General features: G+C 65.9%; 60 protein-coding genes (2 of these 60 cut by a window edge). 38 read left to right on the forward strand and 22 right to left on the reverse strand.

Annotation, left to right across the window (positions count from 1 at the left end; genetic code table 11):
- The 3 genes in view from FOA17_RS11220 to FOA17_RS11230 are tightly spaced (each overlapping or abutting the next) and all read left to right on the forward strand, a layout consistent with a single transcriptional unit that may run on beyond the window.
- A protein-coding gene (locus tag FOA17_RS11220) for an NUDIX domain-containing protein (protein WP_420841705.1) crosses the window boundary here: on the forward strand, window positions 1-219 show its 3' portion. Its footprint begins 264 nt before the window's first position; 219 of the gene's 483 nt are visible here — the last part of the coding sequence; its start codon lies off the left edge, out of view; the stop codon is at window positions 217-219.
- Complete coding sequence (locus tag FOA17_RS11225) at window positions 216-713, forward strand: GreA/GreB family elongation factor (RefSeq protein WP_149141583.1); 498 nt, start codon at window positions 216-218, stop codon at window positions 711-713. Before FOA17_RS11220 ends, FOA17_RS11225 begins: the two co-directional genes overlap by 4 nt.
- Window positions 706-1,206, forward strand: coding sequence for a GNAT family N-acetyltransferase (locus FOA17_RS11230; protein WP_149141584.1), 501 nt, complete (start codon window positions 706-708; stop codon window positions 1,204-1,206). The genes FOA17_RS11225 and FOA17_RS11230 overlap by 8 nt, the downstream gene beginning before the upstream one ends.
- A gap of 6 nt (window positions 1,207-1,212) precedes the next feature.
- Here the strand turns inward: FOA17_RS11230 and FOA17_RS11235 are convergent, their stop codons facing one another.
- A complete protein-coding gene (locus FOA17_RS11235; RefSeq protein ID WP_149141585.1) occupies window positions 1,213-2,817 on the reverse strand; it encodes an alpha-glucosidase in 1,605 nt (534 codons plus the stop codon).
- Between the two features lie 246 nt (window positions 2,818-3,063).
- Between FOA17_RS11235 and FOA17_RS11240 the strand changes: the two genes are divergently transcribed.
- From FOA17_RS11240 to FOA17_RS11255, 4 genes are all read left to right on the forward strand, one after another.
- Window positions 3,064-4,299 (forward strand): MFS transporter, encoded by a 1,236-nt coding sequence (locus tag FOA17_RS11240; protein WP_149141586.1) that lies wholly within the window; start codon window positions 3,064-3,066, stop codon window positions 4,297-4,299.
- Between the two features lies 1 nt (window position 4,300).
- The gene (locus FOA17_RS11245; RefSeq protein ID WP_149141587.1) at window positions 4,301-5,470 is read left to right on the forward strand and encodes an MFS transporter; all 1,170 of its coding nucleotides are present in this window, start codon (window positions 4,301-4,303) and stop codon (window positions 5,468-5,470) included.
- Window positions 5,471-5,525: 55 nt separating this feature from the next.
- A complete protein-coding gene (locus FOA17_RS11250; RefSeq protein ID WP_149141588.1) occupies window positions 5,526-6,644 on the forward strand; it encodes a capsular polysaccharide export protein, LipB/KpsS family in 1,119 nt (372 codons plus the stop codon).
- Between the two features lie 88 nt (window positions 6,645-6,732).
- Window positions 6,733-7,755 carry an aspartate-semialdehyde dehydrogenase gene (locus tag FOA17_RS11255; protein WP_149141589.1) on the forward strand — a complete coding sequence of 341 codons (1,023 nt, stop codon included), beginning with the start codon at window positions 6,733-6,735 and terminating at the stop codon, window positions 7,753-7,755.
- Between the two features lie 55 nt (window positions 7,756-7,810).
- On the opposite strand, the gene FOA17_RS11260 is transcribed toward FOA17_RS11255, so the two are convergent.
- The 6 genes from FOA17_RS11260 to FOA17_RS11285 all read right to left on the reverse strand — a co-directional run bounded on the left by FOA17_RS11260 (window position 7,811) and on the right by FOA17_RS11285 (window position 11,657).
- A complete protein-coding gene (locus tag FOA17_RS11260; RefSeq protein ID WP_149141590.1) occupies window positions 7,811-8,527 on the reverse strand; it encodes a sulfotransferase-like domain-containing protein in 717 nt (238 codons plus the stop codon).
- On the reverse strand, window positions 8,524-9,423 hold the full coding sequence (locus FOA17_RS11265) for a D-amino acid aminotransferase (RefSeq protein WP_149141591.1): 900 nt from the start codon (window positions 9,421-9,423) through the stop codon (window positions 8,524-8,526). The genes FOA17_RS11260 and FOA17_RS11265 overlap by 4 nt, the downstream gene beginning before the upstream one ends.
- A 69-nt stretch (window positions 9,424-9,492) precedes the next feature.
- Entirely contained in the window at window positions 9,493-9,804 is a 312-nt protein-coding gene (locus tag FOA17_RS11270; RefSeq protein ID WP_238991795.1) for an antifreeze protein, read from the reverse strand.
- A 104-nt stretch (window positions 9,805-9,908) separates the two neighbouring features.
- Window positions 9,909-10,529: an urease accessory protein UreG gene (gene ureG / locus FOA17_RS11275; RefSeq protein ID WP_149141593.1), complete on the reverse strand. Its 621-nt coding sequence runs from the start codon at window positions 10,527-10,529 to the stop codon at window positions 9,909-9,911.
- Window positions 10,526-11,155: an urease accessory UreF family protein gene (locus FOA17_RS11280; protein WP_149141594.1), complete on the reverse strand. Its 630-nt coding sequence runs from the start codon at window positions 11,153-11,155 to the stop codon at window positions 10,526-10,528. Before FOA17_RS11280 ends, ureG begins: the two co-directional genes overlap by 4 nt.
- The gene (locus FOA17_RS11285; RefSeq protein WP_420841711.1) at window positions 11,148-11,657 is read right to left on the reverse strand and encodes an urease accessory protein UreE; all 510 of its coding nucleotides are present in this window, start codon (window positions 11,655-11,657) and stop codon (window positions 11,148-11,150) included. Before FOA17_RS11285 ends, FOA17_RS11280 begins: the two co-directional genes overlap by 8 nt.
- A 39-nt stretch (window positions 11,658-11,696) precedes the next feature.
- Here FOA17_RS11285 and FOA17_RS11290 point away from each other — a divergent pair, with 39 nt between their 5' ends.
- Window positions 11,697-11,876 (forward strand): hypothetical protein, encoded by a 180-nt coding sequence (locus tag FOA17_RS11290; protein WP_203232313.1) that lies wholly within the window; start codon window positions 11,697-11,699, stop codon window positions 11,874-11,876.
- Here FOA17_RS11290 and ureC read toward each other — a convergent pair.
- From ureC to FOA17_RS11320, 6 genes are all read right to left on the reverse strand, one after another.
- Window positions 11,873-13,579: an urease subunit alpha gene (ureC, locus tag FOA17_RS11295; protein WP_149141597.1), complete on the reverse strand. Its 1,707-nt coding sequence runs from the start codon at window positions 13,577-13,579 to the stop codon at window positions 11,873-11,875. The genes FOA17_RS11290 and ureC overlap by 4 nt on opposite strands.
- Window positions 13,579-13,884, reverse strand: coding sequence for an urease subunit beta (locus FOA17_RS11300; RefSeq protein ID WP_149141598.1), 306 nt, complete (start codon window positions 13,882-13,884; stop codon window positions 13,579-13,581). The genes ureC and FOA17_RS11300 overlap by 1 nt, the downstream gene beginning before the upstream one ends.
- Window positions 13,885-13,888: 4 nt before the next feature.
- Window positions 13,889-14,455: a HupE/UreJ family protein gene (locus FOA17_RS11305; protein ID WP_149141599.1), complete on the reverse strand. Its 567-nt coding sequence runs from the start codon at window positions 14,453-14,455 to the stop codon at window positions 13,889-13,891.
- A gap of 9 nt (window positions 14,456-14,464) precedes the next feature.
- Entirely contained in the window at window positions 14,465-14,767 is a 303-nt protein-coding gene (locus FOA17_RS11310) for an urease subunit gamma (protein WP_149141600.1), read from the reverse strand.
- Window positions 14,764-15,597, reverse strand: coding sequence for an urease accessory protein UreD (locus FOA17_RS11315; RefSeq protein ID WP_149141601.1), 834 nt, complete (start codon window positions 15,595-15,597; stop codon window positions 14,764-14,766). The genes FOA17_RS11310 and FOA17_RS11315 overlap by 4 nt, the downstream gene beginning before the upstream one ends.
- 141 nt (window positions 15,598-15,738) lie before the next feature.
- Window positions 15,739-16,077, reverse strand: a complete 339-nt coding sequence (locus FOA17_RS11320; RefSeq protein ID WP_149141602.1) for a hypothetical protein — start codon at window positions 16,075-16,077, stop codon at window positions 15,739-15,741.
- Window positions 16,078-16,187: 110 nt separating this feature from the next.
- Between FOA17_RS11320 and FOA17_RS11325 the strand changes: the two genes are divergently transcribed.
- From FOA17_RS11325 to FOA17_RS11400, 16 genes are all read left to right on the forward strand, one after another.
- A complete protein-coding gene (locus FOA17_RS11325; protein WP_203232314.1) occupies window positions 16,188-16,919 on the forward strand; it encodes an ABC transporter ATP-binding protein in 732 nt (243 codons plus the stop codon).
- A 13-nt stretch (window positions 16,920-16,932) separates the two neighbouring features.
- Window positions 16,933-18,327 carry an ABC transporter permease gene (locus tag FOA17_RS11330; RefSeq protein ID WP_149141603.1) on the forward strand — a complete coding sequence of 465 codons (1,395 nt, stop codon included), beginning with the start codon at window positions 16,933-16,935 and terminating at the stop codon, window positions 18,325-18,327.
- Window positions 18,328-18,381: 54 nt separating this feature from the next.
- A complete protein-coding gene (locus FOA17_RS11335) occupies window positions 18,382-19,170 on the forward strand; it encodes an outer membrane lipoprotein-sorting protein (RefSeq protein ID WP_149141604.1) in 789 nt (262 codons plus the stop codon).
- 10 nt (window positions 19,171-19,180) lie between these two features.
- Window positions 19,181-20,548, forward strand: coding sequence for a hypothetical protein (locus FOA17_RS11340; RefSeq protein ID WP_149141605.1), 1,368 nt, complete (start codon window positions 19,181-19,183; stop codon window positions 20,546-20,548).
- Between the two features lie 60 nt (window positions 20,549-20,608).
- The gene (locus FOA17_RS11345) at window positions 20,609-21,295 is read left to right on the forward strand and encodes a response regulator transcription factor (protein WP_149141606.1); all 687 of its coding nucleotides are present in this window, start codon (window positions 20,609-20,611) and stop codon (window positions 21,293-21,295) included.
- Complete coding sequence (locus tag FOA17_RS11350; protein WP_149141607.1) at window positions 21,292-22,605, forward strand: sensor histidine kinase; 1,314 nt, start codon at window positions 21,292-21,294, stop codon at window positions 22,603-22,605. Before FOA17_RS11345 ends, FOA17_RS11350 begins: the two co-directional genes overlap by 4 nt.
- Window positions 22,602-23,276 carry a transglutaminase-like domain-containing protein gene (locus FOA17_RS11355; protein WP_149141608.1) on the forward strand — a complete coding sequence of 225 codons (675 nt, stop codon included), beginning with the start codon at window positions 22,602-22,604 and terminating at the stop codon, window positions 23,274-23,276. Before FOA17_RS11350 ends, FOA17_RS11355 begins: the two co-directional genes overlap by 4 nt.
- Before the next feature lie 274 nt (window positions 23,277-23,550).
- Entirely contained in the window at window positions 23,551-23,931 is a 381-nt protein-coding gene (locus FOA17_RS11360) for an ectoine synthase (protein ID WP_149141609.1), read from the forward strand.
- Between the two features lie 30 nt (window positions 23,932-23,961).
- Window positions 23,962-24,918 carry a beta-ketoacyl synthase N-terminal-like domain-containing protein gene (locus FOA17_RS11365; protein ID WP_149141610.1) on the forward strand — a complete coding sequence of 319 codons (957 nt, stop codon included), beginning with the start codon at window positions 23,962-23,964 and terminating at the stop codon, window positions 24,916-24,918.
- A complete protein-coding gene (locus FOA17_RS11370) occupies window positions 24,915-26,135 on the forward strand; it encodes a beta-ketoacyl synthase N-terminal-like domain-containing protein (protein ID WP_149141611.1) in 1,221 nt (406 codons plus the stop codon). Before FOA17_RS11365 ends, FOA17_RS11370 begins: the two co-directional genes overlap by 4 nt.
- On the forward strand, window positions 26,132-27,316 hold the full coding sequence (locus FOA17_RS11375) for an acyl-CoA dehydrogenase family protein (RefSeq protein WP_149141612.1): 1,185 nt from the start codon (window positions 26,132-26,134) through the stop codon (window positions 27,314-27,316). Before FOA17_RS11370 ends, FOA17_RS11375 begins: the two co-directional genes overlap by 4 nt.
- A gap of 10 nt (window positions 27,317-27,326) precedes the next feature.
- Complete coding sequence (locus FOA17_RS11380) at window positions 27,327-28,844, forward strand: AMP-binding protein (protein ID WP_149141613.1); 1,518 nt, start codon at window positions 27,327-27,329, stop codon at window positions 28,842-28,844.
- A 33-nt stretch (window positions 28,845-28,877) separates the two neighbouring features.
- On the forward strand, window positions 28,878-29,132 hold the full coding sequence (locus FOA17_RS11385; protein ID WP_149141614.1) for an acyl carrier protein: 255 nt from the start codon (window positions 28,878-28,880) through the stop codon (window positions 29,130-29,132).
- 27 nt (window positions 29,133-29,159) lie between these two features.
- Complete coding sequence (locus FOA17_RS11390) at window positions 29,160-30,203, forward strand: hypothetical protein (RefSeq protein WP_149141615.1); 1,044 nt, start codon at window positions 29,160-29,162, stop codon at window positions 30,201-30,203.
- Window positions 30,200-30,916 (forward strand): beta/alpha barrel domain-containing protein, encoded by a 717-nt coding sequence (locus FOA17_RS11395; protein ID WP_149141616.1) that lies wholly within the window; start codon window positions 30,200-30,202, stop codon window positions 30,914-30,916. Before FOA17_RS11390 ends, FOA17_RS11395 begins: the two co-directional genes overlap by 4 nt.
- Window positions 30,913-31,323 (forward strand): response regulator, encoded by a 411-nt coding sequence (locus tag FOA17_RS11400; protein ID WP_149141617.1) that lies wholly within the window; start codon window positions 30,913-30,915, stop codon window positions 31,321-31,323. Before FOA17_RS11395 ends, FOA17_RS11400 begins: the two co-directional genes overlap by 4 nt.
- A gap of 45 nt (window positions 31,324-31,368) precedes the next feature.
- On the opposite strand, the gene FOA17_RS11405 is transcribed toward FOA17_RS11400, so the two are convergent.
- The 4 genes from FOA17_RS11405 to trpF are packed head-to-tail and all read right to left on the reverse strand — an operon-like array spanning window position 31,369 to window position 34,959.
- Window positions 31,369-32,673, reverse strand: a complete 1,305-nt coding sequence (locus tag FOA17_RS11405) for a protoporphyrinogen/coproporphyrinogen oxidase (RefSeq protein ID WP_162528238.1) — start codon at window positions 32,671-32,673, stop codon at window positions 31,369-31,371.
- A gap of 5 nt (window positions 32,674-32,678) precedes the next feature.
- Complete coding sequence (locus FOA17_RS11410; protein ID WP_149141619.1) at window positions 32,679-33,506, reverse strand: AfsA-related hotdog domain-containing protein; 828 nt, start codon at window positions 33,504-33,506, stop codon at window positions 32,679-32,681.
- Window positions 33,503-34,297 (reverse strand): tryptophan synthase subunit alpha, encoded by a 795-nt coding sequence (gene trpA / locus FOA17_RS11415; protein WP_149141620.1) that lies wholly within the window; start codon window positions 34,295-34,297, stop codon window positions 33,503-33,505. Before trpA ends, FOA17_RS11410 begins: the two co-directional genes overlap by 4 nt.
- Window positions 34,294-34,959: a phosphoribosylanthranilate isomerase gene (gene trpF, locus FOA17_RS11420; RefSeq protein WP_149141621.1), complete on the reverse strand. Its 666-nt coding sequence runs from the start codon at window positions 34,957-34,959 to the stop codon at window positions 34,294-34,296. The genes trpA and trpF overlap by 4 nt, the downstream gene beginning before the upstream one ends.
- A gap of 380 nt (window positions 34,960-35,339) precedes the next feature.
- Between trpF and FOA17_RS11425 the strand changes: the two genes are divergently transcribed.
- The 3 genes from FOA17_RS11425 to FOA17_RS11435 all read left to right on the forward strand — a co-directional run bounded on the left by FOA17_RS11425 (window position 35,340) and on the right by FOA17_RS11435 (window position 40,089).
- On the forward strand, window positions 35,340-36,233 hold the full coding sequence (locus tag FOA17_RS11425) for an outer membrane lipoprotein-sorting protein (RefSeq protein WP_162528239.1): 894 nt from the start codon (window positions 35,340-35,342) through the stop codon (window positions 36,231-36,233).
- Window positions 36,234-36,299: 66 nt separating this feature from the next.
- Window positions 36,300-38,738 (forward strand): efflux RND transporter permease subunit, encoded by a 2,439-nt coding sequence (locus FOA17_RS11430; protein WP_149141623.1) that lies wholly within the window; start codon window positions 36,300-36,302, stop codon window positions 38,736-38,738.
- A complete protein-coding gene (locus FOA17_RS11435; protein ID WP_162528240.1) occupies window positions 38,722-40,089 on the forward strand; it encodes a UbiD family decarboxylase in 1,368 nt (455 codons plus the stop codon). The genes FOA17_RS11430 and FOA17_RS11435 overlap by 17 nt, the downstream gene beginning before the upstream one ends.
- 16 nt (window positions 40,090-40,105) lie before the next feature.
- On the opposite strand, the gene FOA17_RS11440 is transcribed toward FOA17_RS11435, so the two are convergent.
- The 4 genes from FOA17_RS11440 to trpB form a co-directional block, all read right to left on the reverse strand.
- The gene (locus FOA17_RS11440) at window positions 40,106-40,873 is read right to left on the reverse strand and encodes a response regulator transcription factor (RefSeq protein WP_149141625.1); all 768 of its coding nucleotides are present in this window, start codon (window positions 40,871-40,873) and stop codon (window positions 40,106-40,108) included.
- Between the two features lie 144 nt (window positions 40,874-41,017).
- On the reverse strand, window positions 41,018-41,650 hold the full coding sequence (locus FOA17_RS11445; RefSeq protein ID WP_149141626.1) for a UbiX family flavin prenyltransferase: 633 nt from the start codon (window positions 41,648-41,650) through the stop codon (window positions 41,018-41,020).
- Window positions 41,651-41,661: 11 nt separating this feature from the next.
- Window positions 41,662-42,270 carry a LysE family translocator gene (locus FOA17_RS11450; RefSeq protein WP_149141627.1) on the reverse strand — a complete coding sequence of 203 codons (609 nt, stop codon included), beginning with the start codon at window positions 42,268-42,270 and terminating at the stop codon, window positions 41,662-41,664.
- Window positions 42,271-42,286: 16 nt separating this feature from the next.
- A complete protein-coding gene (trpB, locus tag FOA17_RS11455) occupies window positions 42,287-43,510 on the reverse strand; it encodes a tryptophan synthase subunit beta (protein ID WP_149141628.1) in 1,224 nt (407 codons plus the stop codon).
- 158 nt (window positions 43,511-43,668) lie between these two features.
- Here trpB and FOA17_RS19905 point away from each other — a divergent pair, with 158 nt between their 5' ends.
- The 11 genes from FOA17_RS19905 to FOA17_RS19755 all read left to right on the forward strand — a co-directional run bounded on the left by FOA17_RS19905 (window position 43,669) and on the right by FOA17_RS19755 (window position 54,829).
- Window positions 43,669-43,848, forward strand: coding sequence for a hypothetical protein (locus FOA17_RS19905; protein ID WP_149141629.1), 180 nt, complete (start codon window positions 43,669-43,671; stop codon window positions 43,846-43,848).
- 187 nt (window positions 43,849-44,035) lie between these two features.
- Entirely contained in the window at window positions 44,036-45,265 is a 1,230-nt protein-coding gene (locus tag FOA17_RS11465) for an MFS transporter (protein ID WP_162528241.1), read from the forward strand.
- On the forward strand, window positions 45,262-46,641 hold the full coding sequence (locus FOA17_RS11470) for an anthranilate synthase component I family protein (RefSeq protein ID WP_149141631.1): 1,380 nt from the start codon (window positions 45,262-45,264) through the stop codon (window positions 46,639-46,641). Before FOA17_RS11465 ends, FOA17_RS11470 begins: the two co-directional genes overlap by 4 nt.
- The gene (locus tag FOA17_RS11475; protein WP_162528242.1) at window positions 46,638-47,234 is read left to right on the forward strand and encodes an anthranilate synthase component II; all 597 of its coding nucleotides are present in this window, start codon (window positions 46,638-46,640) and stop codon (window positions 47,232-47,234) included. Before FOA17_RS11470 ends, FOA17_RS11475 begins: the two co-directional genes overlap by 4 nt.
- Before the next feature lie 7 nt (window positions 47,235-47,241).
- A complete protein-coding gene (locus tag FOA17_RS11480) occupies window positions 47,242-48,645 on the forward strand; it encodes a phenylacetate--CoA ligase family protein (protein WP_149141633.1) in 1,404 nt (467 codons plus the stop codon).
- A 2-nt stretch (window positions 48,646-48,647) separates the two neighbouring features.
- Window positions 48,648-49,289, forward strand: a complete 642-nt coding sequence (locus tag FOA17_RS11485) for a type 2 periplasmic-binding domain-containing protein (protein ID WP_149141634.1) — start codon at window positions 48,648-48,650, stop codon at window positions 49,287-49,289.
- A complete protein-coding gene (locus FOA17_RS11490; protein ID WP_149141635.1) occupies window positions 49,286-50,518 on the forward strand; it encodes a metal-dependent hydrolase family protein in 1,233 nt (410 codons plus the stop codon). The genes FOA17_RS11485 and FOA17_RS11490 overlap by 4 nt, the downstream gene beginning before the upstream one ends.
- A 3-nt stretch (window positions 50,519-50,521) precedes the next feature.
- Window positions 50,522-52,483, forward strand: a complete 1,962-nt coding sequence (locus FOA17_RS11495; RefSeq protein WP_149141636.1) for a chorismate-binding protein — start codon at window positions 50,522-50,524, stop codon at window positions 52,481-52,483.
- Window positions 52,465-53,151 (forward strand): flavodoxin family protein, encoded by a 687-nt coding sequence (locus FOA17_RS11500; protein WP_162528243.1) that lies wholly within the window; start codon window positions 52,465-52,467, stop codon window positions 53,149-53,151. Before FOA17_RS11495 ends, FOA17_RS11500 begins: the two co-directional genes overlap by 19 nt.
- A gap of 154 nt (window positions 53,152-53,305) precedes the next feature.
- Complete coding sequence (locus tag FOA17_RS11505; RefSeq protein WP_149141638.1) at window positions 53,306-54,487, forward strand: HPP family protein; 1,182 nt, start codon at window positions 53,306-53,308, stop codon at window positions 54,485-54,487.
- Window positions 54,488-54,691: 204 nt separating this feature from the next.
- Complete coding sequence (locus FOA17_RS19755) at window positions 54,692-54,829, forward strand: hypothetical protein (RefSeq protein WP_162528244.1); 138 nt, start codon at window positions 54,692-54,694, stop codon at window positions 54,827-54,829.
- Between the two features lie 120 nt (window positions 54,830-54,949).
- Here the strand turns inward: FOA17_RS19755 and FOA17_RS11510 are convergent, their stop codons facing one another.
- A protein-coding gene (locus tag FOA17_RS11510) for a flagellar basal body P-ring protein FlgI (protein WP_149141639.1) crosses the window boundary here: on the reverse strand, window positions 54,950-55,188 show its 3' end. It continues 856 nt past the right edge of the window; only the last 239 of its 1,095 coding nucleotides appear in the window; the start codon falls outside the window, past its right edge; it ends in the stop codon at window positions 54,950-54,952.

Here is a 55,188-nt window from a genome sequence, read left to right on the forward strand (position 1 = left end):
CCGGGCGGCACATTTCATCAGGTCGATGTCTATTTCCGCTGCACCATCACCGCGGGCAGCCTGTCGCCCGACTGGCGCGACCCCGAAGGCGTGGTGACCGAACGGCGTTTCTTTGCACAAGCCGATCTGGCCGCGATCCGGTTCAAGCCCGACAGCCTGCCCGCCGCCGCCTGGGGCGAGGGCGTGCTTTATGACCCGCTGGAGCCGATTGTCCGATGAGCCGCGCCTTCGTCAAGGAAGACACCGCCGATATCGCGCCGCTGCCCGATCTGCCGGTCTCGCCGCATCCCAATCTGGTGACGCCGCGCGGGCTGGCCGATCTGAACCGGCGCCTGCTGGCCGCGCAAGAGGTGCTGGCCGCGCTGCGGGCGCGGCCCGAGCGGCTGGACAAACTGCCCGAGGCCGCCGCCGAACGCGATATCCGCTATCTTGAGGCGCGGCTGCGCAGCGCGATCCTGATCGACCCCCGGGCGCAGGATGCGACCGAGGTGCGTTTTGGCCATCGCGTGACGGTGACCGATGAAGACGGGCAAGACGCCGTCTATGAAATCACCGGCGAGGATGAGGCCGATGCCCGGCTGGGGCGGGTGGCGCCGCATTCGCCGCTGGCCCGTGCCCTGTTGGGGGCCGCCGTCGGCGACAGCGTCGTCTGGCGCCGGCCCGCCGGTGCGGTCGAGCTGGAGATCCTGAAGATCGAGGTCGCCGATGACTGAGTTTGCCATCCGCCCGCTTGACCCCACGTCCGATCGCGCGGCGGTCGAGGATCTGTTCCGCCGCGCCGCCGATTATGTGGAACTGGAGCGCGGCCCCACCGACCCCGCCGCGCTGGCCGAGGAGTTCTTTACCGATGCCCCGCCGGGGATCGACCCGGCGACCAGCCTGCGTCTCGGGCTGATCGGCCCGGCGGGGCTGATCGGCAAGGTGGATGCGGCCTTTGGCTATCCCGACCCGCAGGACGCCTATATCGGGCTGATGATCCTGGACCCCGCCGCGCGCAGCGGTGGCCACGGCGCGCGGCTGTTGCGCCATGTGGAGGCTGCGGCCCGGGCGCGCGGGGCGACGCGGATCCTGATCGCCGCGCTGGAGGCGAATGTGAGGGGCCGCGCGTTCTGGACGCGCGAAGGCTTTGTTCTGGAACAGATCTTTCCAGACCGCGACTATGGTCAGCGCCGGCACAACCTGCACCGGATGACCAAGGCGCTGTGACCGGGGTCAGGCCGCGGTCACCCCTGCGTCACAATGGCTCCAGACCCAGCCGCAGGGGGCCAGTGTCAGCGCCCCACCCTTCAGAACCGCCCCCGATTGCGGGCCCTCCAGCGCCGCCAGCCCCTTCACCCGCAGCGTGACCGGCGCATCTGACAGGTTGAAGACGCAAAGGACAGACCCCGCCGCCCCGTCGCGCCGGAACGCGAGCACCGGATCTGGCACGTCGAAAAACACGCTGCGCCCGTCGCGCAGCGCACTGCCCTTGCGCCAGTCGAGCAGCGCCCGATAGAGGTTCAGCACCGATCCCGGCGCCTCTTGCGCCGCCACATTGCGCGCGCGCTGCGGGGGCTTGACCGGCAGCCAGGGCGTGCCGCTGGTAAAGCCCGCCTGCGCCGAGCCATCCCAGACCATCGGCGTGCGGCATCCGTCACGCCCCTTGTAATCGGGCCAGAAGCGGAAACCGGGCGGATCGGTCAGTTCGTGATATTCAATATCGGTTTCGGTCTGGCCCAGCTCCTCGGCCTGATACAGACAGATCGACCCCTCAAAGGACAGAAGCATGGCCGCCGCCAACCCGGCCACGGCATCCTGCGCCCCATATTCGGCCCAGCGGCTGACATGGCGGATCACGTCATGGTTGGAAAACGCCCACATCGGCCAGCCCTCGGGCGCGGCGGCAAAGAAGCCCTCGATCCGGCTGCGGAAATGGGCAGGCGTGAATTTCGGCCCCAGCATGTCAAAGCTGTAGGCCATGTGCAGCCGGCCCGGCGCGGTATATTCCTCCATGATGCGCAGGGCGCGGCGCGGGCCTTCGCCCACCTCGCCCACCATGCTGCGATCGTCATATTCATCCAGCATCGCGCGCATCCGTTCCAGAAACGGCAGGTTCTCGGGCCGGCATTTGGAATATTCGTGGTCCTGCATTTCATAGGGATTGGCGGGGGGCAGGTTTTCCTCGCGCGGTTCCGGCCCGTTGTCGCGCAACTGCGCATCGTGGAAATAGTAGTTCACCGTATCGAGGCGGAAGCCGTCCACCCCCCGATCCAGCCAGAAACGCATGGTGTCCAGCAGGTAATCCTGCACTTCGGGGTTATGAAAGTTGAAGTCGGGCTGGCTGGTCAGGAAATTGTGCAGGTAATATTGCCGGCGCCGGCTGTCCCATTCCCAGGCCGATCCGCCAAAGACCGACAGCCAGTTGGAGGGCGGCGCGCCATTGGGCTGCGGGTCGGCCCAGACATACCAGTCGGCCTTGGGGTTGGTGCGGCTCTGCCGGCTTTCGACAAAGGCGGGATGCTGGTCGCTGGAATGGCTGATGACCTGATCCACGATCACCTTCAGGCCCAGCTCATGCGCCCGCGCCAGCAGCGCGTCGAAATCGGCCAGCGTGCCGAACAGCGGGTCGATGTCGCAATAGTCGCTGACATCATAGCCCATGTCGGCCATCGGGCTTTTGAAGATCGGTGACAGCCAGATCGCATCGACGCCGAGCGAGGCGATATGCGGCAGCCGCGCGGTGATGCCGGGCAGATCGCCGATCCCGTCGCCGTCGCTGTCCTGAAACGACCGCGGATAGATCTGATAGACCACCGCCCCGCGCCACCAATCCGCCATCGCATCCTCCGCGCCCGTGTTCGCGCTAACATCCCAAGATTGCTGCATCGCCGCAAGCCTTGCCCGCCATAAGGCCGGCGCTGTGCCCCGGCGACAACGCCGGACCCGCTTGCGCGGCGACCAGGCCCTTGCCGGGCCGCGAAAACCGGCGCTTCGATCACAAGGCGGCATTGTATGGATCACAAAAATGAAATTGACCCTGCCGCCCCCACGCCGCACCTTCCGCCGAGTTTGTCGGAGCGCGCCATGACCCGTCCTGCCCTTTTTACGCCGGTGCTGATCGCCGGCTGCGTCATCTTGCTGTTGAATTTCGCCCTGCGGGCCAGCTTTGGGGTGTTCCAGCTGCCGATTGCCAATGAATTCGGCTGGCCACGCGCCGAATTTTCGCTGGCGATTGCCATTCAGAACCTGGCCTGGGGCATCGGCCAGCCGCTGTTCGGCGCCGTGGCCGAAAAGATGGGCGACCGCATGGCGATCATCATCGGCGCGGTGCTTTACGCGCTTGGCCTTGTGCTGACCTCGATAGCGACGACCCCGGCCGCGATGCAGATGCTGGAGGTGATCGTGGGCTTCGGCATCGCCGGCACCGGCTTTGGCGTAGTGCTGGCGGTAGTGGGGCGCGCCTCGGCGCCGGAACACCGCTCGCTCGCGCTTGGCATCGCCACGGCGGCCGGATCGGCCGGGCAGGTGGTGGGGGCGCCGCTGGCCGAGATATTGCTGTCCTTCTATCCGTGGCAGACGGTTTTCGTGATCTTTGCCGGCATCATCCTGTGCAGCCTGCTCGCGCTGCCCTTCCTGAAATCCGATCACGTCGCCAGCCGGGCCGAGCTGGAGGAAAGCCTGGGCACGGTGCTGAAGCGCGCCTTTGCCGACCCGTCTTACATCATGATCTTCCTGGGGTTCTTTTCCTGCGGCTATCAGCTGGCCTTCATCACCGCCCATTTCCCGGCCTTCGTGACCGAGATGTGCGGCCCGATCGACCCGAACGGGCCGCTGGCGGCGCTTGGCATCACCTCCACCTCGGCGCTTGGGGCGATCTCGATCGCGGTGATCGGGCTGGCCAATATCGTGGGCACGATCTGGGCCGGTGCGCTTGGCAAGAAATACACCAAGAAATACCTGCTGGCGGGGATCTACACCGCGCGGACCATTGTCGCGGCGCTGTTCATCATGCTGCCGATGACGCCGACCTCGGTCCTGTTGTTCTCGCTGTCGATGGGTGCCCTGTGGCTGGCCACCGTGCCGCTGACCTCGGGTCTGGTCGCGCATATCTTCGGGCTGCGCTACATGGGCACGCTCTATGGCTTTGTCTTCCTGTCGCATCAGATCGGCGGGTTTCTGGGCGTCTGGCTGGGCGGCAAGATGTATGACCTGACCGGCGGCTATACGCTGGTCTGGTGGATCGGGGTCGGCGTCGGCGCCTTCTCGGCGCTGGTGCATCTGCCGATCCGCGAGGCGCCCTGGGCGGCGAAGGCGGCCTGAGATGAAGCTGGGAATTGCCTGTCTGTTCGCCGGCTATGTACTGAGCCAGTTCTACCGCGCCTTCCTTGCGGTGCTGACCCCGGTGCTGAAGGCCGATCTGGGTGCCACGGCCGAGGATCTGGCTGCGGCATCGGGCCTGTGGTTTCTGGTCTTTGCCGCCATGCAGGTGCCGGTCGGCGTGGCGCTCGATCGGGTGGGGCCGCGGCTGACGGCCTCGGTCCTGCTGATGGTCGGAGCCCTGGGCGCGGCGGTCTTTGCGCTTTCCACCGGGCCGGGCGGGATCAAGATCGCCATGGCACTGATCGGGGTCGGCTGTTCGCCGGTGCTGATGTCGGGCTATTTCATCTTTGCCCGCAGCTTTCCGCCCGCCGTCTTTGGCACGCTGGCGGGCGCGATGGTGGGGATCGGCAATCTGGGCAATATCGGATCGTCGCTGCCCCTGTCGCTGGCGGTGGAGGCCTTTGGCTGGCGCGGCACGGTCTGGGGGCTGGCGGCGGTGACGGCGCTGATCGCCGGGCTGATCGTGCTTCTGGTCCGCGATCCGGCCCGGGTCGAGACGCAGGCACGGGGCTCGCTGCTCGATCTGCTGCGGATGCGCAGCCTCTGGCCGATCTTTGTCATGATGGCGCTGTGCTATGCGCCGGTCGCGGCGCTTCGCGGGCTGTGGGTCGGCCCCTATTACACAGATGTCTTCGGCGCCACGCGCGACCAGATCGGGCAGGTCACACTGATGATGGGGCTGGCCATGGTCGCGGGCAGCTTTGCCTATGGCCCGCTGGAGCGGATGTTGAAAACCCGCAAATACCTGATCATGGGCGGAAATCTGGTGGCGCTGATCGCGTTGCTGGGCTTGTGGGCCTGGCCGCTGGCAGGGGGCTGGACGACGGCGGGGCTGCTGATCCTGTTCGGGTTGGCGGGCACCTCATTCCCGATGGTCATCGCGCATGGCCGCGCCTTTCTGCCCGCGCATCTGACCGGGCGGGGGGTGACGCTGCTGAACCTGTTCGGCATCGGGTCGGTCGGGGTCGCGCAATTCATCACCGGGCGTCTGTCGGCGGCCGTGGCCACCCCGCCGGTCGAGGCGCCCTATGCCGCCATATTCCTGTTCTTTGCGGTCACGCTGGCTGCCGCGCTGGCGATCTATGCCTTGTCGCAGGACCGCACCGATTGACCTTTGCCGGCCGGCCCCGCAGTCTGGGCCGGCTACTGACCGCAAGGGCCGCCCGATGATCGTTTATCCCGCCGAATACAACGCCCGCAAAGAGGCGGTCTTTGCCGCGCTTGCAGGGCTGGAGGGGCAGGCCAGGCGGTTGCGCATGATCCCGCTGCGCTTTCGTGACTGGCCCGAGACCCCGGCCCGGGTCGAGGCCGCGCTGGCCCGCGCCAAACGCCAGCCCAAGGGGCCGCTGGCGCGCTGGTTCAAGCGGCAGTTGATCCGCGGGCAATACAACTGGGCGCGGGCGCATTTCACCGCGCATCCCGAGGATCTGGCGCTGGCCTGGAACGGGCTGACCGGGTCGCGCATGGCCTTCATGGCGGGGGCGCGCGATGCGGGCGCCGCCACGCTTTACGCGGAATTGGCGCCGCTGCCCGGGCGGATCACGCTGGACGCTGGGGGGGTGAATGCCGAAGGATCGGTGCCGCAAGACCCGGGCTTTTACCGTGCCTGGGCGCAGGATCAGGACATGTCCAACTGGCGCGAGATCGGCGCCGGGCTGACCGCCCGCGCCTCGCGCCGTGCCGATGTCGGCCAAGGCGGCGGGGCGCTGCCGGAAACCCCCTTCCTGTTCTGCCCACTTCAGGTGCCCGATGACAGCCAGGTCACGCTGTTTGCCGGCTGGTGCGGCGGGATGGACGGCTTTCTGGCGGCGCTGGCGCAGGCGGCGCAAGCCTTGCCCGAGGGTTGGCACCTGCGGCTGAAGGAACATCCCTCGGCCCGGATTTCGCTGGCCGAACGGCTGGGGCCGCTGCTGCAATCGGGGCGGCTCGTGCTGGACAATGCGACCGACAGCTTTGCCCAGATCGCGGCCAGCCGGGGGGTGGTCACGCTCAATTCCTCGATGGGGTTGCAGGCGTTCTTTCACGACAGGCCGGTGGTGACACTGGGCCGGGCCTTCTTCAACCTGCCGGGCCTTGTGCAGCATGCCGAAAGCCAGCCCGCGCTGGATCGGCTGTTTGCCGCACCCGACCGATTGACCTATGACGCGGGTCTGCGCGCGGCCTTTCTGTGCTGGCTCGACCGGGTCTATTACCCGCGTTATACCCTTGATGCCGAGGGGCGCGCCGAATTTGACCGTGGCGCTTTCGCCGCAAAGCTGCGCGATGCGCGGGCGCGGGCGAAATAGCCCGCCGTTGCCTGCAAGAATCCCTTTCCCCCGCCCCCCCTTTGCGCTAACGGGCAGGCGTCGCTTTTGACACTTGGAGGACCCCCCGATGGGCTACAAAGTCGCCGTCGTCGGCGCCACGGGCAACGTGGGCAAAGAAATGCTGAACATCCTCGCCGAGCGCGAGTTTCCGGTGGACGAGATTGTCGCGCTTGCTTCGCGCAACTCGCTGGGCACTGAGGTCAGCTTCGGGGACAAGACTCTCAAGACCAAGGATCTGGCTGAATTCGATTTCACCGGCTGGGACATCGCGTTTTTCGCCATCGGGTCGGATGCGACCAAGATCTATGCGCCCAAGGCCGCGAGCCAGGGCTGCGTGGTGATCGACAATTCGTCGCTCTATCGCTATGACGCCGATGTGCCGCTGGTCGTGCCCGAGGTGAATGCCGAGGCCGTCGATGGCTACAAGGCCCGCAACATCATCGCCAATCCCAACTGCTCCACCGCGCAGATGGTGGTGGCGCTGAAGCCGCTGCATGACCGCGCCAAGATCAAGCGCGTCGTGGTTTCGACCTATCAATCCGTGTCGGGCACCGGCAAGGAAGCCATGGACGAGCTGTGGAACCAGACCAAGGGCCTGTTCGTGCCCGGTCAGGAAGTGGCGCCCAAGGTCTATCCGAAACAGATCGCCTTCAACGTGATCCCGCATATCGACGTTTTCCTGGACGATGGTTCGACCAAGGAAGAATGGAAGATGGTCGCGGAGACGAAGAAAATCCTCGACAAGTCGATCAAGGTCACCGCGACCTGCGTGCGCGTGCCGGTTTTCGTCGGCCATTCGGAATCGATCAATATCGAGACCGAAGAGCCGCTGGACTGGCAAGAGGCGCAAGACATCCTGCGCGAGGCGCCCGGCGTCATGGTGGTGGATAAGCGCGAGGCCGGCGGGTATATCACCCCGGTCGAATGCGTGGGCGATTACGCGACCTATGTCAGCCGCATCCGCAACGATTCCACCATCGAGAACGGGCTGAACCTGTGGTGCGTCAGCGACAACCTGCGCAAGGGCGCGGCGCTGAACGCGGTGCAGATCGCCGAGGTTCTGGGCAAGCGCTGCCTGAAAAAGGGCTGATCCGGCCCCGCCAGACGGCAAAAGGCCCCGCCTTCGCGGGGCCTTTTTCATGCGGTTACAGCTTGAATCGCGCCAGTCTTTCGTAATGCGGCAGGGCCTGATCGCACAGCGCCCGGCCCCCTGCATCCAGTTCCGGCAACGGCCCTTCGGGTTCATCAAAACCGGTCGAGGCATGGACCGCGTTATACCAATGCGGCGCCCAGACCCCGTCAAAGGGCTTGGCCCCCGCCGGCCAGCGCAGCATTGCCTCGGTAAAGGGAATGCCAAGCGCGGCACAGAGCCGGGCCAGCGTCTGATGCGGCATCTCGCGGATATCGGCGCTGTCCACCACCGGGGGCGCGGCGCCGATCCGCTGCGCGACCTGATCGAACAGTTCAGCCTGCTGGACAAAGCCGATATCGGCCAGCGTCGGGCTTTCGCGCTTGCGCGAATAGCTGGCGATCACCCGCGCCGGGTGGCGGATGAGAAAGACATTGGTCAATTCGCGCAGAAAGCCCCGGTCGAAACCGGGGATCATGTGCAGCGTCATGTGCTTTTGATACCAGAGCGGCTTGCCTTCGGGGTTGGGGCCGATGCAGTCCGCCACGACCTGCGCCGGATCGACCGGCTGCGCCGCCATGACCGCGTCGCGCATCGGATGGTCGATGCCGGTCGCCGCCAGATAGGCCGCATAAAACGGCTCGTCGCTGACCGCGCAATCGCCGCGCGCGGCAAAGGCATACATCATGGCTGTCGAAAGGTTGCGTGGCCCCGACCACATCGCGATTTTCATGCGCCCACCAGTTGCTTGTAAAGCCCTCGCAGCCGTTCCGTCATCGGCCCCATCTGGCCGGTGCCGATCTGGCGGCCGTCGATCACGCCCACCGGCGTCTGCGCGCCAAAGGTGCCGGTCAGAAAGGCCTCATCGGCGGAATAGGTATCGACCAGGCTGAAATTGCGTTCAAAGACCGGAATGCCATTGGCCCGGCACAGCTCGATCACCTTGCGCCGCGTGATCCCGTTCATGCAGTAGTCGCCGGTCGAGGTCCAGACTTCGCCCTTTTTCACGATGAAGAAGTTGCAGGCATTGGTGGTGTTCACGAAACCATGCACATCCAGCATCAAAGCCTCGTCCGCACCGGCCTTTTGCGCGGCGATGCAGGCCAGGATGCAGTTCAGCTTGGAATGGCTGTTGAGCTTGGGGTCTTGCGTCATCGGCAGGCCGCGCAGATGCGGCACCGTGGCCAGCGTGATCGGGCGCGGGATGCGCGGGCGCGAATGTTCCATGATGATGGCCACGGTCGGGCCCTGCTGGCTCAGCGCCGGGTGCTGAAACGGGCGGGTCTTCACCCCGCGCGTCACCATCAGCCGCGCATGGGCATCGGTCTGCATCCCGTTCGCGGCTTGCAGATCAAAGATTGCCTGTTTCACCTGATCGGGGGTCAGGCCGATTTCCAGATCAATCGCCTTGGCGGCCTCGAACAGGCGTTCCATATGCTCGTCCAGAAAGGTCCAGCGCCCGTTATAAAGCCGCACCCCTTCCCACACGCCGTCGCCCAGCATGAAGCCGGAATCATAGATCGACACCACCGCCTCGGCGCGGGGCACGATGCGGCCGTTCAGATGGAACAGAAGCGCCGCGTTACGGGCGTCTTCCTCGGCCTGATGGGTGGAAACGTGATCGGTCATGGCCCCTCTCCTGTGCAAGGGTCAGGCTAGGGCCGGACCGCCGGCGCCGCAAGGGCCGGCACTGCCGCATCAACGCGGCAGGTTGGGACCGCGTTCTTGCAGACGTTTCAGATTGGCACGGGTGCGGCGGCGCACCGGCTTCAGCGCCGCCATGGCGACAGAGGCCGCACCCTTGCCGCTCAGCGCCGCTTCGCCCGCGCGCAGGGTGGATTGCAGCACCGCATCGGCCTTTTCGGCAACCATGCGATAGGATTCCTCCGGCGTGGTGTTCCAAAGCCCCGCAAGGCCCCAAAGCCGCATCGCGATGACCATCTGCGCCTCGGCCATCATCATGCCTGCGGTGGTGGACAACTGCATCGCCTGTTTCGGTGTGAAAAACATGACCATTCCCGCTCGCTGCACATGGCAGGGAGCATGACAGGCGCAGGGGGCTTCGCAAGGTTGACCTTGGGTCAATATGACGAAAGTCGAATATGTTTGCCCGATCAGGCCAGGATCAGGCCGCCTTCCTCCTCCAGAAAGCGCACGATCTGATCAACCCCGCGGTTGTGCCGCATCTGCGCCAGCACAAAGGGGCGGGTGCCGCGCGCCAACCGCGTATCCGATTCCAGTTGCGCCAGATCGACCCCGACATGCGGCGCGAGATCGGTCTTGTTCACCACCAGGAGGTCCGACCGCGCCAGCCCCGGCCCCTTCTTGCGCGGAATATCCTGACCCGCCGCAGTGTCGATCACATAGATCGTCAGATCGGCCAGTTCGGGCGAAAAGGTCGCCGCCAGATTGTCGCCCCCGCTTTCGATCAGGATCAGGTCAAGGTCGGGAAAGGCCGCCCGCAGATCCGCCAAGGCGGCGAGGTTGATGCTTGCATCCTCGCGGATCGCGGTATGTGGGCAACCGCCGGTTTCCACCCCCCGGATCCGGTCCGAGGCCAGAACCTGCGCGCGGGTCAGGTAATCGGCATCCTCGCGCGTATAGATGTCATTGGTGATGACGGCCATCGAACAGCGCGGCGCCAGCGCGGCGCAAAGCTTTTCGGTCAGCGTGGTCTTGCCGGCGCCCACAGGGCCGCCAATGCCGACACGCAGGGGTCCGTTCGGGCTGGTCATGTGCGAAATATCCTGACTTCCTGTGTTTCGTGCCGCATCGCCGCCATATCGGCGCCGGGGGTAAAGGTGGTCACCTCGTCCAGCGGCAGCGCCGCCGCCTCATGCGCCAGTTCGGCGATCAGCGGCGCCAGCCGGGTCAGGATCGCCTGCGCCTCGGTCTGGCCCAGCGGCAGAAAGCGCGTGGCGGCCGAAACCAACTGCGCCGCCGCGCCATGCAGCAGCAGCGACAACACCTCAGGGGTCGAGACCCGCAGCGCCCGCGTCGCCAGCCCCACCGCCACCGGATAGGGCCAGATTGCCGGTGCCGTCCCGTGTATCCCGGCAATCAGCGTGGCAAAGGCGCGGCCCTGCTCCATAAGTTCGACCGCGCGCTCGGCGCTGCTGGCCATGGCGTGTAACAGATCGGCCAAGCCTTGCGAATCGTCGCCCGCCCGCGCCCGCGCCACCACCACCGCATCCAGCCGGGGCGTGCCCAGCCGCAGCACGTCGCGCACCCATTGCTCCACCCCCGCCGCATCGGGGACAAGGCCGGTGGCCATCGGCTCCTCCAGGCCCTGACTATAGGCAAAGCCGCCGATCGGAAAGGCGGGTGAAAGCCATTGCACAAGGCGCAGCCGGTCATCCATGGCTGTGCAGAACCCCGTCGCCATGGTGATGGGCAAAGCCATGATCGTGGCTGCCATGGTCATGCCCCATCGTGCGGCCGTGGCCATAGGCGCCCCCTTCGGGGCGGAAGGCGGCCTCGGCGATGGTCAGGCTGGCACCCAGCCCGGTCAGCATGCGTTCCAGCACATGATCGCGGCGGATCACCAGATGATCCTCCTCGATCTGGCAGGGCGTGTGACGATTGCCGATATGCCAGGCCAGGCGCGGCAGGTCGCCCCGCACCTGAACCACAGGCTCTACCGCCGCGATGACAACGATCAGCCGCCCGTCCGACAGCGCAAAGGCGTCGCCCTGTTCCAGGCTGACAGTTTCGGGCAGATCGACCAGAAAGGCGGTGCCGTCTTCGGCCACCAGGCGCTTGCGGCGCAGAAACCGCGCGTCATAGCCCAGCACCACGCGGCTGTCGGCGCGCAGCCAGGTGCCGGCGCGTTGAATGGAATGGGAATGGGGCTGTTGCATGATTCCTTAACCTTCCGCGCGGAGGCTGAGATGGAGAGTTTGATGAAGGGAATCGCCATGCCGGACCGCACCCCCCAGGAAGAACTGACCGAACTGCGCGCCCAGATCCGCCGCCTGCAATCGCGCGAAGCCGCCCTCGCGCTGGAGGTGGAGGGGACGGGCCCCGCCCCCCTGCGGCCCGGCTGGCCGATCCGCCGCATGGTGACCCCGGCCCTGCATTAGAACAGGAAATACCGCTGGGCCAAGGGCAGCTCGACCGCCGGCTGGCAGGTCAGCAATTCGCCATCGGCGCGCACCTCATAGGTTTCGGGATGCACCTCGATCATCGGCGTGGCGGCGTTCAGCCGCATGTCGGATTTGCCGATGGCGCGGGTATTCTCCACCCCGTAAAGCCGCTTTTGCAGCCCCAGCGCCGCGCCCACGCCCCCCGCCATTGCCGCCGCGGACAGGAAGGTGGCGCAGGCCTCGGCCCGCGCGCGGCCCAGGGCGCCGAACATCGGGCGCGAATACATCGGCTGCACCGGGATCGACCCGTTCGGATCGCCCATCTGCGCCAGGACGATCAGGCCGCCCATCAGCACCATGTCGGGCTTGGCCCCGAAAAACGCCGGCGACCAGATCACCAGATCAGCGCGCTTGCCGATCTCCACACTGCCGATATGGCGCGCAAGGCCATGCGCGATGGCCGGATTGATGGTGTATTTCGCGATGTAGCGGCGCACGCGCCGATTGTCGTTGGCGCCGGTTTCATCGGCCAGCCGGCCCCGCTGCACCTTCATCTTGTGCGCGGTCTGCCAGGTGCGGGTGATCACCTCGCCCACCCGCCCCATGGCCTGACTGTCGGAGGAGATGATCGAGAACGCCCCCATGTCATGCAGGATGTCTTCGGCCGCGATGGTTTCCTTGCGGATACGGCTTTCGGCAAAGGCCACATCCTCGGGGATCGAACGGTCAAGGTGGTGGCAGACCATCAGCATGTCGAGATGTTCCTCCACCGTGTTGACGGTATAGGGCATCGTCGGATTGGTGGAAGACGGGATGACGTTCTGGCTGCTGACCACCTTCATGATGTCGGGCGCATGGCCGCCGCCCGCGCCCTCGGTGTGAAAGGCATGGATCGTGCGGCCCTTGATCGCGGCCAGCGTGTTTTCCACAAAGCCGCTTTCATTCAGCGTGTCGGTGTGGATCATCACCTGCACATCCATGTCATCGGCCACCGACAGGCAGCAGTCGATGGCGGCCGGGGTGGTGCCCCAATCCTCATGCAGCTTGAGCGCACAGGCCCCCGCCGCGACCTGCTCCACCAGCCCCTCCGGCAGCGACGCATTGCCCTTGCCCGCCACCGCGAAATTCATCGGGATCGCATCCAGCGCCTGCAACATGCGCTGGATATGCCAGGGCCCGGGCGTGCATGTGGTGGCCAAAGTGCCATGCGACGGGCCGGTGCCGCCGCCCAGCATGGTGGTGACGCCGGAATGCAGGGCATCCTCGGCCTGTTGCGGGCAGATGAAATGGATATGCGCATCCATCCCGCCCGCGGTCACGATCCGCCCCTCGCCTGCAATGATGTCAGTCGAAGGGCCGATGATGATCGTGACGCCCGGCTGGGTATCGGGGTTGCCGGCCTTGCCGATGGCGGCGATCATGCCGTCGCGCAGCCCGATATCGGCCTTGTAGATGCCGCTGTGATCGACGATCAGCGCATTGGTGATCACCGTATCCATCGCGCCCCCCGAACGCGGGATCTGGCTCTGGCCCATGCCGTCGCGGATGACCTTGCCGCCGCCGAACTTCACCTCCTCACCATAGGTGGTCAGATCGCGTTCGACCTCGATGATCAGCTCGGTATCGCCCAGGCGCAGGCGATCGCCCGTGGTCGGGCCATACATGGCGGCATAGGCGGGGCGTGAAATGCGGACCGGCATCAGAGTTCTCCCATGACCTGCTGGTTGAAGCCGAAGACGCGGCGCAATCCGGCCAACGGCACCAGCCGCACCTCGCGGCTCTGGCCCGGCTCGAACCGGACGGCGGTGCCCGAGGCGATGTCCAGCCGCATGCCGCGCGCTGCGTTGCGGTCGAATTGCAGGCCGGCATTGGTTTCGGCAAAATGGTAATGGCTACCCACCTGAATGGGGCGGTCGCCGCTATTGGCCACCATCAGGGTGATCGCCTCGGCGCCGTCATTGAGGGTGATCATGCCATCGGCGGGAAAAATCTCTCCGGGAATCATGGCGTTACCCCGCAAACGCCAGGCCAAGCCCGGCCAGCGCGGTCGCCCCGCCCAGGCCTTGCAGCAGCCAGCCCCGCCCGACCGCGATCAGGCGCCGGCCAAGCCCCAGCCCCAGAAGGTGCAGCCCCGCCGTCGTCAGCACAAAGCCCGCAAGATAGGCAAGCTGCCCCGCCGCCGGTGCCTCGGCCCCATGGGCATGACCGTGGAACAGCCCGAACAGCGCCACGACCGGCACCGCCACCCGGACCGAAGGCCGCAGCGCCAGCGCGGTGGCGAGGCCGATCAGCAGGATCGAGGCCAGCAGCATCGGCTCCACCCCCGGCAAGGGCAGGCCCGTCAGACCCGCCACCGCACCTGCGACCATCGCAGCGACGAATGCCCCCGGCAGGGCCCAGGCGGCGCGGCCACCAAAGCGCGCGGCCCAGAGCCCGACCGCGACCATTGCCAGCAGGTGATCGGCCCCGCCCAGCGGATGGGCGATACCGCTCAGCACTGTGGCCGAGGTGGCGTGGCCGCTATGCGCAAACGCCGCGCCCGGCATCAGGATCAGGGGCAGAAGGATGCGTTTCATGATGACCTCTCAGCGGATGGGGTGGTGGACGGTGACCAGCTTGGTACCGTCCGGGAAGGTGGCCTCGACCTGCACGGCGTGGATCATCTCTGGCACGCCGACCATGCATTGCTCTGCGGCGACGACATGCGCGCCTGCCTCCATCAGGTCGGCGACGCTGCGCCCGTCGCGCGCGCCCTCGACCACGAAATCGGTGATCAGGGCAATCGCCTCGGGGTGATTGAGCCGGACGCCGCGCGCCAGCCGGTTGCGCGCGACCATGGCGGCAAGGCTCACCAGCAGTTTTTCGCGTTCGCGGGGGGTGAGGTTCATGTCAGGTCTCCGTTCATCTGCCAGACCCGGGGCATCGCCCGGCCGCGCAGGAGGGTGAGCAGCCGCGCAAGATGCAGGCGCAGCGGCCAGATCTCGCGTGCCGCAAGGCGCAGGATCAGCCGGCCATCCCAGGCCGAAAGCGCGGTATCGCAGCCATCAGCCCACAGCGCGGGCCGCAAGCCGGGGGCGCGATCGGGGGCGCCGGGCGCCAGAAAGGCGATGGTGGCAAAGCAGCGCGCCGCCCCCAGCAGCGCCGGATGGCGGGCCTGCGCCAGCGCGAGATCGCCGATTTCAAGCGATTCCATCCAGGCAAGGCGCCCGTCACGCCAGACCCTGCGACGATCCTGCAACCGCGCGCGGCGCGGCGCCTCGCCCATGGCATGACGGCCGATCATCACCGTCTCGCACAGCAAAAGCGCGGCGTCGCCATCAAGGTGGATATCGGTGTCGCGGCGCAGCCTTGCATCCTCGAACAGGATGGTCTCCTGCGGCAGCCAGTCCAGTGCGGCACCGGCACAAGCGCGCATCTCGATATCGAGCCGGGCGGGCAGGCCCCGGCTGGCATAGGCGCGTTCGGCGGTCTGGGTGGTCGCGGTAAAGCGCAGCGGCGCGGTCAGATGCAGGCCGAAACGGAGCTGATCGCCATCGGTCAGGCCACCCGCCGTATTGAGAAAGATCGCCTCGGCATCGGCATGACGCGGCAAAAAGACCTTGGCGGCGCCGGATTGATGCAAGCGCGTCAAACGGGGCCGCCCGTCGCGGCCGCCCAGCACGACCTCCGCCCCGCCGCAGCTTCTTTGCAAGCCGGTTTGCGCCTGAGCGTCCAGCATCCCGCCCTCCCTTTCACCGCCGAGAGTGCATCAGCGCGGGACAGGCTCAATTCGCATCGGTGCGTCAGGGGGCGTTGACGGCGTCCTGACCGGGGCAATGCCCGCTTTATGACCTTCATGCGCAACTATTGGGCAGATTTCTTACAGGGCATCGCCGGGATCGGATGGCTGCGGTGCTGCTGGCAACTGGATAGCGCCAAAAGCGCGGCTCATGAAGATGAGCTGCGCATCATAATACCGATTGCGCCTCGGCGTTGCGTCATAGGTGACGCGAACCAGCATCTCAGCTTGAGAACCAGGGCGGGTTAACCTGTCCGCGCCCTTGCTAATCCAGCTTGCACCAAAAATTGCAGCCGCGGTCAGCGGCAGCGCTCGCCAAGATCGGGTGGCGCGCGTGGATTCTTTGCAATGGAGTTGTCGCATGGCTGTCATCGCGGCACCGTCGTCTTTGCCCCGGTGCATTTCATGACGCTGCGCCATATCCTGTCACACTGCCCATCCCATTGTCTTGAAACAGCATTCTTTGCTGTTTGATTGTGCGACCCGCGAAGACCACGCTGTTGGCATCAGTCATCAGCGGAGGATCTTCCGTGAACCAGCATACCGAACCCGCGAATTTCGAAGACCGGAACATTCCGCTCGATGCGCCGCATCCGCTTGCTGCGCAGTTCGAGGCGATTACCAAGGAATACACGCTCGACAAGGTGAAGGTGCGTGCGCTTGGCGGCATCAGCGGTGCCATCGTCCAGGGCGCCACGACCTTCATCACCGGCCCGTCGGGCAGCGGCAAATCCACCTTTCTCAACATCCTGGGGCTGGTGGACCGGCCGACCAGCGGCGCGCTTTCGCTGTTTGGCGAGGATGTCACCCGGCTAAGCGATGCGGCGGCGGCGGATTTCCGATCGCGCAACATCGGCTTCATCTTCCAGTCGTTCAACCTGATCCCGGTCCTGAGCCTGCGGGAGAATGTGGAATTTCCGCTGCTGCGCCACCGGATGTCGGCGCGGGCCCGACGGGATCGCGCGGCCGCCTATCTTGAGGCCGTCGGTCTGGGCGGGATGATGGATCGCCGCCCGGGCGAGATCTCGGGCGGGCAGCGGCAGCGCGTCGCGGTGGCGCGGGCGCTGGCGACCGAGCCGCGCCTCATCGTGGCGGATGAACCGACCGCCAATCTCGACAGCCGCACCTCGCGCGAGATCGTGGCGCTGCTTGCCCGGATGCAGGCCGAATTCGACACCACGGTCGTCATCTGCACCCATGAAACCCAGCTTATCCCCCCGCAAAGCCCGGTGATCGAGATCATCGACGGGCGGCTGGCCTGACGGAGCATCCCAAATGATCTGGAAAATCGCCTTTCGCAATCTGGTCAAGAATGGCCGCCGGTCGGTCACGACGGCGCTGGCCATCGGGGTTGGCGGGCTGGCCGCGCTGTTGCTCGGGGGGTTTGTCACCTCGATCTGGTACGGGGTGCAGACCTCGATGATCCAGGACCAGGGCAACCTGCAAATCTATCGCAACGGCTATCTCGAATTCGGGGCCGCCAATCCCGAAGACTACACCATTCCCGACTGGTCGGCCGCCATCGCCCTGATCAAGGCCGATGAGGCGCTGGCGCGCGACATCACCGTGATTACCCCCCGCATCGACCTGGCTGGAATCGCCGGCAATGCGGCGACCGGCAATTCCAAGACCTTCATCGGGCAAGGTGTGGTGGCCGCCGATCTGGACCGGATGCGCCAATGGGACGGTTGGGGGATCGGCCAGCCCGGCACGCCCACCGGCCTGCCGGCCGATCCTGCTGCCGACAAGGTGGTGGTCGGGCTGGGCATGGCGCGCATGCTGGGCGTCTGCGAGGCGCTGGCCGTGCCGGATTGCAAGGACGCCCCCGACGCGGGCGCCGGGCGCGAGGCCGATCCTGCGGCGGCGGAATATACCGACCTTGTCGCGGGCGACGCCGAACTGGCGGGCCTGACCGAACAGGGCACGGGTCTGCCGCAACTGAACCTGATGGCGGCGACCACCGAAGGCGTGCCGAACATCATCCGGGTGGAGATTGCCGCGGCGCGGGCGCAGGCGGTGCGGGCATTGGACAACGCCTTTGTCATGCTGCCCTTCGATCAGGCCCGCGCGCTGGTCTTTGATGGCAGCCCCGAGGCGACGGCGATCATGATCCAGTTGACCAGCCCCGACCGGGCCGAGGCGGTAAAGACCCGCATCCAGGGCCTGCTGACCGACGCCGGGATGGATCTGTCGGCCTATCACTTTACCGAGGTGGACCCGACCTTTACCCGCATCTTCGGCATGTTCGCCTTCATCTTCGCCGTGGTTTCGGCGGTGCTGGCGCTGGTCATCGTGTTCACCATCTTCAACACCGTGTCGATGACCGTGGTGGAGCGGGTGAAGGAAATCGGCACGATCCGCGCCATGGGCTTCCGTCGCGGCTTTGTCGGCCGGCTGTTCCTGGCGGAAAGCGCGCTGACCGGCCTGTTCGGCGCCGCGCTGGCGCTGGCCATGGGGATCGGCCTGTCCCGGATGATCAACGCGGCCGGCGTGCAATGGACGCCGCCCAGCAACGCAACCCCGCTGACCGTGCAGCTGATGGTGCTGGAAAACCCGGTCTTCGCCCTGTCGGTCGCGCTGTTCCTGATCGTGATCGCGGTCGCGGCGGCGATCTGGCCGACCTTCCGCGCCTCGCGGCTCAATATCGTCGAAAGCCTGCAACGCGGCTGACCGGCCGCACCAGCAGAACGCAAACCGAAACACCTATTGAAACAGGAGACTGCAATGACACTCGACCGCCGCAGCTTCAATCAGATGCTTTTCGGCTGTGCCGCCCTGGCCGGGATCGGGGCCATGCCCCGGGCCGCCTTCGCGGTGGACGCCGCCGGAATTCTGGCCCAGGCCGATGCGATCCGGAACCCGCAATCCTCGTTCATGGTCAATGTGGACCTGAAGAATTTCGAGGGCGGCGCGCTGACCGGGCAAACCCAGGTGACCACCCTGTCGCGCCGCGCCGGGGGCCAGTTCCAGACGCTTGTGCATATCAATGCGCCCAGTGCCGACCGCGGCAAGATCCTGCTGCGCAATGGCAACAGCCTGTGGATGTTCGACCCGGCCTCGCAGGCTTCGGTCCGCATCTCGGCCCGGCAGCGCCTGCTGGGCAATGCCTCGAACGGCGATGTGGTCAGTTCCAACCTGATGGGGGACTACGCGCCCACCCTGGCCGGCGAAGAGGCGGTGGTCGATGGCGACAAGAATAGCCGCGATTGCTTCAAGCTGGCGCTGAAATCGCGCGACAAGTCCACGCCCTACAGTTCCATCGAATTCTGGGTGGACAAGGCTTCGGGGCGGCCGGTGAAGGGCAAGTATTACGGTGGCAGCGGCAATCTGCTGAAAGTGTCCTGGTATCGCAAATATGCCAACCAGATGGGCGCGACCCGCCCGACCGAGGTGGTCATCGCCGACGGCTTTGACCCCAACAAGATCACCGTGATGAGCATGAAGGGCTTTCAGTCGCGCAACCTGCCGGAATCGCTGTTCCGCAAGGACGCGCTGGCGGGCTTCAAGCTGTAAGGAGGCTCCGATGCACTGGCGTATCCCCGCAACCCTTGGTTTGCTGACCGGCCTGATGGCCCCTGCGGCGCTGGCCGGGGATTTCGACCTGCCGCCCGATGTCGGTTTGGGGCCGATGGATGTGGCGGACACGGCGACCGATCCGGAGGCCGAGGCGCCGCCGGCCCGGTCGGATACGCTGGTGCTGGAGGGGCGTTTCACCCGGGCAGAGCCGCGCCGGGGCGATGCGCAGCAGTCGTTCCGCCTGTCGGCGCAATGGATGGGCTCGGCGGCGCTTGGCCGCGACCTGGCGCTGCGCTTCAACCTGCGGGGGCGGGCAACCCGCACCGCCGGCGAAAGCTTTGTCTTTGACGAGGACGTGCGGTTCGATGTGCAGGAGCTTGCCTTGAACTGGCAGGCCCGGCCCGGCCTGTCATTCGATCTGGGCCGGGTCAATCTGCGCAACGGTGTCGCGCAAGGCTTCAACCCGACCGACTGGTTCAAGGCCGACAGTCTGGTCACCAGTGACAGCGCCGATCCCGGCGACCGGCGGCTGGAGCGGCTGGGCACCCTGATGATTGCCGGTCAGTCAAGTCTGTGGGCCGATCTGCTCAGCTTTGGCTATCGGCCCAGGATCACCGCCTCGGGTTACGATGCGCTGGCCGGGCACGATGTCTATGGCCTGAACCTGGACCGCACCAACCCGAGCGAGGCGGTCTTTCTGAAATATGCCCCCGCGACGGGCGACAACATCAACCTGACCGCCAGCCTGCTGGTGGAGGATGGCAATCCCGGCGCGGGGCTGGAGATCAGCGGCGCGATCGGTCAACATTTGGTGCTCTATGCCGAGATGTTCAGCCAGAAGCGCCTGTCGCTGGCGGCGGCGGGGATGCCCGGCGGATCGGCCGGATTGCGCGACGATCTGGGCGCGGATGAGGGGCGCGGCTGGCGGCATCAGGCGGCCCTGGGCGGCACCTGGGCCTTGCCCGAAACCATTGTGGGCGCGCGCGACATCTCGGTTTCGCTGGAATATCACTATAACGGGGCGGGCCTGTCCGCGCGCCAGTTGCAGGCGCTTGCCGGGGCGGCTGGCGCCGATCTGGGCCAGGCCGGGGCGCTGCGCGGCTTTGCCGCCACCCGGCAGGAACCGCTGGCGCGTGAACAGATCTTTACCCGCGTCGCCTGGAACGATCTGTGGAACGACGCCGACCTGTCGCTGATCGGTTTCTATGTGCCGGCGGACCATAGCGGTCTGGTGCAGATTTCGGCCGCTTTCCCGTTGAATGACAATGCGGAAATCAGCCTGCGGGCCTCGCGCAGCTTTGGCGATGACACGTCGGCCTATGGCGCGAACCCCAGCCGCACGACCGCGCAGGTTGTCTACAGATACACGTTTTAAGTGTATCGAGATGCCGCTAGAACATCATGAGGAACAGAGGCGCGGGCATTGAGAGTATTGATGATCGACGACGACCTGGAGCTGGGCGAGACCATCGCGCCGATGCTTGAACGCTATGGCATCGCGCTGCGTCTGGCGGGAACGCCGCAAAAGGGGCTGGCCATGCTGCGCGAGGACCACCCCGATGCCGTCCTGCTGGACATGATGTTGCCGGAAATGGACGGGATGGAGGTCTTTCGCCAGATCCGCGCCGCGCCCGAAACCTATGGCCATGCGCCGATCGTGGTGATTTCGGCCCGGGCCGAGCTGACCGACCGCGTAGTCGGGCTGGAGGCGGGTGTGGACGACTATCTGGCCAAACCCTTTGAGCTGCGGGAACTGGTGGCGCGCCTGCGCGCCATCACCCGCCTGCCACCCCGTGCCGCGCCCGCGCCGGGCGTCACGCCGCGCCGCGATGGTCTGGTGCTGGATGCCGGTCGGCTGGAGGCGACCTTCAACGGGGTGCGCGTCGCGGTGACGGAACTGGAAATGCAGCTTCTTCAGGCGCTGCAATCGGTGCGGGGGCGGGTGCTGAGCCGCGCCGACCTGCTGCCGCGCATCGGACATGGGCCGCAAAGCGACCCGGCGCTGGTGGATACGCTGGTCTATCGCATCCGCCAGCGCTTTCGCGCCGAGGGCGGCAATGCCGAGGTGATCCTGACCGTGCGGGGACAGGGCTATCGTATTCCCGAAGGGATCTGGACATGAGGGCCTTTGTGGATCGCGTCTTGCGCTGGATCGGTTCGCAGTCGGTCTTCACGCTGCTGCTGATCACCACGATCGCATCGACCCTGCTGCTGAGCTTTGTGCTGATCCTGTCGCTGCAACGGATCGCCGATGAACATCCCCGCCGTTATCTGGCGCGGGCGCTGTTTCACGAGATCGTCGAACAGGCACAGCGCCCGGGGGCCGGCCCGGTGACCGTGGGCGGCATCGGCCTGATCCGCATGACCCCCGAGGAGGCGGCACGATCGGATTTCGCCGCGCTGTTCGCCGCCGCCCGCAGCGATCGCGACGGCATCGCGATCGAACGCTTCGGCAATCGCTATGCCGCCGGCAATTTCGACGGCAGCACCTTCATCGTCCTGCCCGAATTTGGCGAACCGATCTCGACCTTTGCGCTGTTTCTGGTGGCGGTGGTCATCGTCTCCACCATCTGCGTCTTCGGGTTGATCTACTATCTGATGCGGCGCCTGACGCGGCCGTTCATCGCGCTCAGCGCCGGGATATCGCGCATCGAGGATGGCGATCTGAACTATCAGATCCCGCTGGAGGACACGTTCGGAGAGTTCCGCAGTTTCGCCCAGTCCTTCAACAACATGGTGGCCGAGTTGCAGCGCATTCACGAGGCGCGCCGCCACATGTTGCTGGCCTTGCCGCATGAATTGCTGACGCCCCTGTCGCGGCTGAAGGTGCGCAAGGAACTGGTCGATGACGAAGCGCTGCGCGCGCAGATCGGCAAGGACATCTCGGTGGTCGAGGAAATCCTGGCGTCGATCCTGGCGGCAGAGCGGCGGCATTCCAATGAGGATGCGACCGAACTGGTCGAGATCGCGCCCTATGCCCGCGAACAGATCGCCCAGCAGATTGATGATGGCTATCCGTTGCAGGTGATCAACCAGACGGGCTTTGACGTGGCGTTCTTTGACCCTTTCGTGGTGGGGATCCTGCTCAAGAACTTCGTCTCGAACGCGGTGCGCTATGGCAATGGCAAACAGATCATCGTGCGTTTCCAGCGCGACCCGCAGCGCCCGAAGGCCATGCTGCTTTCGGTGCAGGATCAGGGCATCGGCATCAGCGCCGACCAGATCCCCTATCTGACCGAACCGTTCTGGCGCGTGGACGAATCGCGCGGACGGGCCTCGGGCGGCTATGGCCTTGGGCTTTATCTGTGCCGCACCATCGTCGAAGGGCTGGGCGGACATATCGACATTGAAAGCGAACTGGGCGTCGGCACCACGATTTCCGTCTCGGTGCCGAACGCCATCTGTGAAACCGTCGAAGGAATGGCAAAATGACCCAGGACACCCTGGCCCGAACCGAATTTTTCGATTTCGACACGCCCGAGATGTCGCGTTTCGTGGCGCGCAGTCTTGCCGGATCGGGCGACAGCCAGCGTGAACAGGCCGTGGCCCTGTTCTATGCGGTGCGCGATGGCCTTCTTTATGAAATCTACAACGCCGATTTCGCGCCCGAGGACATGCGATCCAGCGCGATCCTGCGCAAGGGGGCGGGGCTGTGCATCCACAAGTCCATCGTCTACGCCTCGGCCTTGCGCAGCATCGGCATTCCGGCGCGGCTGTGGTTCACCGATGTGCGCAACCATCTGTGTTCCGATCAGCTTGCCCGGCTGATGGGCGACAAGACCTTTCACTATCACTGTCTGGTCAGCCTGAACCTGGACGGGCGCTGGATCAAGGCGACCCCGGTCTTCAACAAGCGCCTGTGCCAGCTGTTCCGCATGCGCCCGCTGGATTTCGACGGGCAGAGCGACTGCGTGCATCACCCCTTCGATGACGAGGGGCGGCAGCATATGGAGGTGCTGCGCGATCATGGCGAATTCGACGATCTGCCGCATGACATGATTCTGTCGGGGCTGCGCCAGAAGCATGCCAGCCTGTTCGCGACGCCGACCAAGTTCCAGTCGGGTTCACTGCGGCGCGACGCCATGTCTGTGACAGCCATGTAAAATAATCGCCTCATGGTGGATATTGCACGGCGGCCCCTCGGCCGCCGCTTTTCATTCTGACAAATCCGCCTCGGTGATAAGTCGCCATATTATCCGATATTTCTAAATATTCGGCGCGAAACTTGGCAATCGGTTCCGGCATTGGCAATCATATTCCATAAATTAACAAAACGTTAGCAGCGCTGTCCTGCGTATAGTCGCTCTCAGGTCACATGACGGTTGATCCGCGAAATGCACGCCCGTGTGAGCCGGTTTTTTTCATAAGGACGACGACATGATCATCAATTCGCTCGACACCATCCAGAATACCGAACGTGACGTTGCCTGGGGCAACGGGCAGAGCCGCCGCCTGCTGCTGGCCGCGGACAACATGGGGTATTCGCTGACCGATACCATCATCGACGAAGGCACCGCCTCGCTCCTGGAATATCGCAATCATCTGGAAGCCTGCTACTGCATCGAAGGCGAGGGCGAGGTGATCGACCAGACCACCGGCCAGACCCACAAGATCGTGCCCGGCACGATGTATGCGCTGGACAAGCATGAAAAGCACATCCTGAAGGCCGACAAGACGATGCGTCTGGTCTGCGTCTTCAACCCGCCGCTGAAAGGGCCGGAGGCCCACAAGCTCGGCGCCGAAGGTTCGGCCTACTGATCCTCCCCAACTGCCCGAGGCCGTATTGCCATGTCTGACAGCATCGTCATCACTGCGACCGCGCTTGCGCTGGCTGAACAGCCTGCCCCTTCTGTCCCTGCGGGGGGCAAGACGGCTTCGGGCGCCTTTTCCATTCTGCGTCTGCCCGAGGAACCGGCGGATCGCCGTCACACGCAACTGTCCAGCCGCCTGTCGCGGCTGATCGGGGAACTGGCCAGCCGGGCCGGACTTTTGCCGGCCGATCTGGCCGGGCCGACCACGGGGCTGGTGTCGGGGTCGCGCTATGGCTGTTCGCTGGTCGCGGACATGCATCGCCGGCTGCGCGAACTGGGCCCGCGCGGGATCGACGCGGTCGGTTTTGCGCAGGCGACACACAACTTTCCCGTTTCGGCCTGCGCGATCGACTATGGCATTCAGGGGCCGGGGATTGCGCTTGTCAGTTCGCACGCCGCCGGGATGGAGGCGCTGACCTGTGGCCGCGACTGGCTGCTGGAGGGGCGCTGCGACCGGGTGATCGTTGCCGCCTTCGAGGATCTCGAAGGCCCGGCTGCGGCGCATGTCGAATTGCTGGCCGCCCCCGGCGCGCCGCCGGTGCATGAAGCCATGGCGCTGGTCTTGCTGGAACGCGGCAGCACCGCAAGGGCGCGGCGGGCAACGGTGCTGGCGGAAATCGCCGGCACGGCCATGATGCGACCAGGCGCCGAAACCGGCGATCTGCGCGCCGTCGCGCAGCGGGCCTTTGGTCATCTGCCCGCCAGCATGGGCATTCTGCTGGCCGCGCCTGAAAGTGCGAGCCCGCCCGAAACGGCAGGTGGCGCGCCGATGCTGGTCGATTGCCTGGCCGTCGGCGGGTTGCTGGCGCTGATCCGCGCGCTGGACCGGCCCGGACCCGGCGACTGGCTGGTGGGTGCCCTTGATCCCCGCACCGGGGGCATCGCCGCCGGCCTGCGCTGCCCGCCAAACGCCTGTTCGGAGGTGGCCGCATGACAGGTTCGGTTGTCATCACCGGAATCGGTGTCGTGGTGCGCGATGCGATGGGGCTTGATGCCTTTGCCGACTGGCTGATGCCGGGTGGCGGATTGCCGGATCGCCCCGAACATTTCGACACGAGCGCATTCCGCGCCGGCAATGCCTATGCGGTCAACCCCGATCGCTGTGCCACTGCGCTGGCGCGTCTGGGTCTTGCCGGTCTTCTGCCGGAGAGCGACCGTGATTGCGCGGCGCATGGTCTGCTTGCGGCGGCCGAGGCGCTGGCCATGGCGGGGCTTGACGATGCGGCGCTGCGCGCGGCCTGTGGCTGTGTCATGGCCACGACCAGCGGCGGCATGATGGACCGCTTTGCCGATGCGATTTGCGCGGGCGATGATGGTGCGGATTACCGCCTGACCGCACCGCCCGGCGCCACGGCCGAGGTTCTGGCCCGGCAATTCGGATTGCAGGGGCCCTTCGCCAGCTTTTCCAGTGCCTGTGCCAGTTCCCCGGCGGCGTTTTCCTATGCGCTGTCGCGGGTGCGCCGGGGCGATACGCCGCTGATGCTGGTGGGCGGCAGCGACCGGATGCGCGCCGCCGATTTCGCCGGGTTCAATGCCTTGCGGGCGATGGATCGCGATTCCTGCCGGCCGTTCGACCAGACACGGCGCGGCATGGTGATCGGCGACGGCGCCGCGATGCTCGTCATCGAGGACGAGGCACATGCCCTGGCGCGCGGCGCCCGGCCGCTGGCACGGCTGCGCGAGGTGGGGCTGGCGCTGGATGCCCATCACATCACCCATCCCAGCCCCGACGGCCTGGCGCGGGCGATGCGGCAGGCGCTGCATCGCGCAGGGCTGGCGCCGGACCAGATCGCCTATGTGAACTGTCACGGCACCGGAACGCCGGTCAATGACAAGACCGAGGTCGAGGCGCTTGCCGCCGTCTTTGCCGATGAATCGGCGCGCCCGCTGATCAGTTCGACCAAGGGCGCCACCGGGCATCTTCTGGGCAGTGCCGGCGCCATCGAGGCGGTGATCACCATTCTTGCCCTGCGGCTGGGTTGTGCGCCGGCCATGGCCACCACCGCCGCGCCCGAACCGACCCGCTTTCCCATGCCGGGGCCAGATGGCCCGGCGCCCTTCGCCGGAACCTTCGCGATGAGCAATTCGCTGGGCTTTGGCGGCATCAACAGCAGCCTGATCTTTGAAGCCTGTGCCGGAGACGCGAGATGACCCGCAGCCTGACCCTGCCCGCAACGGGCGCGCCGCCCGCGTCTTTCCGGGCCGATCTTGTGGCCGAACTTTGCCAGGGGCTTGACCGTTGGCAAGGTGTGTTCAACAGCAACTGGCAAGAGGATGACCGCGCCGGCGTCCTGTCGCAGAACCGCTGGCAGGCGGTGTGCGAGGCCGGGCTGACCGCGCTGACCATCCCCGAGGCCTATGGCGGTCTTGCGCTGACAGCAGCGGAGCTGGCGCAGGTGCTCGAATATCTCGGCAGCATCTGCGAGGATAGCGGCTTGGGCTTTACCCTGGCGACCCATCTGTGCAGCACCTGCATTCCGGTGGCGCGCTTCGGATCCGACGCGCTGAAGGCCGCGCTGCTGCCTGCGCTGGCGGCGGGCGACTGTGTGGGTGCCCATGCCATTACCGAACCCGACAGCGGCTCTGACGCCTTTGCCATGCGCAGCCGGGCGGTGCCCGGCCCCGGCGGATATACCCTGAGCGGCGAGAAATGCTATATCTCCAGCGCGCCGCTGGCCGATGTGATCGTGGTCTATGCGCGCACCCATCCCGACAAAGGCGCGCTTGGCGGTTTCAGCGCGCTGGCGGTGGATCGTCACCTGCCCGGCGTGACGGTCGGCCAGCCGCGCAGCAAGATGGGCCTGCGCACCGCCCCCATGGCGGATCTGCATTTTGACGCCGTGGCCGTGCCGGACGGCGCGCTGATCGGGCGCGAGGGGCAGGGATTTTCCATCCTCGACTATGTGATGAAATGGGAAATCCTCTGTGTCTTCGCGCTTCAGGTCGGCGAGATGCGGCGCCAGCTGCGCCGGTCGATCGACTGGGCAAAGGGGCGCCAGCAATTCGGACAAGCCATCGGCAATTATCAGGCGGTCTCGCATCGCATCGCCGACATGCATATGCGGCTGGAAGGTGCCGCGAACTGGCTGAGCCGCGCCGTTGCCGCGATGGAGGGGGGCGGGCGCGCCTCGCTGGAGATCGCCTCGGCCAAGCTCGCGATTTCCGAGGCCCATGTCGCCAATTCCCTGGATGCGATCATGCTGCATGGCGGCGCCGGCTACATGTCGGAAACCGGGATCGAGGCCGGGCTGCGCAATGCCGTGGGCGGGCTGATCTATTCCGGCACCTCTGACATCCAGCGCAACCGGATTGCCGCGATGATCGGGCTGTGAGGGCGGGGGCATGACGCAGCATATGAAGGATATCGCAGGGCTGGCCCCCACTGGCGCGGCGTTTGCCGAGGCGCTTTTGTCCGCCATCGGTCGCGCGCCGGGCGGGCGCGTGGCGGGTGGCTGTGGTGCCGTGCTGACGCATGACGACATGCTGGCACGGGTCGCACAGATCAGGGTCGGGATGGCCGGGTTGCCGGATGGGCCGGTCGCGATTTGCGCGGCCAAGCGGCCTGATACCATCGCGGCGGTGCTGGCGGTGCTGGCCGACGGGCGGGCCTATGCGCCCCTCGATCCCGGACATCCCGAGGACCGGCTGACCGGCATTCTGGATCTGCTGCGCCCCGCGGCGCTGCTGGTGGATGCACTGGCCGAAGACCGGCTGCGCGGCTGGGCCAGCGCGGCGGGGGTTGCCCTGCGGCGCCTCGATGCGCTGACCGTGCGGGCCGAGCCACCCTGCCCGCGACCCGATGGCGGGCTGGCGGCGCTGCTGCATACCTCCGGTTCGACCGGGGTGCCGAAACAGGTTCGCATCGCCGCGCCGGCGCTGGATCAGTTCAATGCCTGGGTGCGGTGGGAATTCGGCTTGCGGCCGCAGGATTGCCTGCTCAGCCATGCGCCGCTGGCCTTCGACCTGTCCTTTCTCGATATTTTCGCGGGCTTGTCAGTCGGGGCAAGTCTGGCCCTGGCCGATGCCGAAACCGCACGGAGCGGCGAGCGGTTGCTGCGGCTGATCCGCGAGGCCGGCGTGACCGTGGTGCAGGCGGCGCCGTCGGCCCTGGCGCTGATGGTGCGCGCGGCCGAGGGGCAGTGCTTTCCCGCCGTGCGCGCGGTGCTGTTCGCGGGCGAACCGATGCCTGCCCCCGTGCTGCGCGACATCTTCCGGGTGTTTCCGGCGGCGCGGGTGGTCAATGTCTATGGCTGCACCGAGACCAACGACACGTTCTTTTACGACGTGCCGCGCGCCGACACGCCCGATCCGCTGCCCTTGGGCAGGCCCTTGCCCTATGTCTGTCACGAGGTGATGACCGAGGAAGGGCACCCCGTTCCGATCGGAGAGGAGGGCGAGCTTTGGGTCGCCTGCCCCACCACGATGGAGGGCTATTCCGACCCCGCGCTGACGGCGCGCGCCTTTGGCCACTGGCAGGGCCGGCGCTACTATCGCAGCAATGACCGCGTGCGTCTGGGCGAGGACGGCCTGATGCATTTCCTTGGCCGCGCCGACAGCGTGCAGAAGATCAGCGGCCATCGCGTCGATCTGGCCGAGGTGGAGGCGCATCTGGCGCGGCTGCCCGGGGTGGTGGAACTGGCGGTCTATGTGGTCCGGCGTGGTGACGAGGCGCAGCTTGAATGCGCTGTCGCGACCGATGGCCGCGCGCTTGGCAGTCTGGATCTGCGGCGCCATGCGATGACCGCCCTGCCCGCCCCGGCGATCCCGCGCCGCTATGCGATTTCGGCGCAGCCTTTGCCCAAGAATTCCAACGGCAAGATCTGCCGCAGGATGTTGGCCAGCCTCGCGCTGGCCGTCTGATCTGTTCTTTTCCCGCAATCCCAAGGAGCCAACATGACCCAGATTGCCCGTATCCGTGCCTTCATCTGTGCCGAATTCGCCCCCGACATCCAGCCGCAGGATCTGCCGGCCGATCTCGATCTGATCCAGAGCGGGATCATCGACAGCCTCGGCGTGCTGAAGCTGGTGGCCTTTCTGGAGGATGATTGCGGCATCGCCATCGCCCCGGAGGAACTGGATGCCGAGCTGTATCAATCGCTCGACGCCATTGCCGCGCTGATTGACGGCAAGACCGCGAACGCCGCCTGACCACAGGCCCATCAAAGGAGCATCCCGGTGACCCCCGAAGCCGTTGCTGCCGCGCTGATCGCTGGCAAGACACCCGATATCGCGGACATGACGGCCTATTGGCTGGCCACCGATGCCGCGCAACGCCCCAAAGCCGAAACCGTCGCGGTTCTGGCGGCCCTGTCGGCGGCGCCGACGCAGGCCGACAGGGTCGAGGCTTTCGTGCGCTATGTCGATGAAAGCTATGAGGCGCATCAGCTGGCCTGCGGCCCGGCGGCGGTGAATATCGTCGGCACGGGGGGCGGGGCCTCGACCTTCAACATCTCGACCACGGCGGCAATCGTCGCCGCGGCCGCGGGTGGCACGGTGCTGAAATCCGGCTCCTCAGCCTATTCCAGCAGCGTGGGTTCGGCCGATATCCTGTCGGCGCTTGGCCTCGGGCGCCCGATGGCGCTGCCGGTGATGAACGCCATGCTGTCGGAAACCGGGCTCGCCTTCGCACCGGCTTCGGCCTATGCGCCGATCTGCCGCCGCCTTGCCATTGCCGCGCAACCCCTGCCCTTCAAGGTGATCGGGCGTTTCATCAATGCCCTCGGCCCGTTGATCTGCCCCTTTGCGGTGCGCGGCAGCGTGGTCGGCGCCTCCAGCCCCGAAGGCTATGAGGTCATCCGCACCGTCGCGCATCGCACCGGGCGGCGCCTTCTGGCTGTGCATTCCGAACTGGGGGTGGATGAACTGCTCTCGATCGGCCCCAACCGGATCGGATGGGCCGACGGGCAGGCAGATAGCCGGCTTGACCCCGCCACGCTGGGCCTTGCGGCGGGGCCGCTGGTGCTGTTGAGCGGCGGCACCCTCGATCACAACGTCGCGCTGTTGCAGGATGTGCTGCGCGGGCGCGCCCCGCAGGCGGCGCTGGAAACCGTGGCGCTGAACGCGGGCGCGGTGCTGCATGTGGGCGGTCGCGCCGCCAGTGTCGAAGCGGGCACAGCCCTGGCGCTGGATTGCCTGCGCGAGGGCGCGCCCTTTGGCAAGCTGCGGCAGGTGCAACGCTTTGCCCAATCGGTGCGCCGCCATCAGGAGGCCGCGGAATGAGCGTGGGCCGTTTCGTTGCGGCACTGCGCGCGGCCCCGGCGCCTGTCATTGCCGAGGTCAAACCATTTTCCCCGGCGGCGGGCGATCTGATCGGCGCGCGCGACGTGGCCGGGATCGCCGCCGCCTATGCCGGGGCGGGGGTGCCGTGCCTGTCGGTCACCACCGGCGCCTGGCATGGCGGCCGACCCGACATGGTGGCTGAACTGGCACGGACCGGCCTGCCGGTGCTGCGCAAGGATTTCATCGTGTCGCAGGCCCATCTGATGCAAAGCCGCGATCTGGGTGCCTCGGCGGTTCTGCTGACCTGCACGCTCATCCGCCCCCGCGACCTGCGCCGCCTGGCCGAAGCCGCTCTGGCGCTGGAGATGACGCCCTTCGTCGAGGCGGCTTCTGCCACGGAACTGGCCGATCTGGACCTGCCCGAAGGCGCGGTGCTGGCGATCAACAACCGGGATATCCGCACCCGTGAAACCGATGGCGGCGGGATCGAGCGCAGCCTTTCCTTGCAGGCGCAGGCCCGGGAAAAGGCCGGGGCCGGGCTGCTGGTCAGTGCCAGCGGCATCGAGACCCCCGCCGAGGCGCGGCGCCTGATGGCGGCAGGTTTCGACGCGATGCTGATCGGCACCGCGCTGATGGGGGCAGGGGCGGGCATCGGCGATCAGACCCGCGCCTTTCTGGCGGCTGCGCAGCGCTGTCCGGTTCCGCAGGCATGACCCCCCCGAGAAAGCTGCCGCTGGGCACCGAAACCGTCGTGCTGCTGGCGGCCACCCCGGCGGGCTGCCATGTCCTGTCATTTTCGCTGCGCCAGAAGGGCCATGAGGTGCTGTGCTGCACCACTGCCGCGGCCCTGCCGCAACTGGTGCGCGGGGCGATCCCGAGCTGTCTGGTGGTGATGGAAAGTTGCCCGCAGGGCGACGCGATGGAGGTCTGCCGACTGATCCGCAGCCTGGGCGCGCGGATCCCGGTCATCGTGCTGCATTCGGCCAAGCCGCTGGATCAGCGGGTCGCCTTGCTGGAGGCGGGGGCCGATCATGTGGCCGACGGGCCGCTTTCCACGCCGGCGCTGTGCCGTCTGATCGAATTGCTGACCCATCGTCAGCGCCGCATCGCCCTGACCTGATCTACATGATGGCCCGCGCGCGGCTGACCCGCGCGCGGGCCGTCGTCATGCGGCAAGCCGCGCCGCCGTTTCGGTGTGCAGCATACGTTCGACGGCCAGCGCCGCAGAGGTCAGGCAGCCCTCCATCGTATGCCCTTCCAGATAATCCCCCGCGATTTCCAGCCCGCCGATCCCGGCAACGCCGCGCAGAAGATCGCGCTTCACCCGGGTGAAATAGGGGGCATAGCCGCAGATCCCGCCCGTATGGCGAGCAACGTGAAGGCTGGTCCGGTTTGCCGCAATCGGCATCCGCGCCGAGAAGGCCCGTTCCGCCGCGCCGACCAGCCAGTCATCCGGCCGGTCCAGCACATCGCGCGCGGCCTTGCCTGACAGGGTGAACCGGGCATGATGCGGTTGATGCAGGCGGTTGGCCGAACAATGGCCGAGGATCGAGCCGGGTTCGAACATGATCGAATGCACCCCGTCGCGAAAGACCGGGGCGTCATAGACCGCATTCACCATGGCCAGCGGAAAATACCGCACCGACGCGGCCGCGACACGGGCATAGGCCGGCAAATCGACCATCTGGCGCAGCACATGCAGCGGCACGGCCGAAATCACCCGACTGGCCGGCACCTGATGCACCCCGTCGGCATCGGCAATCTCCAGCCCGGCAACTGCGTTGCCCGACAGGTGGATGCGGCGCACCGCCGATCCGTGGCGGATGGTCTTGCCGGCGGCCAGCGCATCGTGGAACTGGCCGACGCCGCCCTTGATCGCGCGGTGCTGCCCCTTGCCGAAGCCCGAGGCAAACAGCATCAGCAGCGATGGATACAGTTCTGACGGCTCCGCCCCGCCCATGATGATGGAAAACAGCCGCATCGGCCCCTCCACCAGCGATTTGGTGAAATGGCGGTCGATCGTCATGTGATCCCAGTCGCGCTCGATCTCTTCGATCAGGCCCGCGGTATAATTCAGCGCTTCGGCCTTGCTGCGGGCTTCGGCCAGGAAGGACCGCAATTGCAGCGCGCCGCGCAGGCCGATGGCGCTGGCCAGACGCAGGTCGCCGGTCAGGGTCTTGCTTTTTTCCAGCGCGACCAGCCGGTCGGCCATCACGATGTGAAATCCGGGATGCTGCGGTTCGAACTCGGTCAGGCCGAAATCACGCAAGAGCGCGGTAAAGCGCGGCCAGGCCGTCGAGAAATTCTTGCCGCCGATCTCGAACATATGGCCGTCGTGCCGGATCGCGGCGGCGCGGCCGCCATGGCCCTGCCCCGCCTCGTGGATGATCGCGGGAATGCCGCGCGCGGCAAGGTAATGCGCGGCGCCAAGGCCGGAAATGCCGGCGCCGATGATGTGAACGGGCTCCATGCTGATCATCCTGTTCTGATGGCCCGCATCGCCACGGCCGTATGCAGCGCGCATTCGGCAAAGGCGATTCCGCCATGGCTGAGCGTCGCGGCCCGGCTGAAGCGGTTGGGCGCGGTTTCGGTGAAATCTGTCGTGCCGTCGATGCGCAGCGCGGCCTTGCGGCCCAGCACCGGCGCATATTGGCGAAAGCTGACCCCGGTCAGGATATCGCGCATGCGCCCGGCATCGGGGTTCTGGCTGTTGATCCAGCGTTGCACCTGCATGAATCCTTCCAGCAGGCAGAGCGGATGCACCGCCTGCACGCTGTCGGTCAGCAGGCAGGTTTCGGAAAGCGGCAGCATCCAGGCGCTGATCCGATCTTCCTGGCGACGCGGCTCTGCGATCAGGATGTTTTCGGGGCGGCTCTTGTTCAGCAACCCGCCTTCCGGCGGCAACAGGCTGAGCGGGCGGTTCAGCCGGCCACCGGCCGCCGGCAGCGCATAGGGCGCCAGCGTGACGGTGACGACGGCCCGGTCCTGTGCCTTTTGGGTCAGGGTGATTTCCAGCCGGTCGGGGCCGGTTTCGCGGGCCGACAACAGGATGGGTGCCTCGAACAGGGCATAGCGGATGAAACGCCCCTCGATCGCCGAGACAAAGCGCCCGAAATGGGCCATGGATTGCGCGAGCTGAACCGCGCCCTCCAGCAACAACAGGCCCGGCACATGGTCCAGCGGATGATCGAAGAAGAACGGGTGATGACGGTCCACCCGCAGCTGCGCGGCAGGGCCGTCGGAACCCGCCACCGGCAGCAGGACGGCATTGCGCGGATCGGTGCGGCTGTCGATCGTTGTCATGATGTGGCCTCTTGCGAAAGGGTTGCCAGCAGGGCGCGTGCCGGGGCCAGCGGGTCGGGCTGACCCAGGCCTTGCTCCACCGCGTCGGACAGGGCGCTGCCGACGATCGCGATATCCGCACCCTCGGCAAAGGCGGCGGCGACATCGGCCGCGGTCTTCAACCCGAAACCAAGGGCGATCGGCTGTGCGGTGACCTGGCGCAGCGCGGCGATTTCCGGGCCGGGGGGCAAGGCGGCCATCGCCCCGCCGGATCGGCCATAGGCCGATACCAGATAGACAAAGGCCGTGGCGCGGGCGGCGGCGGCCTGCCGCAGCTCATCGGTGCCGCCGGCATACAGCGTGCCCACCACCGGCAGGTTCGCAGCCCGGGCCGCGCGGGCAAATTCCTCGGCCATGCGGGGCGGCAGGCCATGCGGCAGGATGCTGGCGGCGCCCGCAGTCGCCGCAGCCGTGCAGACCGCGTCAAACCCCGCGGGGCGCAGCGTATGGCTGGCATCGGCCAGCAGGATCATGTCGATCCGTCCCGCATAATCGGCGACAAGGCGCAGCGCATCCGTCAGCCCTGCCCCCGAAGCCAGCCCCCGCGCATGCGCGCGGCGCAGCGTGGCGCCATCGGTAAAGGCATTGGGAAAGGGCAGGCACAGTTCGACCAGGTCGATCCCCAGCGTCACGCAATGGTCCAGCAGCGCCACGGTCGTCGCAAGATCGGGATCGCCCACCATGATCAGCGGGCAGAGCCTGCGGCGGTTCTGCGCGGGCGCAGCAAAGGGAAGCGGCCAGACCCGGGTCATGCGATGTGCCTGTAGCTTTCGGCCGGCCGGGCCGCCGTGACCAGCATGCGGGCGGCCTTGCGGCAGATATGGCCACCATGCCGGGCCGCGCTGTCGATATCGAAGGCTTCGATCCCGCCTTCCTCGGACAAGAGCGCGATACGGTCCGGGGTCAGCCCGCCCGCCAGCCACAGCCGCCGCCCCGCCAGCCGGTGCCGCCAGTCGCGTAGAACGGGTTCCGGCAGGGCCTTGCCGCAACTGCCGATCTGATCGGCACCGCCGAAACGATCCATCAGATAGATGTCGCAACCGGCCTTGTCATAGGCGCTGATCCAGCGGGCCTCGGGGCAGGCGCCATCTTCGCCAAGGTGCAGCGTCTTGATCACGGTAAAGCCCGCGTCTTTCAGCATCGCCACGTCGCGCGGTGTGTTGAAGCCGTGCAGTTGCACCATACGGACGCGGGTTGGCGTCAGAAGCGCGATCACCTGTTGGACAGGTTTGCGGACACAGACCGCCACGGGGGTCAGGTTGCGGCACCGCGCAGCCAGGGTCGTGAAGCGCAGATCGTCCAGATCGTTGGGATGGCCTTCGATGCCCGTCCAGAGCCCGCAATAGCGCACGGCTTCCTGTTCCAGAATGTCGATTTCCTCGGGCAGACGCGCGCCACAGATTTTCGTTTCCATAGAATCACCGTATTTCAACCGGCCGTCACACTGGATGACCCTTTCTCTGGTCTAGCGAATTCGCGAATTTCCCGGTGTGGCAAAATTTGCAAATTGGTGCAGGTGCAGAAATCTTTTGCCATAATCGCGATCCGGGCAAATGGCGGCAGAATTACTGCCCTATGTGACGGCGCGTAAACCGGAATTATCGCCGGTCGTGACGCCATGCCCCGAATGTAAAAAATACATGTCACCAGGATTGTGATATTGCGCAATGTCACGTCATTTAAGTTCAAGAATCTCTGAAAATTAGATTTTTGTTCTCGGGCCTGTCTCGATCAATCTGCCCACGGACGCTTCAATCCAATTCACCAAAAAATCCAGAACGAGGGATCAAGATGATGCAATTTACCAGAAAGGTTGTCGCGGGCATGGTTCTTGCCGCCGGGCTTGGCATCGGCGGGGCGGCCTTGGCCCAGGACGGCAAGCCGCTGGTGGAACCGGCGGTGCCGACCTCGCCCGTGCTGACCACCTGTTCGCAGGTCATGCTGGGCATGCAGAACCGCTATAACGGGTATGACAGCTGGCGCATCGTCAACATGACGATCACGGACGAAACCGGCGCGGTGAAGACCCGGCGCATCGCGGCGGCGCACAAGAACCAGGGCATCAACCGCCGCCTGCGCTCCATCGTGCTGGAGCCGGCGGAGCTTGAGGGCGTGGAGTCCTATGTGCATGACAATTTCGAGGTGGGCATGGCCGACAAGGTCTGGGTCTGGCTGCCCTCGTCGAAAAGCGTGGTGGATGTGAAATCCGAGGATCTGAGCCAGCGGCTTTACGGCTCGGACCTCGCCGTGGGCGAGATGCTGATCCGCCAGGCGCGTGACTATGATTGCAAGATGTTGGGGACGGGCGTGTTCAACGGCTATCCGGTCTACAAGATCTATGTGAACCCGCGCACCGAAGCCGAAGTCGTCCGCCTGGGTCTGCGTGATGGCGAGGTCTGGGTGGATACCGAAACCTTCATGCCGATGTATTCCAGCTTCAACGCCGATGCGCCGAACGAACAGCGCGTGCTGGAGACGATGGACATGCGGTGGGTGAACGGGGTTTTCGCGCCGGAGCGCTATCGGGTCTCGACGCTGAAGGAAGGCCGCGTGGTGTCGCATTCCGAATTCCGGACCGAGGGCGAGACCTTCAACATGGGCCTGCCCGACAGCTTCTTCACGCTGGAGGATATGGGTTCGGCCGCCAGTGCGTTCCGCGAATATCGCGGTCCGAATTTCACCAACTGACGCCACAATCCTGTCTCTGGCCCCGTGGCGGAGCGTCTCCGCCACGGCCCCTTCCGGGAGATTTCCATGAAGATTCTGTCTGTGATCGACACCGGGGTCACCCGGCTGCTGAGCCTTGTCTATACGCATCGGCTCAAGACCCTGCCGCTCGTGCTTGGGTTGATCTTTTTCTACGTCGCCAGCAATCTGCCCACCATCCAGAAGGATGGCCGGGTCGAGGCTTTCATGCATCCGCAAGACCCCGCGCTGCTGTCCTATTATGCGATGCGGCGTGAATTCGGCCAGGATAACCGTCTGGTGATCGCCGTGGCCGCGCCGGATGTGTTCGACCGCGAATTCCTCACCCGGTTCAGCGCGCTGCATAACGAGATTGCCGAGGGCGTGCCCTATATCTCGGAGATTTTCAGCCCCTACAATATTCCCTTCATCGAATATGAGGGCGGCGGCGTCTATCTGGAACAACTGGTGCGCAACATGCTTCTGCGCGGGCGCGACCCGCACGAGCTGCGCGATCGTATCCTCGATACGCCGCTCTATCGCAATTTCATCATTTCGGCCGATGGCAAGACGGCGGCGATCGTGATCGAGCCCTATCGCTATGCGCCCGATGCCTCGGACTGCATCCCCGATCCGTCCAGCGGACATATCTGCACGCCGAAGGTGGTTCCGGTGGAGGAGCGCCGCCTGCTGGGCGCCCCGCAATATGCCGAGATGGAAACCGCCGCGCAGCAGATCATCGACCGCTATCAGGCCGAAGGGTTCGATATCCACATGGCCGGCGCGCCGGTGGTCAGCACCGAGATCGTGCGCATGATGGAACGTGACATGCCGCGTTTCACCCTGGCTTGCGTCATCATCACGCTGATCACCATGTTCGCGATGACGCGCAGCGTGATCGTGTCGCTGGGCAGCCTGCTGACCTTTGTCACCTCCGTCTTTTCGACCCTTGCCACGGTGGCGGCGACGGGCGTGGCGATGACGCCGCCGACCCAGCTTCTGATCCCGATGACGCTGGTCGTGGGGCTTTGCACCTATATCCATTTCATCACCGCGCTTTTGCGGGCGCGGGCCGAACATGGCGAGGGCAAATCGGCGCTGGCCGCCGCCGTGCAGCGCTGCCATGTGCCGATCCTGTTCGCGGCGCTGACCACTGCCGGCGGTCTGGCCGGGCTGATCGTTTCGCCGCTGGCGCCGATTTCCGATCTGGGCCGTTTCGGGCTGGTCTCGGTCGCGGTGTCCTATGTGCTGGCGCTGTTCTGGGCCACCATGGCCTACCGTTTCCTGCCGCGCCGCTTTCTTGACCGGCAGACGGCCGAGCCGGGGCGCGTCGCGCGGGCCATGCAGCGCATCGCCACGGCCAGCGCCGCCTCTCCGGTCAAGGCGCTGTCGCTGTCGCTTCTGGTCAGCGCGATCTTCGCCTTTGGCATCCTGCGGCTGGATTATTCGCATAACTCGCTGCTCTGGCTGCCCAAGGACAACAAGGCCCGCGTCTCCACCGAGTTCATCGACGCGCATTACCACGGCAGCGTGAACCTGGAGCTGATCATCTCGCCCCGCGACGGGCTGGATTTCCGCGATGCCACCTTGCTGCAACGCATCGAGGATACGGCGCGCAAGGTGCCGGGGCTGGTCAACATCCCGATCGGTCGCCATACCAGCATGATTTCCTTCATTGAGGAAACCAACCAGGCCATTCACGACGGCGATATCGCCGCGCGCAAGCTGCCCGGGCAGGAACAGATCTGGGATCAGGTCCTGTTGCTGGAAGGGCAGGGCAATGACGACATGAAACGGTATGTCAGCCTTGACTACGACACGGGCCGGGTTTCGTTCCAGACGCCCTGGCTGGAGGCGAAGCTCTATACCGATGTGATTGCCACCATCGAGGGCGAGTTTCGCGCCGCGATCGGGGATCGCGCGGATGTCCATGCCACGGGGCTGATCGCGTTGCTGGCGCAAACCTCTGCTGCGGTGCTGTCCAGCGTGACGGAAAGCTATGCGATGTCGCTGCTGATCGTGACGGTCTGCATGATGCTGGCGCTGCGCTCGGTGGGCTGGGGGCTGGTCAGCATGGTGCCCAACGTCCTGCCCTTTGTCGTGCTGCTGGGGATCATGGGCTATGCCGGCATTCCGCTGGATACTTTCACGATCCTCATCGGCGGTATCATCACCGGCATCATCGTGGATGACACGCTGCACCTGTTCCATACCGTGCGGCACAAGACCGAGGAGGGCGCGGGCGTCGTCGATGCCGTGCGCAGCACCTTTACCGAGGTCGGCGATGCCGTGGCGGTGACCACCCTGGTGGTGATGGCAAGCTTTGCGGTCTTCATGCTGTCGGGCATGGCGAATATCCGGGCCTTCGGTCTCTTGATGGTCACGGGGTCGGCGCTGGCTCTGGCGGCGGATGTGGTTCTGGGGCCGGCGGTCATCGCCTTGTTCCGCCGTCGCAGCGATGCGGCGCGGGCACCGGCCATGCAGGTTTCCGATGCTGCCGCATCCTGACCGCGATATCGACCTGGCCGCGTGCGACATGCGCGCGGCCATCGCGGCCTCTGGCGGCGGTCTGCGTCGCCCGGCGATGTCCCCCGATGCAGCGGCGGCCGAAGTGGCGGCGCGCTTTGTCGGGCCGCCGGCGCGACCGCGGCAGGGCGATGAGCCGGTGCTGATCTATCCGCAAGGGGCCGCGCCGGCCCTTTGCTTCGGTCTTTATGGCGGCGAGCGGCGGGTGCGGGACTGGCTGCCCGGCCTGCCCGGGCGCATCGCGCCCGGCCCGCTGGCGGGCTTTGCCGGTGTGGCGCCCCGATGGGCCAAAACCGGCTTGCACGCGGAGCGGCCGGTTGACCTGACCGCCCTGCCAGTGCCGCAGGTCACGCCGCGCGATGCGGGCCGCTATCTGACCATGGGCTTTGTCATGGCCCAGGCCCCTGACGGCAGCATGGCCATTTCCGCGCATCGCATGCTGATCCTTGGCCCGGATCGTCTGGGGATCTGGATGCTGCCGGGCCGCGCCTTGCGTCAGTTGGCCCAAGCGGCACATGACGCCGGGCGGTCGTTGCCGGTCACGATCAATATCGGCGTGCCGCCGGCTGTTGCGATTGCGGCCGCCACCTCCACCGCGACACTGCCGCGAGCGCTGGACAAGCTGGCGATCGCCGGGGCATTGGCGGGCAGGCCGATTTCGCTGACGCGGGGAAGCGCGGCGCCGTTCCTGACCCACGCCGAAATCGTGCTGGAGGCGGAGCTGACCACCGATACTGTGCCAGAGGCCCTGCCCGGCGCCCCCCTCGCGGGGTCGATGCCAGAGTTTCTGGGCTATGACGGGCATGGCGTGCCTGAGCTGCATGTGCTGCGCCTGACGCGGTGCCTGACGCGCCCCGATGCGCTGTTCCAGACGGTGATCGGGCCGGGGCGTGAACAGTCGGTCATCCTGGGCCTGGGTGGCGCCTTGTCGCTGGGCCTGGCGCTGTCGCCGGATTGGGGGCTGCATGATCTGCGCTTTGCCCCTGCGGGGGGCGGGATGCTCTTGCTCTATGCGGCGCTGGCGGGGGATGGCCCCCGCGATCTGGCGGCGCTGGCGCGGGCCATGGCCGGGGTTTGCCCCTTTCTGAAGACCGTGGTCTTTGTCGATGACGACATCGACATTTCCTGCGATGAGGATGTGCTTTGGGCGCTGACCACCCGCGCCCAGCTTGCGCAGGATTGCCACGCCCTGCCCGGCTTTCGTCCGCTGGGCATGGACCCGTCGCAATCGCCCGAATGGCAGGCGGCGCGGGGCACCAGCGTGTTCAAATCCTATGTCGATGCCACAGTTCCGCCGCCACTGCGCCCGGCATTCCGGCGGGCGCTGCCATGACGCAGGCGCGCCCGCGTCAGGTAGCGTTTTCGGTCAGGGTGCCCACCAGCGAATAGCCCCGGCCGCGCACGGTGCGAATGAAATCGGCTGCCGCGCCCGCCTCCTTGATCTTGTTGCGCAGGCGGTAAATCAGCGCGTCGATACTGCGCGTATAGATCACGCTGGAGCCGTGGACCCGTTCCAGCAGCGCGTCGCGGCTGAGAATTTCGCCGGGTGTGGTGGCCATGGTGGCGATCAGTTCGAATTCCATCGAGGTGATGGTCAGCCGCACCCCGTTGACCAGAACCTGCGCCCGTTGCGGGTCGATGGTCAGCACGTTGCCATCCAGATGCAGCTGGCGCTGACCGCCCGCCGCGGCCGGCCCTGCCTCGGCAGGGGCCGGGGCAATATCGCCGTCGCGGGCGTCGCTGGCACCGACCCGCCGCAACACCGCGTTGATGCGGGCGACCAGTTCGCGGGGCTCGAAGGGCTTTTTCACATAATCATCGGCGCCGGTCTCCAGCCCGACGACCATATCGGTCAGATCGGTCCGGGCGGTCAGCATGATGATGGGGGTGTCGCGATAGCTCGCATTGCTGAAGCGAATCTTCTGGCACATCTGCAAGCCGTTGACCTGGGGCAGCATGATGTCCAGCAGGATGATGTCGTAGCTGTCGCTTTCCAGCGCCTTGAAGCCGGCATCGGGGGTGTGAACGGTATCGAGATCAATGCTGTATTTGGTCAGGACGACATGCATCAGATCAGCCAATTCGACATCGTCGTCGATCAGCAGCGCTTTAACCATGTCACTCTCCTTCCTAAATGACCTAACGGAAGTCTTCCTAGTAATAGCGCAGCTCTAGCATCCGGAGCGCGAAAATTGAAGGAAGATTTGACCGCTGTGGTTGAGTACGCGGTTCCTTCGGCAGAATTGTGACAGCGTTAACATTCAGGCCGGGCTTTCTGCCTGCCAGCGATGCAGTTCCGGAACGGCGATGCCGGCCAGATCCAGCGCGCGCGCAGCCATCTGGGTGATCATGTCATCCAGCGTCGCCGGGCGCAGGTAGAATGCCGGGACGGGGGGCATGATGATGGCCCCGTTGCGCGTCGCCTGATCCATCAGCGCGATATGCCCGGCATGGAACGGCGTTTCGCGCAGCATCAGCACCAGGCGGCGGCGTTCTTTCAGGCAGACATCGGCGGCGCGCGCGATCAGGTTGTCGCCATGGCAATGCGCGATGGCACTGAGCGTCTTGACCGTGCAGGGCGCGACCAGCATCCCGTCTGTCGCAAAAGACCCCGAAGCGATGGAGGCGCCGATATCGCCATGCGGATGGACGTGATCGGCCATGGCGCGCACGGCTTCGGGGCGAAGATCGGTTTCCGCCCGCAACGTCCGCAGCCCCGCGGCTGACAGGATCAGATGGGTTTCCACCCCGGGCAGCGGTTGCAGCAATTGCAGCGCGCGCACGCCGATCATCACGCCCGAGGCGCCGGTGATGCCGATGATGAACCGCCGGCGCGGCGACGGGTCGGGCGCGGGGCGAAAGCGGTGATCGTGATAGGACAGGTCGGCAGGCATCATACGCTCCTTCAGACCGTTGCGAACAGAAGCTTGGCGCCCAGGCCGAGGAATGACGCGGCAAAGCAATAGCGCATGCCGGTCATGGCGGCGGGCCGTTCGATGATGCGCTTGCGTGCCAGCGTGGCGGCGAAGCCATAGATCAGGAACACGATCAACGTCATCAGGGTAAAGACCATGCCCAGCCGGAACATCTGCAAGGTCGCGCCGGGTTGGGCCGGATCGACAAATTGCGGCAGGAAGGCCAGAAAGAACATCGACAGTTTCGGGTTCAGGATGTTGATGAACACCCCCCGCCAGACAATCTGCCAGAAGCTGGAGGTATCCTCATGGCCGACGCGGAGCGAACTGCGGTCGCGCAGCGTCATCCAGGCCAGATAGACGAGATACAGCGCGCCGGCATATTTCAGCGCGTTGAACAGGGCGGGGCTGGTTTCCAGCACCGCCGCAAGCCCCAGAAGCCCCGCGAACATCGGCGGCAAGGTGCCCAGCGTGCCGCCGATGGCCGAGGCCAGCGCGGCATTGCGCCCCCCGGAAAGGGCGCAGGCCAGGGTAAAGACCACGCCGGTTCCGGGCGCGATCACGACGATCAGGGATGTCAGCAGGAATTCCAGGGTCATTGCGGCGGTTCCGGGATCACAGGGCCAGCGTCTTGATGACGAAGTCGATATCCTTGTCGCCGCGGCCGCTGAGGTTCACGAGGATCGACTGGTCGGGCTGCATCCTGGGGGCCTGACGCAGCGCATAGGCGACGGCATGGGCGCTTTCCAGCGCGGGGATGATGCCTTCGCGGCGTGACAGGGTCATGAAGGCGTCAAACGCCTCGGTATCGGTGGCGGATTCATAGCGCGCCCGGCCGATATCCTTGAGGTGGCAATGCTGCGGCCCGACGCCCGGGTAATCCAGCCCGGAGGCGACGGAATGCACCGGCAGCGGTTCCCCCTTGTCGTCCTGAAGGTAATAGCAGCGGAAGCCGTGCATGGTGCCGGGCTTGCCCAGCGTCAGGGTGGCGGCGTGCTTGTCGGTATCAAGGCCGTGGCCCGCGGGTTCGATGCCGACCAGCGCCACCTCTGCCGCGTCGATGAAGCCGCTGAACAGGCCGATGGCGTTGGAGCCGCCGCCGACACAGGCCGTGACCTCGGTCGGCAGGGCGCCGGTCATCTCGGTGAACTGGCGGCGCGCCTCGGTGCCCACGACCGACTGGAAGCCCTGCACCATGCGCGGATAGGGCGCCGGCCCGGTGACCGAGCCGATGGCGAAGAAGGTGTTTTCCGGGTCTTGCATGTAGGATTCAAAGGCGCTGTCCACCGCGTCCTTCAGGGTGCCGGTGCCACGCGACACGGGCACCAGCTTGCAGCCCAGGATCTTCATGCGCGAGACATTGGGGTGTTCCTTGGCGATATCCACCACGCCCATGTGAATCTCGCATTCGATGCCCACCAGCGCGGCAGCGGTGGCAAGCGCCACGCCGTGCTGGCCGGCGCCGGTTTCCGCCAGCACGCGCTTCTTGCCCATGCGCTTGGCCAGCAGCACCTCGCCGATGCAATGGTTGATCTTGTGGGCGCCGGTATGGTTCAGATCCTCGCGCTTGAAATAGATCTGCGCCCCGCCGCAATCGGCCGAAAGGTTGCGCGCGTGATAGATCGGGCTGGGGCGGCCGACATAGGTCGCGCGCAGCCGCAACATTTCCGACTGAAACTCGGGGTCGGTCATGGCGGTATCATAGGCCGCACCGATTTCAGCCAGCAGGGCCGCGACGCGCGCGTCGTCGATGGGGCCGCCATAGGCGCCGAAATAGCCCTGCGCATCGGGCACAAGCGTGGCATTCGGGGCGGGGTCGATCCATTGCTGAATATTCATTCGTTTATCCTCTCGCAGGTGGGGCGCTGTGGGTCAGCGGATGTTCGGGGCAGTGATCCTGTCGGACGCTAACGAGAGTTCGGGTGGAGAAGTGTGCAGAATTGTCATCTTCTTTGCGAATGATTGCAGACCCGCGCCATTCGGCCAGATCCACGCGAATGCGTATGGAAATCGGCAGAAATTTGTGCATTTTCAGTATCTTGAAGATGCGCCCCCGCATGCTGGACGCCCGCCGGGTCGTTGCCGCGTCACCTTGTCTGGCCCGGGCGTGGCATTGCATCACATTGCGTGATCAGCCACGAATGCAGCGTCGCGAAAAAACACCTTTTGCTGTTTGAAGGCCCGCCATGCCCGCCCCTAGGGTGAGGTCATGGCCCGAGGTGACGGAACGAGCTGCCGCCACCTTTCCGCCGCGCAGAGTTATCAGATTTCAGATCCGTTCCGGGCTTGCCGGTGCGCGGTTCCGGCCATCGCGGGATGGGCCGGCCGGGTATCGACATGCGCGGTGGACAGACAGGACCGCAAATGGAACAGGCACCGCGCCGCATCACCTGGATTGCCTTCGCTCTCAACTTCATCGTCTATTCCGAGAATTTCGTCGTGGCGCCCTTTCTGCGCCGCCTGGCGGAGCTGACCGGATCGACCCCCGCCGCCATGGCCAATCTGGTGCTGGTCTATACTTTGGGGATCGGCTTCGGGGCCCTGCTGCTTGGCCCGCTGGGCGACCGCTATGGCCGCCGGCCCATGCTGCTGGCGGGGCTGGGCGCCTTTGCGCTGTTCACCGGCCTGACCGGCGCTGTCAGCGGATATGAAGCGCTGATCGTCACCCGCGCGCTGTGCGGTGTTGCGGCGGGGGTGCTGCTGTCCAGCCTGATGGCCTACATGGCCGATATCTTTATCGCCGCCGGCCGGCTGGAGGCCATGCCGGGCGCCATGGGCACCGCGATGGGGGGCATCTTTGCCGCCATCGTTTTCGGCGTGCCCGCGGGCATCTATGCGGGCTATCTGGTGGACTGGAGCCTTGCCTTCTTCGTGCTGGCCTTGCTGGCGGTGGTGGTGCTGGCGCTGGTCGCGCTGGCGCTGCCTGCGGTGCCGGGGATGAAAAGCGGCCTCTCCTATCTGGGCCTGCTGACCTCGGGCTTCCGTCTGTTCACCGAGCCGCGCCTGTTGCTGATCGGGGCGAGCTTCTTTCTGTTCCAGTTCGTCGCGACGGCCTTCGGCACGCATTCGCCGGCCTGGATCCTGTCGCATGGTATCGGGCTGGACATGCTGGCGCTGCTCTATGCCGCCACGGGGGCCGTGTCGGTGCTGGCCGCGCTGCGCTCTGGCGCGCTGATCGGGCGGATCGGACCGGCGGTCGCGCTGCTGCTGACCAATGCGGTCGTGCTGGTCACGTTGATCGGCATCGCGATGGCGGGTTTCGGGCTGGTGCCGCTGGGGCTGCTGCTGGCGGCCTATCTGGCCGGGCTTGCGGTGCGCATGGGGCTGATCCAGGCCATCGCCACTTCGTCGGTGGATCGCATGGCGCGCGGGCGCTTCATGGGGATCAACAACTTCCTGATGCAGATGGGGTCTTCGGCGGGGGTCTGGTTGCTGACGCTGACCTTGCGCACGGTGCCCGACCCTGACGCCGCCTTTCGCATCGGCGTGCTGGGCCTGGCGGGGGTGACGCTGGTGTCGCTGCTGCTGGGGCTGGTGCTGCTCAATCCGCTGCGCCGCGCGACGCCCGCCGCGCCGGGCAAAGGGGCCGCATGATGCATGCGATCAGCTTTGATCTTGCCCGGGATCCGGCAGAATTCCTGCGCAGCGATCCCGGCCTCTCCGGCGGGTTCCACCTTCTGTATCAGAAAGACCAGACCCAGATCATCGCCGCCGATCCGCTGGCCATCTATCGCGTGGCCTGGGATTGCCGGTCGGTGGAGATCCGCCGGCGCGGCATCGACACCCCGGAACGGGTGGAACTGCCCGGGGCGGATCCCTTTCCCTTTCTGAACGCCCAACTGGCGCGCTTTGCCGCCACCCATGCGACGCCGGATGTGCCTTTCTTCAAGGGCGGGCTGATCGGGATCAACAGTTTTGAGGGGCTGAGCAGCTTTCTCAAGATCGACAGCCTGCATCCGGGGCAGGTGCCCTTCGTCTACGGGCTGTTCGACAATTTCATCGTGACCGATCTTGCCGCGCAGCGCTGCCATATCGTGTTCAGCCCCGGCAGGGCGGCAAAGGCGCTGGCGCTGCGGGCGCGTCTGGCAGACTGGGCGCGGGATGACCGCCCCGCCCTGCGGCGGCGCACCCGCAGCCTGACCGAATTTCGCGCGGCGGCTGCGGACCATACCGATTTCGTCGCGCGTATCCGAGAGGGGGTGGAGCGCATCAAGCCGCATCTGACCTGCGGCAACAGTTTCCAGACGGTGCTGAGCCATGAGCTGCGCCTGCCGGTGCAACGCGGCGCCTATGACAGCTTTCTGGCCATGCGCCATCACCCGAGCGCCTACAAGTATTTCGTCCAGTTCGACGATATCCGCATTGCCGGCATCTCGCCCGAGAATCTGGTGATTGTCGGCGACGGACGGGCGCGGATGACGCCGCTTGCGGGCACACAGCCCCGCCATGACGACCCCGAGGCACAGGCGCGCAGCATTGTCGCCCTGCGGCAAAGCACCAAGGAAATCGCCGAACATACGATGCTGGTCGATCTGGTGCGCAATGATCTGGGCCGCATCTGCCAACCGGGCAGCGTGGAGGTGCGGGCGTTCCAGTATGTCGCGCCTTTCGGGCCGGTCATGCATCTGGCCAGCGATGTGGAGGGCAGCTTGTCCAAGGGCGTGACGCCGCTGGACGTGATGCGCGCGCTGTCGCCGGCGGGCACGATGACCGGCGCCCCCAAACGGCGCTCGATCCAGATCATCCGGGAACTGGAGCCGGGTCCGCGCGGCTTTTACAGCGGCAATATCGGCTTTGCCGATGTCAGCGGCGCGGGCGATTTCGCGATCATCATCCGCTCGGCCATCCACGATACCCCGCGCGAGGCCAGTTTGCGGGCCGGCATGGGCATCGTGCTGGATTCCACCGCCGCCGAGGAGGCGGAGGAATGGCTGCACAAGGTCTATTCCGCCGGAAAGGAATGCGTATGACCCGCCGCCATGTGCTGATCATCGACAATTTCGACAGTTTCGTCTTCAACGTGCCGCAGGTCATGGCGCGGGCGCATGATCTGACCTTTGACATGGTGCCCAATGATGCGGTCGAGGACCGGCATCTGTGCCTGGATCGCTACAGCCATGTCGTCATCTCGCCCGGGCCGGGCAACCCCACCGATCCTGCGGATTTCGGCGGGTCGTCGCGGGTGATCGCCTTTTATGCCGGGCGCAAGCCGCTGTTGGGTATCTGTCTGGGCCATCAGGGCATTGCCGCGCATTTCGGCGCGCGGATCGAGACCGCGCGGCGGATCATGCACGGCAAATCCTCGCGGCTGGAGGTCACCGGCGATTGCCCGATGTTCGCCGGGGTCGGGGCGCCGGAAACCATGCGGTATCATTCGCTTGTCGTCGCCCCGGGCACCTTGCCGCCCATGTTCCGCGTGACCGCCGTCACCGATGACGAACATCGCGAGATCATGGCCTTCAGCGCGCCCGAGCAGAAGATCTTTGCCCTGCAATTCCACCCTGAATCCGTCGCGACCCCCGAAGGGCCGCGCATGCTTTCCAATTTCCTGTCCATCACCTGAGGTCGCCATGTGGATCCCCTCTGACGAAAGCCAGCTCAATTTCGTGACCGCCTATCTGGCCGTGAACCGCAAATATCAGGCCGGCACCCTGACCGAGGCGGAGCGCGCCACCTGGCGCGAAACGCAGTTCCGCAAGGTGCTGGACAAAACCCGCCAATCGCCGTTTTACCGCGACCATGTCGATCACGACGCCATCGGATCGCTGGCCGATCTGGACCGGATTCCGTTCACCACCAAGGATCACCTGCGCAGCCGCATGACCGACATGCTGAGCGGCCCGTTGCGCGATGCGTTGTTCTATTACGAGACCACCGGCACGACCGGCCCCGCCACGCCTTGCCCGCGCGACTATCGCGAGGTCATCGCCTCCAATTGCCAGATCACCGAGAACTGGCGCGCGGTCTTTGCCTCGGTCTTTGGCGAGGGCTATCGCCCGATCGTGGGGCTGATGGGCCCGACCGAGGTGCATTCCTTTGGCGATACGCTGGGCACGGTCTGCCAGAACCTGAACCTGTGCAATTTCAAGATCTGGCCCTATTCGCCGGTCATCGGCTTTCCCAAGGCGCTGCAATTGCTGCGCGACCACGGGATCGAGGTCATCGTCTGCACCCCCGGCGTTGCGATGAACCTCATCAAGGCGGCGGCGCATTACGGGTTCGACATGGAGCGCGATTTCGCGGTGAAGGCGGTGTTCCTGACCGGCGAGATGTCCACCCCCGGCCTGATGCAGAATATCGGCTCGATCTGGGGGGCGCAGGTGTTCAACTGCCTCTATGGCTCGCAAGAGGCGTTCATCATGGCCTCGGTGCGGCCCGACGGTCAGATGTATATCGCCGATCCCAACTACATCACCGAGGTGATCGACCCCGCCACCGATGAAAGCCTGGGCGAGACGGGCACCGGCGAATTGTGCGTGACCATGCTGATGGACGGGATCAAGCCGCTGCTGCGCTACCGCACCGGCGACATGGTGACGGTGCGTGCCACGGGCCGGCCAGGGCCAGAGCGGTTGCAGGTCGATGTGATCGGCCGCACCCGCGACCGGATCACCCTGAATGACCGGCTGTTTTCGGCCTATGAGATCGAAAGCGCGATCCTGGAACCCGTCACCCACTGCATCGCCTATCAGATCATCATCGACTATGCCGGGGGCGCCGATCATCTGGAGATCCCGGTGGAATTCAGCAAGGCCGCGCGCGACGTGCCGGCCCTGTGCCGGGCCATCGAACAAAGCTGCGCCGAGGTGCTGGGCTGCAAGGCCCGCGTGATCGTGGTGTCGGAGATCGACCAGGTGGTGACGACCGCGGCCTTCGTGTCGTGGAAGGCTGCGCGGATCATCGACCGTCGCCAGGCCGAACCCGATGCGGAATCGCTGGTTTCGCATCGCATGGCCAAGCGTCGGGGGTATTGATCATGGCCGCGCACCGTCTGGGAAAGGATGCGTTCCGCGCCTTCTTTGCGGCGCAGGACCATGTGCGCATCGGCTCGCTCGGGCCGGGCGGCACCTCGTCGGATACGGTGCTGCGCGATCTGCTGCACCCGATCCCGGCAGACCGCTGGCGTATCGTGCTGAAACCCAGTTTCGACGCGGTGTATGACGATCTGCTGGCGGGCGAGATTGATTATGCCCTGGTGCCAAGCGCCTATACCAATTCGACCCGGTTCTACTGGTCTTCCGAATTCCGGCTGGAAGGCGCCTTTGTCGAGCCGACACCGGCCTATCACCTGGCCCTGCCGGACCGGATCGAACATCCGCTGACCATCGCGGCCTGCGATGCGGTGCGCCACATGATCCATGCCCATTTCGCCGATCACCTGCCCGACGATCTGCAAATCCTGCGGGCCGAATCCACCGTGCAATCGGCGGAAATCGTGGCGCAGGGCCGGGCGGATGCCTGTGTCACCAACGAACCCGGCCGCGCGCAATACGGGCTGGCGGCGCGCGCCAGCCTGCCCGGCGTCGACATGATCTGGTCGGTTTTCAGCCTGCGCGCCACGGCCTCTCCTCCTCTGGCGGCACCGCTCGCCCCTTGCCCAACCCAGGTAGCCTCATGACCCATACGACCATCATCACCAATGTCGCCCTGTTTGACGGCACCGGCGCCGCGCCGGTCGCGGACCGCAATCTCGTGGTGCAGGGCGACCGCATTCTGGAAATCACCGAGGGCGCCGCGATGGCGCCCGGGCGGGGCCGCGATGAAACCGTGATCGACGGGCGCGGCAAGACCGTGATCCCCGGTCTGGTCTTTGCCCATACGCATCTGGGCTATCACAATGTCCTTGGCGCGCGGGAGGTGCTGTTCAAATACCCGTTGACCGAACTGGCCTTCGTCGCGGCACTGAACGCGCAACGCGCCCTGCGGCTGGGCTACACGACCATGGTGGGCGCAGGGTCGATCTGCAATCTTGACACCTATCTGAACAATGCCATCCGGGCCGGGCTGTTTGCCGGGCCGCAGATACTGCCTTGCAGCCGCGATCTGATGGTGGCCGGGCCCGAGGGGCGGCGCGACCCGTCCAAGGTCAAGCATATCCCGCGCGACTACATGCCGATCCTTACCGAACTGGCCGAATTCGTCGCCGCCGTGGACAAGGAAATCGACGATGGCGCGCAGATCATCAAGACCTTTGCCACGGGTGACGACCAGTTCCCCAATGCCAAATCCGACGAGCCGCTTTACACGCTGGACGAGCTGAAATGCGTGGTCGAGGTGGCGGGCCGCCGCGGCGTGCTGGTCCGCAGCCATGCGCGCGGGCGCGAAGGCATCGAAAAGGCCATCGCGGCCGGTGTCGATATCGTCGATCACGCGACCTATTCCGATCAGTCCTGCCTCGACGGTCTGCTGGCCAAGGGGCAAACGGTGGTGCCCAGCTATTTTCAGCCCAAGATGTTTCTGGAAAAGGGGGCCGCTTTCGGCGCCGATCCCGACCGCACCGAATTTGCCGCCGAGGTGGCCAATACCCGCGCCTTCCTGCCCGTGGCGCATGAGATGGGCATCAATATCGCGCTTGGCGACGATTTCGGCTTTGCCTGGACCCCGCATGGCACCTATCACGACGAGCTGGAGGCGTTCCAGCACGAGCTGGGCTTTGACGGGGCCACGGTGCTGAAATGGGCGACGCTGGGCGGGGCGCGGATGATCCGGCAGGATCACCGCATCGGCACGCTGGCCCCCGGCAAACAGGCGGATCTCGTGCTGGTCGAGGGCGATCCCGTGGCGGATGTCCGGGCGCTCAAATCCGGGATACGCGGTGTCATGCTGGCCGGGCAGATGCAGGGCTGAGCGATGATGCAGGCCTTTCAGGTTCACCGCGCGCAGGGGCGGCTGGGGCGCGATATCCGCGACATCATCCGCAGCGGCGGGCTTTCGCGGCCTTGCCTGCTGGAAACCCGCCTGTTTGACGAGGAGGAGGGTGGCAAGGACATCTTCTTTTGCGATCCCCCCCTGCTGATTGAGGGGCGCGGCCGGCATCTGCGGGTATCGGCGCTGAACGCGCGGGGCCAGGCGCTTTTGCCGCTGTTCCATCCGCCGTCGCCAGATATGGGCGCACTGGCCTATCTCGACCATCTTTGCGCGCAATTCCGCGGCACGGTCTTTGCGGAATTCGGCCTGACCGGCGCGCTGCCGCATGATTTTGCCGAGGCCGAGCCGGGCGAAGGGGCGAATTTCTGCCTCTATTTCGCCGATGCGGTGTTTCTGCTCGACAGCGGGTCGGACCGCTATCAGTTCCGGGCCATCGGGGCAGAAGCTGCACTGGCCGGGTTGGCCTGCCTGCCGGCGCAGCTTGCGGCGCGGCCGGCGCGGCCCGATGGGCCACCGCTGCGCTTTGGACCGCTGGAGGGGCCGCCGCAGGATCGTGTCATCGCGATGCTGCGGGCCGGTCTGGGGCTGATCGACAGCGGCGCGTTGCACCAGCTGACTCTGTCACGCCGCTACAGCCTGACCTATGCGGGCAATCCGTTCGAACTTTATGGCCATTACGCCGCCGCGAACCCGACCAGCCACAATTACTATCTGGATTTCGGCCGCTTCGGGTTCTTCGGCGCCTCGATCGCCACCCAGTTGAAGCAGAATGCCGGGCGGCTTTCGACGATTGCCATCGGCGGCACCACGCGGCGCCATGCCCAAGACCCGTCGCGTCAGGCCGAAGGGTTGGCCCGGCTGCTGACCTCGGGCAAGGAACGGGATGAGCTGGATATGCTGGTGGATCTGGCGCGCAACGATCTGACTGCGCTGTCCGGGCAGCCGGCGCTTGTCTCGAATTACCGCCATTTCAGCTATCACAGCCGGGTCGTGCATACCTACGCCCGCATCACCGCCCCCGCGCCGCCCGATCTGCCGATCTTTGCCGCGCTCGCGCGGACCATGCCCGCCGGCACTGTCAGCGGCTATCCCCGCGCCACCGCCTGTCGCGCCATTGCCCGGCTGGAACCGGAACATCGCGGTTTCTATGGCGGTGCCATCGGCCATGCCGGCTTTTCGGGCGAGTTCGACATGTCGGTGGGCATTCGCGGCGTGACCTTCGACGCGCAGCGCATGAGCTTTCAGGTCGGCTCGACCCTGGTGGCGCGCTGCGACCCGGTCGAGGAATATCACGAGGCCGAACAGAAGGCGGCGGGGTTTCTGGATACCCTGCGCCGATTGCGCCCGGTGAATGCCGCCCCTGCGCCGGTCCGACCCGCGCTGCCACGGTTGCGCATCGACGATCCGCAGGACCGGGCCGGGGCGCTATATGCGGCGGCGCGCGGGCCGGATGCCCGCGGGCCTGACCTGCGGCTGGTGCTGTCCTGGCCCGCCGAGATGTCAGACGGCGATATCGCCGCGCAATCCGGGCCGTTTCTTGCCGTGGGCGATGCGGCATGGGAGCTCGTGGCGGCGCGGCCCGATCTCGGGCTGCGCCGTGTGCCGGTCGAGGGGCGGTTCGACTGGCGCGACGGGCACGCGCAGGCCGCCTTCCTGCCGTCTTACCGCCATTGCCTGCTGGCCGCGCCCGAGGGCGGCAACACCCGCGAAATCGGCGAAACCTCGGTCGAGGGCGGCATCCTGTTCCGGCTGGAGGGCGACCGCTTTCTGTGCCTGATCGACCCGCTTTCCACCGCCATGGTGATCAGCGGCCAATCCGAGAACGCCCTTGCGGCCATACTGGGCGCGGTGGCGCGCCTCTTGCAGCCCGAACCACCCTTGTCCTCCCCCGTGCAGCCCGACCTCATGCAGAAGGAATTCGTGCCATGTCCGGCAAACCTGTGACTGTCCATATTGTCAGCGGCTCGGAGCGGGCCGGAGGCAATTCCGATCTGGCCGTCGATCTGATCCGCGCCGAGATCGCGGCCGAGGGCGGGCAATCCGGCGTGACCTATCTGCGCGATCTCGACATGCATCCGTGCAGCGCCTGCGGCAATTGCAACATGCGCAGTGAACCCTGCGCCGGGCAGGATGACATGCCGGCGCTGATCGACCGGCTGGTTCAGGCCGATGCGCTGGTCTATGTCGCGCCGGTGCATGGCTATGGCCTGGCGCATCTGATGCAGATCTTCATCGAACGCGCCGGGGTCGGCTATCTGCGGTTTGAACGCCCGCTGATCAACAAGGTGGGCTGTGCCGTGGTGGTGGCGCGGCGCTATGCGCATACAGAGGTGTATAACCAGCTGCTGAACAACATGCTGCTGAACCGGATGCTGGTGGCGGGGGGCGGTTTTCCGACCACGCTGATCGGTGGCGCGCCGGGTGAAATTCTGAACGATACCGAAGGCTTGGCCAATCTGCGCACCAATATCCAGCGCATGCTGGGGCTTGCGCGGCTGCTGGCAGAGACGCCGGCCGAACTGACCGGGCGGCGGCTGGGTCTGGGCAGCGTCAATGAACGTCTGGCCTTCGCGCAGCGCGAGGCCGAGCGCGGCGCCGTCCTCGGACATTGAATTTCACTCACGTCGCCTTCAGCGCCGCGACCGGGCTTGCGGTAGAACCCGGGCCTGCGTCACCTTCGCGGGGCGACGAGCAGATCGGGAAGGCGGACATGACCGCCCCTTCCTGTCGCTGTTGCAATCGGCCGGTTGATCTTTGCGCAAAGCGATGAAAATCTATGCAGCACGCGCGGAGGGGACGCAATTGCACAGGTTGAAGTCGCTTGGCCCCGCTGTGGCCCGTGTCCCGCCCGCCGAGGCCCTGCGCTCCGGGCTTGGTGTCCTGATCGGCCTTTCGGTAACCGGGCTGTTCCTGCTGTCGCCGCAGATCGACACCCGGCTGGGGCTTTATCTGGTGCCGCCCTTCGGGGCGACCTCGCTGCTGCTTTTTGCGGTGCCGAACAGCCCGCTCGCGCAGCCCTGGTCGGCGATTGTCGGCAATACGCTGTCGGCGCTGGTGGGGGTTGGGGTCTGCCTTGCGATCCCCGATCCGGCCTTGCGGATCGCCCTGGCCGTGGGTCTGGCGACCGCCGCGATGATCCTGTTTCGGGCAGTGCATCCGCCGGCGGGGGCGGTCGCGATGACGGCGGCCATGTCGCCCGATGCCATCGCGCATCTCGGATTCTGGTTCGCCCTGACGCCGATCGCACTCGGGACCACCGCGCTGGTGCTGATCGCGATCCCTTACGCGCGGCTGACCGGGCGGCGCTATCCGTTCCGCCAGTTCGAGGGCCCGAGCAAGCATGGCACCGAAGACCGCAACCCTGTCGAACGGCTCGGGCTTTCCGAGGCAGAGCTGACGGGGATCCTTGAACGCTACCGGCAATCCTTCAACCTTGGCGTGGAGGATCTGGCCCGGCTGATCGGGGCCGCGGAATTGCAGGCGGCCGCGCATTCCTCCGGCCCGCTGACCGCGCAGGATATCATGTCGCGCAATCTGGTGACGGTGCGCCCCGACACGAGGCTGGGCGACATTGCGGACATGTTCCGCGAACACCGCTTCACCTCGCTGCCCGTGGTGGATGACGAGGCAAGGTTTCTGGGGGTGATCTTTCAGATCCACTTGATCAGCCGGGCACGGGACGATGCGCAAAGGCAGAACCGGCGCTTTGTCGCGGCGCTCGGGCGTTTGCTGGATCGCGGGCGGGAAAGGCCGGTGACGGCCGGCGACATCATGCGCGTCGCCGTCCCCCGCGCCACGACCGCCACGCCGATCGGTGCCCTGCTGCACCTGATGGCGGACGGCGATACCGATGCCGTGCCGGTGCTGGAATATGGCAGGATCGTCGGCATCGTCACCCAGACCGACCTGATCGCCGCCCTCGCCCGAAGCGCCGCACGCGGCATCTGAACCCGATCGGCCGACAGGGTATCAGCTTGCGGATGTCTGCTGACGATCAACCTGCGCACCGGCTCTTTTGTGCAAATCGTCTCAGGGCCAAAGTCGTCTCTTTCCCCAGACGGTTTTTCCGCTGGATGCGGAACACACAAATACCCTACCGCTGGGGCCCACAGATGCGGCGCCTACCGCCGGGAAACAGCACTGGCGCATCTTGTGGCCGATCTCGCGCGTTCTGTTCCGGCGCAACGGCTGCGCGGTCTTGGCCCGGTTGATGCGGAACCTGTCGTGGCGTTTCACCTCGGCAATGGTATGGCACCGTTTCTTCTGGATATTACGCTGATCCATATCTGACCTGGAAACATGGCCCCCCGCAGGGAATGTGCGGAGAAAAGCGTCATACGCTCGGCCTCGGGCAGTTCGGGGCCTGTGCAAACCCCGGGCATGCAGGCCATGATCAGCCGGCCGAGATGCTTACTGGACAACGAACTCCGCATGCAGCGCACCGGCCGCGTTGATGCTTTTCAGGATGTCGATCATGTCATGCGGCGCGACGCCAAGCGCGTTCAGCCCCGAAACGACATCGGCGAGGGTCGCGGTCTCCGGCACCATGGCCAGGCCGGTGCCCGGCGCCTTCTGGATGCCGGCGGCGCTGCGCGGCACCACCACCGTCTCTCCCTCGCTGAACGGATTGGGCTGGACGACCATCGGCG

This window comes from Gemmobacter caeruleus, assembly GCF_008271655.1.
GTDB classification, from domain to species: Bacteria; Pseudomonadota; Alphaproteobacteria; order Rhodobacterales; family Rhodobacteraceae; genus Gemmobacter; species Gemmobacter caeruleus.

Coding starts and splice junctions, on each gene's coding strand:
- FOA17_RS11225 (WP_149141583.1), top strand. CDS start 216: ATGAGCCGCGCCTTCGTCAAGGAAGACACCGCCGATATCGCGCCGCTG.
- FOA17_RS11230 (WP_149141584.1), top strand. CDS start 706: ATGACTGAGTTTGCCATCCGCCCGCTTGACCCCACGTCCGATCGCGCG.
- FOA17_RS11235 (WP_149141585.1), bottom strand. CDS start 2,817: ATGGCGGATTGGTGGCGCGGGGCGGTGGTCTATCAGATCTATCCGCGG.
- FOA17_RS11240 (WP_149141586.1), top strand. CDS start 3,064: ATGACCCGTCCTGCCCTTTTTACGCCGGTGCTGATCGCCGGCTGCGTC.
- FOA17_RS11245 (WP_149141587.1), top strand. CDS start 4,301: ATGAAGCTGGGAATTGCCTGTCTGTTCGCCGGCTATGTACTGAGCCAG.
- FOA17_RS11250 (WP_149141588.1), top strand. CDS start 5,526: ATGATCGTTTATCCCGCCGAATACAACGCCCGCAAAGAGGCGGTCTTT.
- FOA17_RS11255 (WP_149141589.1), top strand. CDS start 6,733: ATGGGCTACAAAGTCGCCGTCGTCGGCGCCACGGGCAACGTGGGCAAA.
- FOA17_RS11260 (WP_149141590.1), bottom strand. CDS start 8,527: ATGAAAATCGCGATGTGGTCGGGGCCACGCAACCTTTCGACAGCCATG.
- FOA17_RS11265 (WP_149141591.1), bottom strand. CDS start 9,423: ATGACCGATCACGTTTCCACCCATCAGGCCGAGGAAGACGCCCGTAAC.
- FOA17_RS11270 (WP_238991795.1), bottom strand. CDS start 9,804: ATGTTTTTCACACCGAAACAGGCGATGCAGTTGTCCACCACCGCAGGC.
- ureG (WP_149141593.1), bottom strand. CDS start 10,529: ATGACCAGCCCGAACGGACCCCTGCGTGTCGGCATTGGCGGCCCTGTG.
- FOA17_RS11280 (WP_149141594.1), bottom strand. CDS start 11,155: ATGGATGACCGGCTGCGCCTTGTGCAATGGCTTTCACCCGCCTTTCCG.
- FOA17_RS11290 (WP_203232313.1), top strand. CDS start 11,697: ATGAAGGGAATCGCCATGCCGGACCGCACCCCCCAGGAAGAACTGACC.
- ureC (WP_149141597.1), bottom strand. CDS start 13,579: ATGCCGGTCCGCATTTCACGCCCCGCCTATGCCGCCATGTATGGCCCG.
- FOA17_RS11300 (WP_149141598.1), bottom strand. CDS start 13,884: ATGATTCCCGGAGAGATTTTTCCCGCCGATGGCATGATCACCCTCAAT.
- FOA17_RS11305 (WP_149141599.1), bottom strand. CDS start 14,455: ATGAAACGCATCCTTCTGCCCCTGATCCTGATGCCGGGCGCGGCGTTT.
- FOA17_RS11310 (WP_149141600.1), bottom strand. CDS start 14,767: ATGAACCTCACCCCCCGCGAACGCGAAAAACTGCTGGTGAGCCTTGCC.
- FOA17_RS11315 (WP_149141601.1), bottom strand. CDS start 15,597: ATGCTGGACGCTCAGGCGCAAACCGGCTTGCAAAGAAGCTGCGGCGGG.
- FOA17_RS11320 (WP_149141602.1), bottom strand. CDS start 16,077: ATGGCGCAGCGTCATGAAATGCACCGGGGCAAAGACGACGGTGCCGCG.
- FOA17_RS11330 (WP_149141603.1), top strand. CDS start 16,933: ATGATCTGGAAAATCGCCTTTCGCAATCTGGTCAAGAATGGCCGCCGG.
- FOA17_RS11335 (WP_149141604.1), top strand. CDS start 18,382: ATGACACTCGACCGCCGCAGCTTCAATCAGATGCTTTTCGGCTGTGCC.
- FOA17_RS11340 (WP_149141605.1), top strand. CDS start 19,181: ATGCACTGGCGTATCCCCGCAACCCTTGGTTTGCTGACCGGCCTGATG.
- FOA17_RS11345 (WP_149141606.1), top strand. CDS start 20,609: ATGATCGACGACGACCTGGAGCTGGGCGAGACCATCGCGCCGATGCTT.
- FOA17_RS11350 (WP_149141607.1), top strand. CDS start 21,292: ATGAGGGCCTTTGTGGATCGCGTCTTGCGCTGGATCGGTTCGCAGTCG.
- FOA17_RS11355 (WP_149141608.1), top strand. CDS start 22,602: ATGACCCAGGACACCCTGGCCCGAACCGAATTTTTCGATTTCGACACG.
- FOA17_RS11360 (WP_149141609.1), top strand. CDS start 23,551: ATGATCATCAATTCGCTCGACACCATCCAGAATACCGAACGTGACGTT.
- FOA17_RS11365 (WP_149141610.1), top strand. CDS start 23,962: ATGTCTGACAGCATCGTCATCACTGCGACCGCGCTTGCGCTGGCTGAA.
- FOA17_RS11370 (WP_149141611.1), top strand. CDS start 24,915: ATGACAGGTTCGGTTGTCATCACCGGAATCGGTGTCGTGGTGCGCGAT.
- FOA17_RS11375 (WP_149141612.1), top strand. CDS start 26,132: ATGACCCGCAGCCTGACCCTGCCCGCAACGGGCGCGCCGCCCGCGTCT.
- FOA17_RS11380 (WP_149141613.1), top strand. CDS start 27,327: ATGACGCAGCATATGAAGGATATCGCAGGGCTGGCCCCCACTGGCGCG.
- FOA17_RS11385 (WP_149141614.1), top strand. CDS start 28,878: ATGACCCAGATTGCCCGTATCCGTGCCTTCATCTGTGCCGAATTCGCC.
- FOA17_RS11395 (WP_149141616.1), top strand. CDS start 30,200: ATGAGCGTGGGCCGTTTCGTTGCGGCACTGCGCGCGGCCCCGGCGCCT.
- FOA17_RS11400 (WP_149141617.1), top strand. CDS start 30,913: ATGACCCCCCCGAGAAAGCTGCCGCTGGGCACCGAAACCGTCGTGCTG.
- FOA17_RS11405 (WP_162528238.1), bottom strand. CDS start 32,673: ATGGAGCCCGTTCACATCATCGGCGCCGGCATTTCCGGCCTTGGCGCC.
- FOA17_RS11410 (WP_149141619.1), bottom strand. CDS start 33,506: ATGACAACGATCGACAGCCGCACCGATCCGCGCAATGCCGTCCTGCTG.
- trpA (WP_149141620.1), bottom strand. CDS start 34,297: ATGACCCGGGTCTGGCCGCTTCCCTTTGCTGCGCCCGCGCAGAACCGC.
- trpF (WP_149141621.1), bottom strand. CDS start 34,959: ATGGAAACGAAAATCTGTGGCGCGCGTCTGCCCGAGGAAATCGACATT.
- FOA17_RS11425 (WP_162528239.1), top strand. CDS start 35,340: ATGCAATTTACCAGAAAGGTTGTCGCGGGCATGGTTCTTGCCGCCGGG.
- FOA17_RS11430 (WP_149141623.1), top strand. CDS start 36,300: ATGAAGATTCTGTCTGTGATCGACACCGGGGTCACCCGGCTGCTGAGC.
- FOA17_RS11435 (WP_162528240.1), top strand. CDS start 38,722: ATGCTGCCGCATCCTGACCGCGATATCGACCTGGCCGCGTGCGACATG.
- FOA17_RS11440 (WP_149141625.1), bottom strand. CDS start 40,873: ATGGTTAAAGCGCTGCTGATCGACGACGATGTCGAATTGGCTGATCTG.
- FOA17_RS11445 (WP_149141626.1), bottom strand. CDS start 41,650: ATGCCTGCCGACCTGTCCTATCACGATCACCGCTTTCGCCCCGCGCCC.
- FOA17_RS11450 (WP_149141627.1), bottom strand. CDS start 42,270: ATGACCCTGGAATTCCTGCTGACATCCCTGATCGTCGTGATCGCGCCC.
- trpB (WP_149141628.1), bottom strand. CDS start 43,510: ATGAATATTCAGCAATGGATCGACCCCGCCCCGAATGCCACGCTTGTG.
- FOA17_RS19905 (WP_149141629.1), top strand. CDS start 43,669: ATGCGTATGGAAATCGGCAGAAATTTGTGCATTTTCAGTATCTTGAAG.
- FOA17_RS11465 (WP_162528241.1), top strand. CDS start 44,036: ATGGAACAGGCACCGCGCCGCATCACCTGGATTGCCTTCGCTCTCAAC.
- FOA17_RS11470 (WP_149141631.1), top strand. CDS start 45,262: ATGATGCATGCGATCAGCTTTGATCTTGCCCGGGATCCGGCAGAATTC.
- FOA17_RS11475 (WP_162528242.1), top strand. CDS start 46,638: ATGACCCGCCGCCATGTGCTGATCATCGACAATTTCGACAGTTTCGTC.
- FOA17_RS11480 (WP_149141633.1), top strand. CDS start 47,242: ATGTGGATCCCCTCTGACGAAAGCCAGCTCAATTTCGTGACCGCCTAT.
- FOA17_RS11485 (WP_149141634.1), top strand. CDS start 48,648: ATGGCCGCGCACCGTCTGGGAAAGGATGCGTTCCGCGCCTTCTTTGCG.
- FOA17_RS11490 (WP_149141635.1), top strand. CDS start 49,286: ATGACCCATACGACCATCATCACCAATGTCGCCCTGTTTGACGGCACC.
- FOA17_RS11495 (WP_149141636.1), top strand. CDS start 50,522: ATGATGCAGGCCTTTCAGGTTCACCGCGCGCAGGGGCGGCTGGGGCGC.
- FOA17_RS11500 (WP_162528243.1), top strand. CDS start 52,465: ATGTCCGGCAAACCTGTGACTGTCCATATTGTCAGCGGCTCGGAGCGG.
- FOA17_RS11505 (WP_149141638.1), top strand. CDS start 53,306: ATGAAAATCTATGCAGCACGCGCGGAGGGGACGCAATTGCACAGGTTG.